55 protein-coding genes (1 of these 55 only partly in view) are annotated in these 56,637 nt (G+C 61.7%); 44 read left to right on the top strand and 11 right to left on the bottom strand.

The window, feature by feature from the left end; all coding sequences use genetic code 11:
- Nucleotides 1-157 carry the start of a membrane-bound PQQ-dependent dehydrogenase, glucose/quinate/shikimate family gene (locus TU80_RS23660; protein WP_057005514.1) on the bottom strand. Its footprint begins 2,240 nt before the window's first position, so only the first 157 of its 2,397 coding nucleotides appear in the window; the start codon lies at nucleotides 155-157; its stop codon lies off the left edge, out of view.
- 866 nt (nucleotides 158-1,023) lie between these two features.
- On the opposite strand from TU80_RS23660, the gene TU80_RS23655 reads away from it, so the two are divergent.
- On the top strand, nucleotides 1,024-2,409 hold the full coding sequence (locus tag TU80_RS23655; RefSeq protein ID WP_057005513.1) for an MFS transporter: 1,386 nt from the start codon (nucleotides 1,024-1,026) through the stop codon (nucleotides 2,407-2,409).
- Nucleotides 2,410-2,467: 58 nt separating this feature from the next.
- Here the strand turns inward: TU80_RS23655 and TU80_RS23650 are convergent, their stop codons facing one another.
- The 4 genes from TU80_RS23650 to flgA form a co-directional block, all read right to left on the bottom strand.
- Entirely contained in the window at nucleotides 2,468-3,217 is a 750-nt protein-coding gene (locus TU80_RS23650; RefSeq protein WP_017849177.1) for a flagellar brake protein, read from the bottom strand.
- Between the two features lie 96 nt (nucleotides 3,218-3,313).
- Nucleotides 3,314-3,784: a flagella synthesis protein FlgN gene (locus tag TU80_RS23645; RefSeq protein ID WP_057005512.1), complete on the bottom strand. Its 471-nt coding sequence runs from the start codon at nucleotides 3,782-3,784 to the stop codon at nucleotides 3,314-3,316.
- 48 nt (nucleotides 3,785-3,832) lie between these two features.
- Complete coding sequence (gene flgM / locus TU80_RS23640) at nucleotides 3,833-4,156, bottom strand: flagellar biosynthesis anti-sigma factor FlgM (RefSeq protein WP_017849175.1); 324 nt, start codon at nucleotides 4,154-4,156, stop codon at nucleotides 3,833-3,835.
- Between the two features lie 142 nt (nucleotides 4,157-4,298).
- Nucleotides 4,299-5,063 (bottom strand): flagellar basal body P-ring formation chaperone FlgA, encoded by a 765-nt coding sequence (gene flgA, locus TU80_RS23635; RefSeq protein WP_032804943.1) that lies wholly within the window; start codon nucleotides 5,061-5,063, stop codon nucleotides 4,299-4,301.
- 81 nt (nucleotides 5,064-5,144) lie between these two features.
- On the opposite strand from flgA, the gene TU80_RS23630 reads away from it, so the two are divergent.
- The 7 genes from TU80_RS23630 to TU80_RS33230 all read left to right on the top strand — a co-directional run bounded on the left by TU80_RS23630 (nucleotide 5,145) and on the right by TU80_RS33230 (nucleotide 11,484).
- Nucleotides 5,145-6,077 carry a chemotaxis protein CheV gene (locus TU80_RS23630; protein ID WP_026140310.1) on the top strand — a complete coding sequence of 311 codons (933 nt, stop codon included), beginning with the start codon at nucleotides 5,145-5,147 and terminating at the stop codon, nucleotides 6,075-6,077.
- Between the two features lie 42 nt (nucleotides 6,078-6,119).
- Nucleotides 6,120-6,947 carry a protein-glutamate O-methyltransferase CheR gene (gene cheR / locus TU80_RS23625; RefSeq protein ID WP_026140309.1) on the top strand — a complete coding sequence of 276 codons (828 nt, stop codon included), beginning with the start codon at nucleotides 6,120-6,122 and terminating at the stop codon, nucleotides 6,945-6,947.
- A gap of 303 nt (nucleotides 6,948-7,250) precedes the next feature.
- A complete protein-coding gene (gene flgB / locus TU80_RS23620) occupies nucleotides 7,251-7,658 on the top strand; it encodes a flagellar basal body rod protein FlgB (RefSeq protein WP_003175633.1) in 408 nt (135 codons plus the stop codon).
- Between the two features lie 3 nt (nucleotides 7,659-7,661).
- The gene (flgC, locus tag TU80_RS23615) at nucleotides 7,662-8,105 is read left to right on the top strand and encodes a flagellar basal body rod protein FlgC (protein WP_046382341.1); all 444 of its coding nucleotides are present in this window, start codon (nucleotides 7,662-7,664) and stop codon (nucleotides 8,103-8,105) included.
- Nucleotides 8,106-8,121: 16 nt separating this feature from the next.
- Nucleotides 8,122-8,847 (top strand): flagellar hook assembly protein FlgD, encoded by a 726-nt coding sequence (flgD, locus tag TU80_RS23610; protein ID WP_057005511.1) that lies wholly within the window; start codon nucleotides 8,122-8,124, stop codon nucleotides 8,845-8,847.
- 31 nt (nucleotides 8,848-8,878) lie between these two features.
- On the top strand, nucleotides 8,879-10,195 hold the full coding sequence (flgE, locus tag TU80_RS23605; protein WP_057005510.1) for a flagellar hook protein FlgE: 1,317 nt from the start codon (nucleotides 8,879-8,881) through the stop codon (nucleotides 10,193-10,195).
- 227 nt (nucleotides 10,196-10,422) lie between these two features.
- Entirely contained in the window at nucleotides 10,423-11,484 is a 1,062-nt protein-coding gene (locus tag TU80_RS33230) for a hypothetical protein (RefSeq protein WP_235000070.1), read from the top strand.
- A gap of 103 nt (nucleotides 11,485-11,587) precedes the next feature.
- Here the strand turns inward: TU80_RS33230 and TU80_RS23595 are convergent, their stop codons facing one another.
- Complete coding sequence (locus TU80_RS23595) at nucleotides 11,588-14,482, bottom strand: ribonucleoside-diphosphate reductase subunit alpha (RefSeq protein ID WP_046382345.1); 2,895 nt, start codon at nucleotides 14,480-14,482, stop codon at nucleotides 11,588-11,590.
- A gap of 785 nt (nucleotides 14,483-15,267) precedes the next feature.
- Here TU80_RS23595 and TU80_RS23590 point away from each other — a divergent pair.
- On the top strand, nucleotides 15,268-15,993 hold the full coding sequence (locus tag TU80_RS23590; RefSeq protein WP_046382346.1) for a response regulator: 726 nt from the start codon (nucleotides 15,268-15,270) through the stop codon (nucleotides 15,991-15,993).
- The gene (locus TU80_RS23585) at nucleotides 15,990-17,600 is read left to right on the top strand and encodes an ATP-binding protein (protein WP_057005508.1); all 1,611 of its coding nucleotides are present in this window, start codon (nucleotides 15,990-15,992) and stop codon (nucleotides 17,598-17,600) included. Before TU80_RS23590 ends, TU80_RS23585 begins: the two co-directional genes overlap by 4 nt.
- Before the next feature lie 90 nt (nucleotides 17,601-17,690).
- On the opposite strand, the gene TU80_RS23580 is transcribed toward TU80_RS23585, so the two are convergent.
- Nucleotides 17,691-18,407, bottom strand: coding sequence for a 4'-phosphopantetheinyl transferase family protein (locus tag TU80_RS23580; RefSeq protein WP_057005507.1), 717 nt, complete (start codon nucleotides 18,405-18,407; stop codon nucleotides 17,691-17,693).
- 132 nt (nucleotides 18,408-18,539) lie between these two features.
- Here TU80_RS23580 and TU80_RS23575 point away from each other — a divergent pair, with 132 nt between their 5' ends.
- The 3 genes from TU80_RS23575 to TU80_RS23565 are packed head-to-tail and all read left to right on the top strand — an operon-like array spanning nucleotide 18,540 to nucleotide 20,887.
- The gene (locus TU80_RS23575) at nucleotides 18,540-18,848 is read left to right on the top strand and encodes a hypothetical protein (protein WP_057005506.1); all 309 of its coding nucleotides are present in this window, start codon (nucleotides 18,540-18,542) and stop codon (nucleotides 18,846-18,848) included.
- Nucleotides 18,849-18,866: 18 nt separating this feature from the next.
- Complete coding sequence (locus tag TU80_RS23570) at nucleotides 18,867-19,544, top strand: response regulator (RefSeq protein WP_046382350.1); 678 nt, start codon at nucleotides 18,867-18,869, stop codon at nucleotides 19,542-19,544.
- On the top strand, nucleotides 19,541-20,887 hold the full coding sequence (locus tag TU80_RS23565) for an ATP-binding protein (RefSeq protein ID WP_046382351.1): 1,347 nt from the start codon (nucleotides 19,541-19,543) through the stop codon (nucleotides 20,885-20,887). The genes TU80_RS23570 and TU80_RS23565 overlap by 4 nt, the downstream gene beginning before the upstream one ends.
- A 21-nt stretch (nucleotides 20,888-20,908) precedes the next feature.
- Here TU80_RS23565 and TU80_RS23560 read toward each other — a convergent pair whose 3' ends face one another.
- Complete coding sequence (locus TU80_RS23560; RefSeq protein ID WP_046382352.1) at nucleotides 20,909-21,907, bottom strand: AraC family transcriptional regulator; 999 nt, start codon at nucleotides 21,905-21,907, stop codon at nucleotides 20,909-20,911.
- Nucleotides 21,908-22,246: 339 nt separating this feature from the next.
- Here TU80_RS23560 and TU80_RS23555 point away from each other — a divergent pair, with 339 nt between their 5' ends.
- From TU80_RS23555 to TU80_RS23535, 5 genes are all read left to right on the top strand, one after another.
- On the top strand, nucleotides 22,247-23,578 hold the full coding sequence (locus TU80_RS23555) for a dicarboxylate/amino acid:cation symporter (protein WP_057005505.1): 1,332 nt from the start codon (nucleotides 22,247-22,249) through the stop codon (nucleotides 23,576-23,578).
- A gap of 254 nt (nucleotides 23,579-23,832) precedes the next feature.
- Complete coding sequence (locus tag TU80_RS23550; protein ID WP_057005504.1) at nucleotides 23,833-24,303, top strand: (2Fe-2S)-binding protein; 471 nt, start codon at nucleotides 23,833-23,835, stop codon at nucleotides 24,301-24,303.
- Entirely contained in the window at nucleotides 24,300-26,621 is a 2,322-nt protein-coding gene (locus TU80_RS23545; RefSeq protein WP_057005503.1) for a xanthine dehydrogenase family protein molybdopterin-binding subunit, read from the top strand. Before TU80_RS23550 ends, TU80_RS23545 begins: the two co-directional genes overlap by 4 nt.
- Entirely contained in the window at nucleotides 26,621-27,607 is a 987-nt protein-coding gene (locus TU80_RS23540; RefSeq protein WP_057005502.1) for an XdhC family protein, read from the top strand. The genes TU80_RS23545 and TU80_RS23540 overlap by 1 nt, the downstream gene beginning before the upstream one ends.
- Nucleotides 27,604-28,188, top strand: coding sequence for a nucleotidyltransferase family protein (locus TU80_RS23535; protein WP_046382357.1), 585 nt, complete (start codon nucleotides 27,604-27,606; stop codon nucleotides 28,186-28,188). The genes TU80_RS23540 and TU80_RS23535 overlap by 4 nt, the downstream gene beginning before the upstream one ends.
- A 115-nt stretch (nucleotides 28,189-28,303) precedes the next feature.
- Here the strand turns inward: TU80_RS23535 and rne are convergent, their stop codons facing one another.
- Entirely contained in the window at nucleotides 28,304-31,504 is a 3,201-nt protein-coding gene (gene rne / locus TU80_RS23530; protein ID WP_057005501.1) for a ribonuclease E, read from the bottom strand.
- Nucleotides 31,505-32,272: 768 nt separating this feature from the next.
- On the opposite strand from rne, the gene rluC reads away from it, so the two are divergent.
- From rluC to sppA, 3 genes are read left to right on the top strand one after another with little or no spacing between them, the layout of a single operon-like run.
- The gene (gene rluC, locus TU80_RS23525; protein ID WP_046382359.1) at nucleotides 32,273-33,232 is read left to right on the top strand and encodes a 23S rRNA pseudouridine(955/2504/2580) synthase RluC; all 960 of its coding nucleotides are present in this window, start codon (nucleotides 32,273-32,275) and stop codon (nucleotides 33,230-33,232) included.
- The gene (locus TU80_RS23520) at nucleotides 33,219-33,881 is read left to right on the top strand and encodes an HAD-IA family hydrolase (RefSeq protein ID WP_046489270.1); all 663 of its coding nucleotides are present in this window, start codon (nucleotides 33,219-33,221) and stop codon (nucleotides 33,879-33,881) included. Before rluC ends, TU80_RS23520 begins: the two co-directional genes overlap by 14 nt.
- Nucleotides 33,882-33,902: 21 nt before the next feature.
- On the top strand, nucleotides 33,903-34,886 hold the full coding sequence (gene sppA, locus TU80_RS23515) for a signal peptide peptidase SppA (protein ID WP_057005500.1): 984 nt from the start codon (nucleotides 33,903-33,905) through the stop codon (nucleotides 34,884-34,886).
- Between the two features lie 130 nt (nucleotides 34,887-35,016).
- Here the strand turns inward: sppA and TU80_RS23510 are convergent, their stop codons facing one another.
- The gene (locus TU80_RS23510; RefSeq protein WP_057005499.1) at nucleotides 35,017-35,595 is read right to left on the bottom strand and encodes a Maf family protein; all 579 of its coding nucleotides are present in this window, start codon (nucleotides 35,593-35,595) and stop codon (nucleotides 35,017-35,019) included.
- Nucleotides 35,596-35,700: 105 nt separating this feature from the next.
- On the opposite strand from TU80_RS23510, the gene TU80_RS23505 reads away from it, so the two are divergent.
- The 20 genes from TU80_RS23505 (at nucleotide 35,701) to TU80_RS23410 (ending at nucleotide 53,326) form a co-directional block, all read left to right on the top strand.
- The gene (locus tag TU80_RS23505; RefSeq protein WP_027607804.1) at nucleotides 35,701-36,231 is read left to right on the top strand and encodes a YceD family protein; all 531 of its coding nucleotides are present in this window, start codon (nucleotides 35,701-35,703) and stop codon (nucleotides 36,229-36,231) included.
- Between the two features lie 13 nt (nucleotides 36,232-36,244).
- A complete protein-coding gene (rpmF, locus tag TU80_RS23500; RefSeq protein ID WP_008152339.1) occupies nucleotides 36,245-36,427 on the top strand; it encodes a 50S ribosomal protein L32 in 183 nt (60 codons plus the stop codon).
- Nucleotides 36,428-36,431: 4 nt separating this feature from the next.
- Nucleotides 36,432-37,442, top strand: a complete 1,011-nt coding sequence (gene plsX, locus TU80_RS23495; RefSeq protein WP_079444532.1) for a phosphate acyltransferase PlsX — start codon at nucleotides 36,432-36,434, stop codon at nucleotides 37,440-37,442.
- Nucleotides 37,443-37,568: 126 nt separating this feature from the next.
- Nucleotides 37,569-38,507, top strand: coding sequence for an ACP S-malonyltransferase (fabD, locus tag TU80_RS23490; RefSeq protein WP_046489281.1), 939 nt, complete (start codon nucleotides 37,569-37,571; stop codon nucleotides 38,505-38,507).
- Between the two features lie 24 nt (nucleotides 38,508-38,531).
- Nucleotides 38,532-39,275 (top strand): 3-oxoacyl-ACP reductase FabG, encoded by a 744-nt coding sequence (gene fabG, locus TU80_RS23485; RefSeq protein ID WP_046382365.1) that lies wholly within the window; start codon nucleotides 38,532-38,534, stop codon nucleotides 39,273-39,275.
- A gap of 192 nt (nucleotides 39,276-39,467) precedes the next feature.
- Nucleotides 39,468-39,704 (top strand): acyl carrier protein, encoded by a 237-nt coding sequence (gene acpP, locus TU80_RS23480; RefSeq protein ID WP_003175607.1) that lies wholly within the window; start codon nucleotides 39,468-39,470, stop codon nucleotides 39,702-39,704.
- A gap of 126 nt (nucleotides 39,705-39,830) precedes the next feature.
- Nucleotides 39,831-41,075 (top strand): beta-ketoacyl-ACP synthase II, encoded by a 1,245-nt coding sequence (gene fabF, locus TU80_RS23475; protein WP_046382366.1) that lies wholly within the window; start codon nucleotides 39,831-39,833, stop codon nucleotides 41,073-41,075.
- A complete protein-coding gene (gene pabC / locus TU80_RS23470; RefSeq protein ID WP_057005497.1) occupies nucleotides 41,075-41,890 on the top strand; it encodes an aminodeoxychorismate lyase in 816 nt (271 codons plus the stop codon). The genes fabF and pabC overlap by 1 nt, the downstream gene beginning before the upstream one ends.
- A gap of 1 nt (nucleotide 41,891) precedes the next feature.
- Nucleotides 41,892-43,022, top strand: coding sequence for an endolytic transglycosylase MltG (mltG, locus tag TU80_RS23465; RefSeq protein WP_046382368.1), 1,131 nt, complete (start codon nucleotides 41,892-41,894; stop codon nucleotides 43,020-43,022).
- Between the two features lie 19 nt (nucleotides 43,023-43,041).
- Nucleotides 43,042-43,674, top strand: coding sequence for a dTMP kinase (tmk, locus tag TU80_RS23460; protein ID WP_046382369.1), 633 nt, complete (start codon nucleotides 43,042-43,044; stop codon nucleotides 43,672-43,674).
- Nucleotides 43,667-44,656 (top strand): DNA polymerase III subunit delta', encoded by a 990-nt coding sequence (locus TU80_RS23455; protein WP_046382370.1) that lies wholly within the window; start codon nucleotides 43,667-43,669, stop codon nucleotides 44,654-44,656. The genes tmk and TU80_RS23455 overlap by 8 nt, the downstream gene beginning before the upstream one ends.
- A gap of 63 nt (nucleotides 44,657-44,719) precedes the next feature.
- A complete protein-coding gene (locus tag TU80_RS23450; protein ID WP_046382371.1) occupies nucleotides 44,720-45,505 on the top strand; it encodes a TatD family hydrolase in 786 nt (261 codons plus the stop codon).
- 445 nt (nucleotides 45,506-45,950) lie between these two features.
- Nucleotides 45,951-46,619: a TetR/AcrR family transcriptional regulator gene (locus TU80_RS23445; RefSeq protein ID WP_046382372.1), complete on the top strand. Its 669-nt coding sequence runs from the start codon at nucleotides 45,951-45,953 to the stop codon at nucleotides 46,617-46,619.
- Nucleotides 46,620-46,733: 114 nt separating this feature from the next.
- A complete protein-coding gene (locus TU80_RS23440) occupies nucleotides 46,734-47,702 on the top strand; it encodes a GTP 3',8-cyclase MoaA (RefSeq protein WP_046382373.1) in 969 nt (322 codons plus the stop codon).
- Nucleotides 47,703-47,886: 184 nt separating this feature from the next.
- Nucleotides 47,887-48,492: a DUF4823 domain-containing protein gene (locus TU80_RS23435; protein WP_046382374.1), complete on the top strand. Its 606-nt coding sequence runs from the start codon at nucleotides 47,887-47,889 to the stop codon at nucleotides 48,490-48,492.
- A 16-nt stretch (nucleotides 48,493-48,508) separates the two neighbouring features.
- Nucleotides 48,509-49,069, top strand: a complete 561-nt coding sequence (locus TU80_RS23430; protein WP_046382375.1) for a DUF1285 domain-containing protein — start codon at nucleotides 48,509-48,511, stop codon at nucleotides 49,067-49,069.
- Nucleotides 49,070-49,139: 70 nt separating this feature from the next.
- Entirely contained in the window at nucleotides 49,140-49,853 is a 714-nt protein-coding gene (locus TU80_RS23425) for a GntR family transcriptional regulator (protein WP_046382376.1), read from the top strand.
- Nucleotides 49,850-50,881, top strand: a complete 1,032-nt coding sequence (locus tag TU80_RS23420; RefSeq protein WP_046382377.1) for an ADP-ribosylglycohydrolase family protein — start codon at nucleotides 49,850-49,852, stop codon at nucleotides 50,879-50,881. Before TU80_RS23425 ends, TU80_RS23420 begins: the two co-directional genes overlap by 4 nt.
- Nucleotides 50,882-50,949: 68 nt before the next feature.
- Nucleotides 50,950-52,416: a purine-cytosine permease family protein gene (locus tag TU80_RS23415; protein ID WP_046489304.1), complete on the top strand. Its 1,467-nt coding sequence runs from the start codon at nucleotides 50,950-50,952 to the stop codon at nucleotides 52,414-52,416.
- A complete protein-coding gene (locus TU80_RS23410; protein WP_057005496.1) occupies nucleotides 52,409-53,326 on the top strand; it encodes a PfkB family carbohydrate kinase in 918 nt (305 codons plus the stop codon). Before TU80_RS23415 ends, TU80_RS23410 begins: the two co-directional genes overlap by 8 nt.
- Before the next feature lie 90 nt (nucleotides 53,327-53,416).
- Here the strand turns inward: TU80_RS23410 and TU80_RS23405 are convergent, their stop codons facing one another.
- Nucleotides 53,417-54,613: an MFS transporter gene (locus TU80_RS23405; RefSeq protein WP_057005495.1), complete on the bottom strand. Its 1,197-nt coding sequence runs from the start codon at nucleotides 54,611-54,613 to the stop codon at nucleotides 53,417-53,419.
- Nucleotides 54,614-54,803: 190 nt separating this feature from the next.
- On the opposite strand from TU80_RS23405, the gene TU80_RS23400 reads away from it, so the two are divergent.
- The 3 genes from TU80_RS23400 to TU80_RS23390 form a co-directional block, all read left to right on the top strand.
- Nucleotides 54,804-55,283 carry a GNAT family N-acetyltransferase gene (locus tag TU80_RS23400; protein WP_057005494.1) on the top strand — a complete coding sequence of 160 codons (480 nt, stop codon included), beginning with the start codon at nucleotides 54,804-54,806 and terminating at the stop codon, nucleotides 55,281-55,283.
- 154 nt (nucleotides 55,284-55,437) lie between these two features.
- Nucleotides 55,438-56,259, top strand: a complete 822-nt coding sequence (locus tag TU80_RS23395) for an SDR family oxidoreductase (protein WP_046382383.1) — start codon at nucleotides 55,438-55,440, stop codon at nucleotides 56,257-56,259.
- A gap of 38 nt (nucleotides 56,260-56,297) precedes the next feature.
- A partial coding sequence (locus TU80_RS23390; RefSeq protein WP_156422913.1) for a substrate-binding domain-containing protein occupies nucleotides 56,298-56,637 on the top strand: 340 nt, incomplete at its 3' end.

Raw genomic sequence — 56,637 nt, 5'->3', positions numbered from 1 at the left:
GCAAGACAAACAGTGCCGCCAACAACAGATAGGCGAGGCCAGCCAGCAAGTAATAACTCGACCCGTCGAGTGCTACCAGCTTGAATCCGCCATAAATCAACGCCAGTGCCACGGCAAAAACAAGCAGGGAAAACAGTCCCCTTGCAATAGTGCTCATTGAGGATCTTCCAGAGTGAGATCGATGATCGTCTGTCATATTTGTATATGCTCAGTTGGGGAAATACGTAACGGCTTGCGCTATTTACCAACAACTTGGCCGAATATTGAGTTCGGCCTTTAGTTGGCCGGGTGCGGTTCTTCCATGATCCCGATAGGCTGGCTTGCCGACGGCAAGCGAGCTTTGGAAATCAGCGTAATAATTGGCCATCCCCGTATTCCTGGTCTGGATGCCGACACTCTTTCGCCCCAGCCCTCCACGTTGAAAGCGCCGTTCGATAACGAACGGGATGCTTAATAGAGGCTGATTGAGTTTCGGCAGGAGGGATAACGAAAACGTTGGCGGCTGTATTACGCCCGCTTGACGACTGTCCACGTGCTCAGTCGCGAGTGAATCGTTCCGAAGGCTCTGTCGGCCTTGTTCGGGTTACATGCTTTACTCCGACTGATTCGCTGGTTAATCGCGGTGGATTAACGCGTAGACCAGTCTATAGCGCTGGTTTTTTGGATAAATCCATAAGACTGGAAAACAATGTTGATAAAACAGTAACAATTCGCGGCGATACGCATCGGCGACGCCGGCGTGCGGGTAATCATGTGCAGGCGTGGCGGGGGGCTTTTGGGGCGTGCTCGGTCTTTTCAACACTCGGTCGAACCTTGCGTGTGATCGAGGTTCACAGGTGGTGCGGCGAGTATTTCGCGCAACCTTGTACCTTGTGTGTCACCCGGTAGCGTCTGAGCTGTAGTCCATCGTTTTCACACAAAATATTCCCCGGAAACAGCGCCTGGTGCCTGTCCGGACCCGACCCCCGGGACTATCATGCCGGTAGCCCTGACCCTCACTGCAAGGAGCCGCTCGGAACGCCGATGCGCCAGATCTGGAAATCTTTTCGAGCCCTTTATTTCGCCTCCTTGATGATGCTGATCGGCTCCGGCCTGCTCAGTACGTACCTGGCCTTGCGCCTGGCGGCCGACAACGTCGACAGCCTGTGGGTCGGTGCGCTGATGGCGGCCAACTATTCCGGCCTGGTACTGGGCGGCAAGATCGGCCACCGCCTGATCGCCCGGGTCGGGCATATCCGCGCGTATGCCACCTGTGCCGGGATCGTCGGCGCGGCGGTGTTGGGCCATGGCCTGATCGACTGGCTGCCGGCCTGGATCGTCCTGCGGGTCATCGTGGGCCTGGGGATGATGTGCCAGTACATGGTCATCGAAAGCTGGCTTAACGAGCAGGCGGACGCCAAGCAGCGTGGCGTAGTGTTCAGCGGCTATATGATTGCGTCCTACCTTGGCCTGGTGCTGGGGCAGTTGATCCTGGTGATGCATCCCCAGCTCGGCCCCGAGTTGCTGATGCTGGTCGCGCTGTGCTTTGCCCTGTGCCTGGTGCCGGTGGCGATGACCCGGCGCATTCACCCGGCGCCCCTGCGTCCGGCGCCGATGGAGCCACGCTTCTTTATCCAGCGCGTGCCGCAGTCGTTGAGCACGGTGCTGGGGGCGGGGTTGATCGTTGGTTCGTTCTACGGTTTGGCGCCGCTCTATGCGTCCCAGCAGGGGCTGAGTACCGAGCAGGTCGGTCTCTTCATGGGTAGCTGCATTTTTGCCGGGTTGGTGGTGCAGTGGCCGTTGGGCTGGCTGTCGGACCGTTACGATCGCGCACTGTTGATTCGCTGCTTCGCCCTGTGCCTGGCGGTGGCGGCATTGCCGTTGGCGATCCTGAGCAAGGTGCCGCTGGAAGTGCTGTTCGTGGCCGGGTTCCTGTGTTCGCTGGTGCAGTTCTGCCTGTACCCGCTGGCCGTGGCGTTTTCCAACGACCACGTCGAAGGCGATCGTCGGGTATCGCTGACGGCCATGCTGCTGGTGACCTATGGCGTGGGCGCCAGTATCGGGCCGTTGCTGGCCGGTGTGGTGATGAAGCTGTTTGGCAGCCAGATGCTGTACGCGTTTTTCAGCCTGTGCGCGCTGATCCTGGTGTGGCGTATCCGGCCTAAAGCGGTGACCAACCTGCATCAGGTCGACGATGCACCGCTGCAGCACGTGGCAATGCCTGACAGCATGTCCAGCTCGCCGCTGGTGGCTGCCCTCGATCCGCGGGTCGATGAGCAGATGGTGCAGGAGCAGATGCAGACGGCGGTTGTCGAGCCCGAGCCTGAAACCGACGCGGAATCATCGGCGGATGAGCCGCTCTTCGAAGGGCCGCCGGAACCACCGGGCCCGGATGAGCATCCCCACGGCCTGAGCAGGGCGCGCCCCTGAATGCAAAAACGGGCAGATCCCCAAAGGGTCTGCCCGTTTTTTATCGCGATCTGAATGCTTAAAAATCGTCGTCTTTGTCGAAGCGTCGTGCTTCGCGTTGCAACTGGTACACAAAACGCTCGACCTGGCGCTGCACCAGGCCGCTCATGTTGTGGAAGCGCACGCCGGCGAAGGTGGTGTTGATCTTCTCTTCGAAGTGCAGGTAACGCAGTTCGACCGAGGTGGTCATGCTGCCAAAGGGCAGTGCGGCGATAAAACGGTCGTAGACCTGGCCCAACTGCAGGCGCTCGGAAATATCGCCTTCAAAGCGCAATTTGCAGCCGGTGGCGGAGATATCCAGCAGCTTGCCGCTGACCGGCGCCTTGAGTTTCTCGCCGCCCAACTCGATATTCACCAATTGCGCGAGTTTCAGCGCGGCGCGGAACGCATTGCGGCGCTGATGGTAGACCACTTCGTCCGGCATGTTGCCGCTGTAGATACGGTGGCCGCCTTTTTCGCTGATGCTCAGGGTGCCGTTGCTTTCCCAGGCAACGCGCACGCCGTCGTGAAAGCCTTCGATGCGGAAGGGTTCGCCATTCTCAAGGTAGCGTTCGCCATCGCGGGGGATCATTTCGTCCAGGGCCAGGGTCTTGCTGTCCCGGTCGACGTCGACCAGGTAGCTTTGAAAGCGCTGGCTGCGTTCATGGAAGGTGATGATCAGCGGGTCATGGCTTTCTTGCAGCATGCGCAAGGTGCCAGCGATTTCCAGAGGCGTGGTGAACACCTTGGGTGGCTGCGGAGCTTCTTCCGCATTAAGGGCGTTGAACACGGTTCTTCCATCTCCAGACAATATACGACTACACGCAAGAACCATCATTTTGCCAGTATGTCGCACGCCTTGGATAGGGCGCACGTTAAACCGACGTCAGGCTTGGCTGCGGGTGCTTGGCTTGACCATGCGCGAGGTAGAGCCTTGGGCGTTATACAGGGCCGGAGGTTCGCCGCCATGGAGTATGCGCAACTGATTGGCGGTCGTGGCTTGCTGAAGCTGGATCGACTGACCGTTGAGCAGGTTGGCTTCCTGACACTGGGTGAGTAATTGATTGAGTTCTTTGCTCTGGGCCAGCAACTGATCGCCGACCGAGGAATGACTGGCCAACTGAGCGAGGCCGTCTTGATCTGCCGGTAGGCCGAGGCTGACGAGAATCTGGCTACGCTTCTTGCCGTGCTGTTCCAGCAGGACAATCAGCGACTGCTTGCGCGCCAGGATTTCTTCCAGCAGCGGCATATCCCGGCCATACAGGGCCAGGGATTCTTCTTTGAGCAGCTCGAGCAATTGTTGCGTCGGCGCCAGATCATCAATGATCAGTTGAAGCAGATTTTCGTCGTGGTGCATGGCTGGCCTTGGGTTTTAAGCGTCCAAAAGCCTGGCGCAGGCCTTTGCCTAGCGCTCGGCTTCGAAGTTAAGCAGCTTGCTGGCTACACGGTTGCTGTCGACTTTATAGCTGCCATCGGCGATTGCCTGTTTCAATTCGGCCACACGGGCTTGATTGACGACAGGTTGATCGCGCAGCGAGTCAGTGACCTTCTGCAACTGTTGAGCCTCATTGCTCAGGTGTACGGATTCCCCGCTTTGGCTGGCGCCGGCCTGTTCCGCTTTGGCGGGCAGAGGCTGGGCCTTGGCGTCTACGCTGTCCTTGGTGCCGCTGGTGCGCGTAGTGCCTGGCAAAGCCGGGGCGTTATTCAAACGGCTGAAATCGATGACCATGATAAAAAAACCTCTGGGTATTTGGACGCTTGCCATGGTTTCGGCCATACCCGGACAAACTTTAGGCGCGATTGACAATAAACCTGCATGCACGAACGTCAGGCGTACAGTGTAGGAAAAGCTGGCGTCCTATTCCAGTGATCTATAAAGCCACCTCGACTTGGCCCGGCGCGGTGACCCGTGCCTTGATGACGCGGTTGGAATTGAGGTTCTTGACCCGGATCTGTTCGCTCATGCCGCCGTTGGACAGCGCTTCGCCCGGCATCTTCACATTCAGCCCGCCGCTGCTGGCGGAAATGATGACTTGGTCGCCCTTGCGAATGACTTCTGCCTGTTCAAGATGGACCAGGGTGATGACCTGGTCGGCGACCATTGGTCGGGTCAATCGTTGCCCGACAGCCTGGTCCACTGACGTCAGGTAACCCTGATTGATCAGGCTGATGTCCCGCTCGCGCAAGATGACATCCTCATAGCCGATGATTCCGCTGCGTTTGAGCGGCCGCGACACCACGACGACATCGCGGAACAGTTTGACCTGGGCGGGCACGAACACGGTCCAGGGCGAGGTCCCTTCACAGCGCACCTTGACCGTCACGCGACCAATGGGCTGGGCCGGGCTTTCCAGGCTGGCTGTCAATTCCTTGTCGCACATCGGCATGCGCAGGCGCGGATCCAATTGGTTGACCTGGATTTCATAGCGTCCTGGCGTCTGGGTGGTTGCCAGATAATCTTCTACAGTGAATTCAAGAAAGCCTTGGGTGACGCCGATAAGTAGATCAGGCAAGGTGACGTCGGCGGCGCGGGCAGTGATGCCTGCGCCCACGGCAAACAACGCCATCCAGGCGCAGAGCAATCTGCGATACCGTGAGTGGCGAGTGCGTCGGGAAACTGTCGTTTTCATATCCATAGCCAATAAAAAGCAAAGCTCGTGCCGTTTAGTGTTGGGTGCGCGTCGTACCCCCAAAGGTTTTAGCGTAGGAGTCTGGGCATGGCAGGTGTAATGGATTCAGTAAACCAGCGTACACAGCTGGTAGGGCAGAATCGCCTGGAGTTGTTGCTTTTTCGCCTGGACGGCAAGCAGCTCTATGGCATCAACGTGTTCAAAGTGCGGGAAGTGCTGCAGTGTCCCAAGCTGACGATCATGCCCAAGTCGAGCCCGGTGGTGTGTGGCGTAGCCAACATCCGTGGCGCGACCATCCCGATTCTCGACCTGGCATTGGCCACGAGTTCGGCCGGCCTGCAAGACCGCGAAAACCCGTTTGTGATCATTACCGAATACAACACCAAGACCCAGGGTTTCCTGGTGCGCTCGGTGGAACGTATCGTCAACATGAACTGGGAAGAGATCCATCCACCGCCCAAGGGCACCGGTCGCGATCACTACCTCACGGCGGTGACGCGAGTAGACAACCAGTTGGTCGAAATCATCGACGTGGAGAAAATCCTCGCCGAAGTCGCACCGACTTCCGAAGCGATTTCGGTTGGCGTCGTCGATGCCGAAACGGCGCACAAGGCGGTTTCGCTGCGGGTGCTGACGGTGGACGACTCCTCGGTGGCGCGTAAACAGGTGACCCGTTGCCTGCAAACCATCGGCGTTGAGGTGGTGGCGCTCAACGATGGCCGCCAGGCGCTGGATTACCTGCGCAAACTGGTGGATGAAGGCAAGAAGCCGGAAGAAGAATTCTTGATGATGATTTCCGACATCGAGATGCCGGAAATGGACGGCTATACCCTCACGGCTGAAATACGCAACGATCCACGCATGCAAAAATTGCATATCATCCTGCATACTTCGTTGTCGGGCGTATTCAATCAGGCGATGGTCAAGAAGGTCGGTGCTGACGACTTCCTGGCTAAGTTCCGCCCTGATGACCTGGCATCCCGGGTAGTCGACCGGATCAAGGCAGCAGATCACGGCTAGGGGAATTTCCCTGGCGGTCACACGATTTAAGAGGCGGTATCATTGTCTACGGGTAATTTGGATTTCGAACAGTTCCGGGTCTTCCTGGAAAAAGCCTGTGGCATATTGCTCGGTGAAAACAAGCAGTATCTGGTATCCAGCCGTCTCAACAAACTGATGGAACAGCAGGGCATCAAGTCCCTCGGTGAGTTGGTCCAGCGGATTCAGAGCCAGCCGCGCAGCGGGCTCAAGGAAATGGTGGTCGATGCCATGACCACCAACGAAACCCTATGGTTTCGCGACACCTACCCCTTTGAGGTACTCAAGAGCAAAGTGCTGCCCGAGGCGATCAAGGCCAGCCCGGGTCAGCGTTTGCGGATCTGGTCGGCAGCCTGTTCCTCGGGGCAGGAACCGTACTCGATTTCGATGGCGATCGACGAGTTCGAACGGACGAACATGGGCCAGTTGAAGGCCGGCGCGCAAATTGTCGCCACCGATCTGTCGGGCACCATGCTCACCAACTGCAAGACCGGCGAGTACGACAGCCTGGCCCTGGGCCGCGGTTTGTCCCCGGAACGCCTGCAGCGTTACTTCGACCCGAAAGGGGCGGGGCGTTGGGCGGTCAAGGCGCCGATCAAGAACCGGGTGGAGTTTCGCTCGTTCAACCTGCTCGACAGCTACGCCAGCCTGGGCAAGTTCGACATGGTGTTCTGCCGTAACGTGCTGATCTACTTCTCGGCCGAAGTGAAGAAAGACATCCTGCTGCGCATCCACGGCACGCTCAAGCGCGGGGGGTATCTGTTCCTCGGTGCATCCGAGGCGCTGAACGGCCTGCCGGATCATTTCCAGATGGTGCAGTGCAGTCCTGGGATCATTTACCAGGCCAAGTAAGTCGCACGCAGTCAAAGTGTGGGAGGGGGCTTGCCCCCGATAGCGGTGTGTCAGTCTCAGTATCTATGACTGAACCACCGCTATCGGGGGCAAGCCCCCTCCCACATTTGTTTTGCGGCAAGGTAAAAGCGGCAACTCCCGATTGCCGCTTTACTGGCGCCACGCGGAAGCCGTTTGCCGCTTTTCTGGCATTGCCGCCGGCAATCTCTGCGTAACCCCTTGATATATGGGCTTTAGCCAGATTGGCATGCACCTTGCTATAACCCTGTTAACGAACAGCAGGTCAGCCTAAAGGTTTCCGCCATGAGCATCAGCTTCGATAAAGCGCTCGGTATCCACGAACAAGCCCTCGGCTTTCGCGCCCAGCGTGCCGAAGTCCTGGCCAACAACATTGCCAACGCCGACACCCCGAACTACAAGGCTCGGGACCTGGACTTCTCCGCCGTGCTCGCCGCACAGCAGGACAAGACCAAGAACGGCACCTTCGCCTTGAACATGACCAACAGCCGTCATATCGAAGCGCAAGGCCTGAGCAGTGGCGACGAATCGCTGCTGTATCGCACGCCGATGCAGCCGTCGATCGACCAGAACACCGTCGACGCGCAGTTGGAGCAATCGGCCTACGCCGAGAACTCGGTGAACTTCCAGGCCAGCTTCACCCTGCTCAACAGCAAATTCAAAGGGCTGATGTCAGCCCTGCGTGGAGAGTAAGCCATGTCCTTAGCCAGTGTTTTCAATATTGCCGGTAGTGGCATGAGCGCGCAGACCACGCGCCTGAACACCGTCGCCAGTAACATCGCCAACGCCGAGACGGTGTCTTCGAGCATCGACCAGACCTACCGCGCCCGTCACCCGGTGTTCGCCACCATGTTTCAGGGCGGCCAGAGCAGCGGCGGCGATTCGCTGTTCCAGAATCAGGACGCTGCCGGGCAAGGCGTGCAGGTACTCGGCGTGGTTGAAGACCAGAGCAATCTGGAAGCGCGCTATGAGCCTAATCACCCTGCGGCGAACGAAAAAGGCTACGTGTACTACCCGAACGTCAACGTGGTCGAGGAAATGGCTGACATGATCTCTGCCAGTCGCTCGTTCCAGACCAACGCGGAAATGATGAACACCGCCAAAACCATGATGCAGAAGGTCCTGACCCTGGGTCAGTGATAAGGGGCGCCAAACAATGGCCATTGTTGATACGACGAACAACTCGGCAGTCCAGGACCTGTTCAACAGCAAGGTCAAGACTGCGACGGACAACAGCAGCCTCAGCACCGCCACCAAGACGGCAACGGGCAACCAGTCGCTGGGCAAGGATGCGTTCCTGCAACTGTTGGTGACCCAACTGAAGAACCAGAACCCGCTGTCGCCTCAGGACAACGGTGCGTTCGTGGCTCAGTTGGCGCAGTTCAGTAGCCTGGAAGGCATCAACACCCTGAACGACTCGGTAAACAGCATCTCCAGCAACTTCAGCTCGTCGCAAGCATTGCAGGCTTCGTCGCTGGTCGGTCGCTCGATCATTACCCAGACCGACAAGGCGCTGGTGGACACCAGCAAGAGCATGACCGGCTCGGTCGCAGTGACGGCGGCAACGGGCAACGTCTCGGTCAAGATCACCGACAAAGACGGTGTCGTGGTGCGTACCCTCGATATGGGCGCACAGAGCGCGGGCAGTTCCGACTTCATCTGGGATGGCAAGAACGCTGACGGTGAGGTCGCCCCGGCAGGGACTTACACCTTTACGGCCACCACCAAGAATGACGCGGGCGACGCAGTGGCTCTGGCCACTTCGCTGCCGGCGACGGTCACCAGCGTGACCCTGAGCAAGACCGGCGGCGAAATGCTGCTCAACCTTGCAGGCGGCATGGGCAGCGTCAAGCTGTCGCAAATTCAGACTATCGGTACATAGAGCCGGCTAGATACGGCAGAGGGAGAGAAACATGTCTTTTAACATCGGCCTGAGCGGCCTCTATGCGGCCAACAAACAACTGGACGTGACCGGCAACAACATCGCCAACGTCGCGACCACTGGCTTCAAATCGTCCCGTGCGGAATTCGCGGACATCTACGCGGCGTCCAAGCTGGGCACCGGCCAGAACAGCATCGGTAACGGTGTGAACCTGGCGGCCGTGTCCCAGCAATTCACTCAGGGCGACGTCAACAACAGTGGCGGCATCCTGGACATGGCGATCCAGGGCGGTGGCTTCTTCGTACAGAAGGGCAGCGACGGTTCGCTGGAATACACCCGTAGCGGTGCTTTCCGTGCAGACAAAGACGGCTACATCACCAACAACACCGGTACTTCGCGCCTGCAAGGCTACGCGGCGGATGACAACGGCAAGATCGTCAAGGGTGGCTTGGTCGACCTGCAACTCAACTTGTCGAACCTGCCGCCAAAAGCCTCCAGCACCGTCGATTCCACCAGTAACCTGAACTCCTCGGAGGCGGTGATCGACCAGGTGGCCAAGCCTTTCAACCCAACCGACACCAAGACCTTCACCACCCAGTACAGCACCACCTTGTACGACACCCAAGGCAACGCTCACCCGATGGTGCAGTACCTGGTGAAGACGGGTTCCAACCAATGGAACTCCTACACCCTGATCGACGGGCGTAACCCTGATGGTACCCCGATCAGTGGCGCAGGCGCGGTGGCACCTGTCGCGTCGACCCTGACGTTCGACACGGCCGGTAAGCTCGCTGGCGTGGTCACCCCGCCCAGCATAGTCTCCAACACCACCCTGACCATTTCCAACTGGAAACCGGGCACCGTGACCAACGGTGTATGGACTGCTAACGGCGCCGCTGCCAACACCGGCGGTATTGCGGTCAACATGGCGAATATCACCCAGTACAATTCGGCCAGCTATCGCAACCCACCGGTCACCGATGGCTATGCCACCGGCCAGATCACCGGGCTGAAAATCGACGGCAGCGGTGTACTGTTCGCCACCTTCAGCAACCAGCAGAGCAAGGCCATTGGCCAGATCTCCCTGGCCAGCTTCAACAACGAACAAGGCCTGCAACCGGCAGGCGGCACGGCCTGGAGAGAGACCTTTGCCTCGGGCCAACCGGGATACGACACCCCTCAAGCCGGCACCCTCGGTTCGATCGTGGCCAACTCCCTGGAGAACTCCAACGTCAACCTGACCAACGAGCTGGTGGACCTGATCAAGGCCCAGAGCAACTACCAGGCGAACGCCAAGACCATCTCCACCCAGAGCACCATCATGCAGACCATCATCCAGATGACCTGATGCGCTAACGCTGCACAAGAAGCCCCTCGATCGAGGGGCTTTTTTTTGCGTTTTATTTGGCATCAGGACCTTTTCCCACCCCCGATGCGGTTACGAGATGACACGCCTTTGTTGGAACGCACCACACCTGTCTTTCCACCTATCAAGCCGAGAGGCGTTGGGTTGTTTCATTACCTGGGAGAGGCGGTATGTGGAATTCATCGATATCCGGCCAAGGGGCTGGGGGGATGCGTTACGAGGGGGGGTGGGGAGGACAGTACCAGAAGGGGGTCAACCAGTCTGATGGCACCAAGGACGACAAGGGGGCCGTCAAGGACAGTATCACGAAGCTGATCAAGGAGCTTGAAGATGCCGAAAAAACCTCCAAGAACCAGACGGCCCAGGAGCTGCGGGACAAGCTGAATGAAAAGCGAAAGGAGCTCGGCGAAGAGAAGTTCAAGGAGATCCTCGAAGAGGTGAAGAAAGACGCGCCTGAGGGCTTTCAGGCGTTCATGAAGAGAGCCTTCCCGGAGGAATTTCCGGATGGCCCGGATGCGCCGCCGTCACCAGCACCGTCTCCATCCCCCTCTCCGGACGGCGGTGGGGGAGGGGGGGGCGGCGGCGGCGGCGGTGGAGGCGGTGGAGGCGGCGGCGGTGGTTTCGGCCCCAGCGAGTCCATGAGCGACAAGCCGATTACCGAAGGCGCGAAGCATTTCGACTACAAGCCCGATGACAGCGAGCCGGGGAAAAAACCGGAGAATATCTGGAGCGGCTTCAGACAGGGGCCGGACGGCAATTGCGTGACGGTTTCAGCGATTAAAGCCGCCATGATGCAATTTGGCGAGAAGCCCACCGACGTCTTCAAAGAGGTCAAGGAGACGGGTAATGGCTACTCTGTGACCATGCGCGATGGTGTCAAGGTTGACCTGACCAAGGATGAAGTGCGGCTGGCTGCCACCCATGCACGTTTCCAGGGCGATGACCCGAAAATGATGACCAACGCCAATTTCATGTTTGCCGTCAGCGCAAAACGGGCGCAATTGGAAAACAACGACGGCACTGCCGGACGCAGCTTTCTGGATGGCATACGTACCCTCAATGATGGCGAGTACAGCCGGGAAGGCTTGGACCGTCTGGGCTTGCGCAAAAATTACCGGCAGGCCACGGATGCCGACTTGCGAAGCGGCAAGGTGGGGACGGTGGAGTATGGCGGTCATTCGATGGCGGTGATCGGTGGCCGGATTGAGCTGTGGGGCAAGCGGGGCGGGGTGCCCCGGTCGGGGATTGCGACCATATTGTTCGACGACTGATGAGCCTTTGCCCAGGCAAAAGAAAACCCCGATAAACCCAACTGCAGCAAGGGATTATCGGGGTTTTCCAATCCCGGGCCATCAAGCCCGGAACGTGCTCAGCTTATTGGCAGGCTTCGCAATCCGGCTCGTCGATCGCGCAGGCTTTCGGCACGGGGGCCGGGCCGGCTGGTGCGGCGAGCACCGAGTCATCACCGTGGTTGCCGCTGGAAACCGCGTTCAGCTTGCCGGTGTTGATGGTCGACTTCTCGGTGCTGGTCGCGGCCAGGGCACGGAGGTAGTAAGTGGTTTTCAGGCCACGGTACCAAGCCATGCGGTAGGTCACGTCGAGCTTCTTGCCCGAAGCGCCGGCGATGTACAGGTTCAGCGACTGCGCCTGGTCGATCCACTTCTGGCGACGGCTGGCGGCGTCAACGATCCATTTGGTGTCCACTTCGAAGGCAGTCGCGTAGAGCTCTTTGAGTTCTTGCGGGATGCGCTCGATCTGCTGCACCGAACCGTCGTAGTACTTCAGGTCGTTGATCATGACCGAGTCCCACAGGCCGCGGGCTTTCAGGTCGCGAACCAGGTACGGGTTGATCACGGTGAATTCGCCCGACAGGTTCGATTTCACATACAGGTTCTGGTAGGTCGGTTCGATCGACTGCGACACGCCAGTGATGTTGGCGATGGTCGCGGTCGGTGCGATGGCCATGATGTTGGAGTTACGGATACCTTTCTGCACACGGGCACGTACCGGCGCCCAGTCCAGGGATTCGTTCAGGTCAACGTCGATGTACTTCTGGCCACGTTGCGCGATCAGGATCTGTTGCGAATCCAGCGGCAGGATGCCTTTGGACCACAGCGAGCCCTGGAACGTCTCGTAGGCGCCGCGCTCGTCGGCCAGGTCGCAGGAAGCCTGGATCGCGTAGTAGCTGACCGCTTCCATGGACTTGTCGGCGAACTCGACCGCGGCGTCCGAACCGTAAGGAATGTGCTGCAGGTACAAAGCGTCCTGGAAGCCCATGATCCCCAGGCCAACCGGACGGTGCTTGAAGTTGGAGTTCTGCGCCTGTGGCACCGAGTAGTAGTTGATGTCGATCACGTTATCGAGCATGCGAACAGCGGTGTTGACAGTGCGCTCCAGCTTGGCGGTGTCCAGCTTGCCGTTGACGATGTGGTTCGGCAGGTTGATCGAGCCCAGGTTGCAGACGGCGATCTCGTCCTTGTTGGTGTTCAAGGTGATCTCGGTGCACAGGTTCGAGCTGTGGACCACGCCTACGTGCTGCTGCGGGCTGCGCAGGTTGCACGGGTCTTTGAAGGTCAGCCATGGGTGGCCGGTTTCGAACAGCATGGACAGCATTTTACGCCACAGGTCTTTGGCCTGGATGGTCTTGAACAGCTTGACCTTGCCTGGGTACTCGGTGAGGGCTTCGTAGTACTCGTAGCGCTCTTCGAAGGCCTTGCCGGTCAGGTCGTGCAGGTCCGGCACTTCGGACGGCGAGAACAGGGTCCACTTGCCGTCGTCGAAGACACGCTTCATGAACAGGTCAGGAATCCAGTTGGCGGTGTTCATGTCGTGGGTACGACGACGGTCATCGCCGGTGTTCTTGCGCAGCTCGATGAACTCTTCAATGTCCATGTGCCAGGTTTCCAGGTAGGCACACACAGCGCCTTTGCGCTTGCCACCCTGGTTGACCGCTACGGCGGTGTCGTTGACGACTTTCAGGAACGGTACGACGCCCTGAGACTTGCCGTTGGTGCCCTTGATGTACGAACCCAGTGCGCGCACCGGCGTCCAGTCGTTGCCCAGGCCACCGGCGAATTTGGACAACATGGCGTTGTCGTGGATCGCGTGGTAGATGCCCGACAGGTCGTCCGGCACGGTGGTCAGGTAGCAGCTCGACAGCTGTGGACGCAGGGTACCGGCGTTGAACAGGGTCGGCGTGGACGACATGTAGTCGAAGGACGACAACAGGTTGTAGAACTCGATGGCGCGGTCTTCTTTGTGCTTCTCTTCAATTGCCAGGCCCATGGCCACGCGCATGAAGAACACTTGCGGCAGTTCGAAGCGGATACCGTCCTTGTGGATGAAGTAACGGTCGTACAGGGTTTGCAGGCCCAGGTAGGTGAACTGCTGGTCGCGCTCGTGGTTGATCGCCTTGCCGAGTTTTTCCAGGTCGAAGGTGGCCAGGACCGGGTTCAGCAATTCGTATTCGATACCCTTGGCGATGTAGGCCGGCAGGGCCTTGGCATAGAGGTCGGCCATCTCGTGGTGGGTGGCGCTGTCGGCCACGCCGAGGAAGCCCAGGCCTTCGGCACGCAGGGTGTCCATCAACAGGCGCGCGGTGACGAACGAGTAGTTCGGCTCGCGTTCAACCAGGGTACGGGCGGTCATCACCAGGGCGGTGTTGACGTCGGTCAGGGCCACGCCGTCGTACAGGTTCTTCAGGGTTTCGCGCTGGATCAGGTCGCCGTCGACTTCTTCCAGGCCTTCGCAGGCCTCGGTGATGATGGTGTTCAGGCGGCCCAGGTCCAGCGGCGCGAAGGTGCCGTCGGCCAGGGTGATGCGGATCGATGGGTGCGCGTGTACGGCGGCTTCGTCGGCCGGGGAGCGAACGGCACGTTCCTTGGCGCGCGAATCACGGTAGATCACGTAGTCGCGGGCGACTTTCTGCTCGCCGGCACGCATCAGGGCCAGTTCGACCTGGTCCTGGATTTCTTCGATGTGGATGGTGCCGCCCGAAGGCATGCGACGCTTGAAGGTCGCGGTGACTTGTTCGGTCAGGCGGGCAACGGTGTCGTGGATGCGCGACGAGGCGGCAGCGTTGCCGCCTTCAACTGCAAGAAACGCTTTGGTGATGGCGACGGTGATTTTGTCATCGGTGTAAGGAACGACAGTGCCGTTACGCTTGATCACGCGCAGTTGGCCGGGTGCAGTGGCGGACAGATCCATATTCGAATCAGCGGCCTGCGGCACGGAGCCCTGCGGGTTCTCGCGAGTTGTGTCGGTTTGCATGGGGGGTTGTCTCCACATTCTATATTTATTTGGGCACCATCACGGTGCCCACCGTTCCGTCCTGAAGCACTTACAGCAGGCCTTGGCCTGGCATAACAACTTCGGGACAGGAGGAAGGGGGGCTTATCGCGCCGCTTCCATGCCGAAGTCTTCGGTTTGGCGCTCAAAAGCGCCTCGCCGTATTCCTGGTGGGTGACAGTTGCCCGGTTCAAGCACTGCAACACCCGTACCGTTTTACGCTGTTGGAGCGCTAAAACGGTTGCCATCCGCATGAGCGGTTTGGGCTTTCAAAAAATGCTGGAGTTGGACCAAACAGGAGCAAGAAAGGGCTTGAGTTTCTTGTCTGATTTGTGTTTGGTCTTTTAGTTCAAAACCCTACATGTAGGGTTTTTTTGGCGCCGAGGTACAAGATAATGCGTTTTTGGAGGCTTAGCAATCCAGGGCCTGTGGATAACGCTGTGAGTAAAATGTGTATGAAACGTAGAATGCCCGTGTAGGCCGCAGTACTGCTGGACCGCGCCGTTTGTCACTGAATATTCCAAGAAAAAAACGGCTCTTTGGATTTTTGAGGGCGCGAACCCTATCACAAAAAAACCGCATCACCGAATGCATTTCCTGGCTTGTGTTCGAGGGTTGGGGCATGGCTACAATCGATCATTGTTATGCCCTCACAACATTACAAATAAGGTGTGGCTGGCGAAGATCAACATGTGGGAGGGAGCAAGTCCCCTCCCACATTTGATCGAGCAGACCAACCAATCCCCTAATAACAACGAGGATTACCTGTGGAGCATGAAGCCTGGCAAATCCTGATCGTCGAGGATGACGAGCGATTGGCCGAGTTGACCCGTGATTACCTGGAGAGCAACGGCCTGCGCGTGTCGGTGGAAAGCGACGGCGCCCAGGCTGCGGCGCGGATCATCGCCGAACAGCCGGACCTGGTGATTCTCGACCTGATGCTGCCCGGCGAAGATGGCCTGAGCATCTGCCGCAAGGTGCGCGAGCGCTACGACGGGGTGATCCTCATGCTCACCGCGCGTACCGACGACATGGACCAGGTATTGGGCCTGGACATGGGCGCCGACGACTACGTGTGCAAACCCGTGCGCCCACGCCTGCTGCTGGCGCGTATCCAGGCCCTGTTGCGCCGCAGCGAGCCAGCGGAACCGGCCGTCGCGCAAAACCAGCGCCGCCTGCAATTCGGCCCGCTGCTCGTGGATAACGCCCTGCGCGAAGCCTGGCTGCAGGGCGACGGCATCGAACTGACCAGCGCCGAGTTCGACCTGCTGTGGCTGCTGGTGGCGAATGCCGGGCGCATCCTGTCGCGCGAAGAAATCTTCATCGCCCTGCGCGGCATCGGCTACGACGGCCAGGACCGCTCGATCGACGTGCGTATCTCGCGCATCCGTCCGAAGATCGGCGACGATCCGATCCACCCGCGCCTGATCAAGACCGTGCGCAGCAAAGGCTATCTGTTCGTCCCCGAAGCCGCTGGCGACATACCGCTGTGAACTCGATCTTCCTGCGCATCTACGGCGGCATGTGCGCGGCGCTGATCCTGGTGGCGCTGCTGGGCGTGCTGGCGTTGCACCTGCTCAACGACGTGCGCAGCGGGCAGTACCGTGAACGTCTGGCCCACGGCACCTTTGCCTTGATGGGAGACAACCTGCAACCCATGAGCGTGATCGAGCGCCAGCGCGCGCTGGCGGTGTGGGAGCGCCTGTTGGGCATTCCCCTGATGCTGCGCACGTACACCGATGCCCAACTGGACCTCGGCCAACGCACCCGCCTGCAGCATGGCCAGGTGCTGGTGCAACAGACCGGCCCCCATGCGGCGCGGGTCCTGCGTTTGGTCAGCGAGCAGGATCAGTTGGTGCTGGAAGGTGAAGTGCAACAGATCAGCGAGCAATTGGCGCGGGCGACGATCTACCTGTTGGCCGACGAGTTGGTGCGTTTTCCGGTGGCCGAGCAACCGCAACGCCTGGCGGATATAAAGGAAGCCAAAGGGTTTGGCTTCGAGATGCACCTGATGGCCCTCGATCAGGCCGATATGGACGACGACCAGCGCCGCCGCGTGTCGGAGGGCGATACGGTGATGGCGCTGGGCAAGGGCGGCGACTCGATTCGGGTGTTTGCCGGCATGGTCGGCACGCCCTGGGTGCTTGAAATCGGCCCGTTGTATCAAATGAACCCGTACCCGGCGCAATGGTTGATCCTGATCGCATTGATCGGCCTGACCCTGATTGGCCTGATCGTCTATCTGTTGGTGCGTCAGCTCGAGCGCCGGCTCAGAGGCCTGGAGGCCGCTGCCACGCGTATTGCCAAAGGCAACCTGGAAGTGCGCGTGCCCGCGCGCGGCGCCGACTCGGTGGGGCGCCTGGCCGCCGCCTTCAATGGCATGGCCGAGCACCTGCAGCAGTTGCTCGCGATCCAGCGCGAACTGGTGCGCGCGGTGTCCCACGAGTTGCGCACCCCGGTGGCGCGCCTGCGTTTCGGCCTGGAGATGATCGGCGAGGCCGCCACCCCGCAGGCCCGGCGCAAATACCTCGAAGGTATGGACAGCGATATTCAGGACCTCGACGGCCTGGTCGACGAAATGCTCACCTACGCGCGCCTGGAGCAGGGCGCGCCGGAGCTGAATTTCCAGCGGGTCGACCTCAATGCGTTACTCGACCAGGTGATCGGCGAATTATCGCCACTGCGCCCGCAGGTCAGCGTGAGCCGTGGTATCTGCCTGTCATCGGTGCATTGGGACGATGCCTGGGTCGATGCCGAACCGCGCTACCTGCACCGCGCCCTGCAGAACCTGGTGAGCAATGCCATGCGCCATGCCCAGGGCCGGGTGCTGATCAGTTACCAGGTCGGCCAGGTGCGCTGCCGCATCGATGTGGAAGACGATGGCCCCGGCGTACCGGAAAGCGCCTGGGAACGCATCTTCACGCCGTTCCTGCGCCTGGACGACAGCCGCACCCGCGCCTCGGGCGGGCATGGCCTGGGCTTGTCGATTGTGCGGCGGATTATTCATTGGCATGGCGGGCGGGCATTGATCAGCAAGAGCAACAACCTGGGAGGGGCGTGCTTCAGCCTGAGTTGGCCACGGGACCAGGATAAATCCTGATACTGCTATCGGGAGCAAGCCGAACCCTCGCACCGCCCCTCTTGGAATGCATTCCAGTGTGGGAGGGGGCTTGCCCCCGATGACGCTAGATCAGACGCCGATTGCTACAAGGCTCAACAACTGTTCCCCATCCACCGCAAATTGCCCAACCAACTCCTTGCCGTGGCACCACTCGCCGGACAACTCCGTCAGCAGCCGCAACCGCATCTGGCCGTGCTCGGACCATTCCACCACTTCGGCATGCTCAAAGTAGAAGCGCTTCTGCACGATCGGGTAGAGCGCCTTGAACAGGCTCTCCTTGGCCGAAAACGTCAGTGTCACCAGCTGCGCATGTTGCTCACGCGGCAACCTGGCCATGCGCTGCAACTCATCGGCGGTGAGAATTTCCCCCGCCAGGCGTTCCGCGCGCTCCAGGCTCAGGACATTTTCCAGGTCCATCCCCAGCCCGCGCCATTGCGCCTTGTGCCCGACGATTGCCGCCGCGTGCCCGCTGCTGTGGGTGATGGAGCCGCTGATGTGCGGCGGCCACACCGGCGCCCGGTCTTCGCCGATTGCCGGCACGCAGTCCAGGTTATCGAGCTGTTGCAAGGCGGCGCGGGCGCATAACCGTCCGGCGAGAAACTCCGCCTGGCGCTTGGCCACCGAACGCTGGATGCTCGCCGGCGGCGGCACCGCGCTGCGTTGGAAATCACCGGCGATCAACAGGGCCGGATCAAAGCGCGTACTGAGCAACACCGTACCCGGCAAGGGATCGGGCAGTGGCCAATGGGCGTCGAGTGGGGTGCAGCAAGCGGGTAGGGGCGTCATGGGCGGTATTTTGCCGAGTTGGCGCGCCAGTGGATAGTCCGTAGCGGTTCAGGCCAGGTTCAGAGCCTGTTCAGGGGGAGTTCAGGGGCGCTTGCGTAGTGTGGGCCTACAGCCTACGTGGAGGTAAGTACCATGACTGCAATCAAGAAGCTGATGTTGGCGTTGACCATGTTCAGTGCCACCGCCGGGGCGCAGGCCAGCGATGGCGCCTTTGCGGCATTCGGTAGCGAGAGAACCAAGAAATCCAGCACGCTGATGCAGCGTGTGAGCTTCGAGGCGGTGCGCAGCCAGGCCGCGCCTTGGGGCCAGTCGCTGGGTTCGAGCAGCCCGCAGGCGACGTATCGTGCCGGCTATGAGCATCTTGGTGGCCAATACAATGGCATTAAACTGCGCCCGCAAGACCTGCAGGGCCGCTATGATATCCCTCTGTCGGACAGTTGATTTGCCTTGGAGAGCCTTATGAAATTGCTGGTCGTGGAAGATGAGGCTCTGTTGCGTCATCACCTGTATACCCGCCTGACCGACAGCGGGCACGTGGTCGAAGCCGTGGCCAACGCGGAGGAGGCCTTGTACCAGACTGGCCAATTCAACCATGACCTGGCGATCATCGACCTCGGCCTGCCCGGCATGGGCGGTCTTGATCTGATCCGCCAACTGCGCGCCCAGGACAAGACCTTCCCGATCCTGATCCTCACCGCTCGCGGCAACTGGCAGGACAAGGTCGAAGGCCTGGCCGCCGGCGCCGACGACTACGTGGTCAAGCCGTTCCAGTTCGAAGAACTGGAAGCGCGGATGAACGCGTTGCTGCGTCGTTCCAGCGGCTTTACCCAATCGACCATCGTCGCCGGCCCCTTGCTGCTGGACCTCAACCGCAAGCAGGCCTCGTTGGACGAGCAACCCCTGGCGCTGACCGCCTACGAGTACCGGATTCTCGAGTACCTGATGCGTCACCATCAGCAGGTAGTGCCCAAGGACCGCTTGATGGAACAGCTCTACCCCGATGACGACGAGCGCGACCCGAATGTCATCGAAGTGCTGGTCGGCCGCCTGCGCCGTAAACTGGAAGGCCCGGGCGGGTTCAAGCCGATCGACACCGTGCGCGGCCTGGGCTATCTGTTCAATGAGCGCTGTCGTTGATTCGCTCGTTACGTGTGCGCTTGATGCTGGCGGCTGCCACCCTGGCCGTGCTGTTTATGCTGGGTTTGTTGCCGGCCATGCAGGGCGCGTTCAGCCTGGCCTTGCAGGACTCGATCGAGCAGCGCCTGGCGTCGGACGTCACCACCTTGATTTCGGCGGCGCGGGTTGAAAACAACCGCCTGCAAATGCCGGCGCAGTTGCCGGACGAACGCTTCAACCTCACCGATAGCCGGTTGCTCGGTTATATCTACGACCGCGAAGGCCATCTGGTGTGGCGCTCGCGGGCGACCCAGGAAGAAAACATCAACTACAGGCCGCGCTATGACGGGCGCGGTAATGAGTTTGCGCGGATTCGCGAGGGCAATGGCCAGGAATTCTTCGTGTATGACGTCGAGGTCAAGCTGCTCGGCGGCAAGAGTGCGGCGTTCAGCATCGTCGCGCTGCAACCGGTGCGCGAATACCAGTTGACCCTCGAAGGTCTGCGCGAAAACCTCTACCTGGGCTTCGGCGCGGCGTTGCTGGTGTTGCTGACGTTGCTCTGGCTGGGCCTGACCTGGGGCCTGCAAGCGTTGCGGCGCCTGAGCCAGGAGCTGGACCAGATCGAAGGCGGCACCCGCGAAAGCCTCAGCGAAGAACACCCGCGCGAACTGCTGCGCCTCACCGGGTCTCTCAACCGCTTGCTGCACAGTGAGCGCGAGCAGCGTACCCGCTACCGCGACTCCCTCGACGACTTGGCCCACAGCCTGAAAACCCCGCTGGCGGTGTTGCAGGGCGTGAGCGAAGACATGGCCCAGCGCCCCGAAGACCGCGACCAGGCCTGGGTGCTGCAATCGCAGATCGAACGCATGAGCCAGCAGATCAGCTACCAGTTGCAGCGCGCCAGCTTGCGTAAAAGCGGCCTGGTACGCCATCAGGTACGCCTGCAGCCGGTACTGCAAAGCCTGTGCGACACGCTGGACAAGGTCTACCGCGACAAGCACGTCAAAGTGAGCTTCGTATTGCCGGACGCGTGCGATGTGCCCATCGAAAAAGGCGCCTTGCTGGAACTGCTCGGCAACCTGCTGGAAAACGCCTACCGCCTGTGCTTGAGCGAAGTGCGTATCAGCCTGGTGGAAAGCCTGGATGGCATCGAACTGTGCATCGAAGATGACGGCCCCGGTGTGCCGCCCGACCAGCGCGCGCGGATTCTGCAACGGGGCGAGCGGCTAGACCGCCAGCACCCGGGGCAGGGGATCGGCCTGGCGGTGGTCAAGGACATCATTGAAAGCTACGGCGCGCGCCTGACCCTGGGCGACTCGCCTTTGGGGGGCGCGGCGTTCAAGATCCACTTTCCGGCCGTTTGACCTTCCTTGAGTGGCGCCTGCCTAACTCTCCTGTGCCCGATAAGCCCCCGGCGTCAATCCCGTCCACTTCTTGAACGCCCGATGAAACGCCGACGGCTCGGAGAACCCGAGCTGTTCGGCAATTTCCTGCAATGACAGATCCGCGCGTCCCAGGTGGTAAATGGCGATGTCCCGCCGCAGCTCATCCTTGAGCGCTTGAAAACTGCTGCCTTCTTCACGCAGATGTCGGCGCAGGGTCTGCGGGCTGATGTGCAAGTGCTGGGCAACGGCGTCCAGGTCCGGCCAGGGTGTGCGGTCACGGCTGAGCAGGCGGCGGATCTGGCTGCTCAAACTGTCGCCCTCATCGGGCCGCGACAACAAGTCGGCGGGGGAGCGCTGCAGGAAATGCTTGAGGGTGCGCTCGTCCTGCAGCAGCGGCAGGCTCAAGTAACGCGCAGGAAACACCAGGCTGCTGTTCGGTGCGTCGAACACCTGCGGGCAGGGAAACAACAGGTCGTATTCGCTGGCGTGGGCCGGCATCGGGTAGCTGAATGTGGCCTGCTGCAGGCGGATGCGCTGGCCGATCAACCAACTGCCGAGGCGATGCCAGATCAGCAGCAGGGATTCGCTGAGAAAGTGATCCGGGTCCCCGAGTTGGGAGTCGTCCAGGCTCAAGCGGGCCATTTCGCCTTCCCGTGTCAGCTGCCAACGCGGACCTTGTGGGAATAGGCTATAAAACAATAAGCCGCGTTCGAGAGCCTTCTCCAGGGTGCGGCAATGGATCAGCGCGTGGCACATCATGGCGAACGTGCCGCGCTTGCTCGGACCTTCGGCAAAGCCCAGGTATTCGTCGTCCAGCGCGAGCCAGAGCATTTGCAACAGCCGGGTAAATTGTTCCGGCGCGATGCGGGCGCGGGGTTCGTTCAGCAGTTCCGGGGTGATGCCCACCTGCTGCAATAGGCCCGAGTAGTCGTAGCCGGCCCGGCGCGCACCGCCGAGGGCCGCTCGGGCGTAGTGACTGGCGATGGTACGTTCGCGCATGCAAGGGCCTCGTCCATGGAAGGGCGGATGGTAGCCATCACCCGCTACAGCGACAAGGCGGATATCCGCCAAATTGTAGGACGAGACACGGCGAGTTGGCGGAAACCCGCCATGCAATGGACGGCGCTCAGGCGCGCCTTGATCCCTCCAGCCCTGATGTCTAAGGGGCTTCAGGCCGTTTAAGCAAAGTGGCACGACGTTTGCGATAAGGATTACAGCGCAGGCTTGGTCCTACAGGTCTCGCAAACAACAAATCCCTCCAGTGCAGGAGGGTTCGCAATTCAAGTGCCGTGGGCAATGGCGGATATTTGCCACACGGGACGATTGAGGAACTTTGCAATGACGACTCGTCAGCCACTGTACAAATCCCTGTATTTCCAGGTGATCGTTGCCATCGTTATCGGTATTTTGCTCGGTCACTTCTACCCGCAGACCGGTGTGGCGCTCAAGCCGCTGGGTGACGGGTTCATCAAACTGATCAAAATGGTCATCGCCCCGATCATCTTCTGCACCGTTGTCAGCGGCATCGCTGGCATGCAGAGCATGAAATCGGTCGGCAAAACCGGCGGCTACGCGCTGCTGTACTTCGAAGTCGTGTCCTCCATCGCCCTGTTGATCGGCCTGTTCGTGGTGAACGTCGTGCAGCCGGGCGCTGGCATGCACATCGACGTGGCCACCCTGGACGCATCCAAAGTGGCGGCCTACGTGACAGCTGGTAAAGACCAGAGCATCGTAGGGTTTATCCTCAATGTGATTCCAAACACCATCGTCGGCGCGTTCGCCAACGGTGACATCCTGCAAGTGCTGATGTTCTCGGTGATCTTCGGTTTCGCCCTGCATCGCCTGGGTGCCTACGGCAAGCCGGTGCTGGACTTCATCGATCGCTTCGCCCACGTGATGTTCAACATCATCAACATGATCATGAAGCTCGCGCCAATCGGTGCCCTCGGCGCCATGGCGTTCACCATCGGTGCCTACGGTGTCGGCTCGCTGGTGCAACTGGGCCAGTTGATGATCTGCTTCTACATCACCTGCGTCCTGTTCGTGGTGGTGGTGCTCGGCGCCATCTGCCGCGCGCACGGTTTCAGCGTGCTGAAACTGATCCGCTACATCCGTGAAGAGCTGTTGATCGTTCTGGGTACGTCCTCGTCTGAATCGGCACTGCCACGCATGTTGATCAAGATGGAGCGTCTGGGCGCGAAGAAATCCGTGGTTGGCCTGGTGATCCCGACTGGCTACTCGTTCAACCTCGACGGTACCTCGATCTACCTGACCATGGCTGCCGTGTTCATCGCCCAGGCGACTGACACCCACATGGACATCACCCACCAGATCACCCTGTTGCTGGTGCTGCTGCTGTCCTCCAAGGGCGCTGCAGGCGTGACCGGCAGTGGTTTCATCGTGCTGGCCGCGACCCTGTCGGCCGTGGGCCACCTGCCGGTTGCCGGCCTGGCGCTGATCCTCGGCATCGACCGCTTCATGTCCGAAGCCCGTGCGCTGACCAACCTGGTCGGTAACGCCGTGGCGACCCTGGTTGTCGCCAAGTGGGTCAAGGAGCTGGACGAAGACAAGCTGCAAGTCGAGCTGGCTTCCGGTGGTCGTGGGATCTCCGACACCCGTGAAGAAGATGACCTGGGCGTGGCCGAAGGCCCTGCGCCGGTGATCAAGTAACCCGCTGATGGCGTGAACTGACGCCCACAGCAATCCGCAAACGCCCCGACTGGTTCGGGGCGTTTGCGTTTCTGCGCGGCCAAATTCGAATTTTTTGGTTTACAGTTAGTCAATGCTCCATCAAAGGCCCGGTGAAGATCCGTCTTCGCAAGAGAGCCTCCTCAGCCTGAGCCCATCTGCGTGCACCCGAACCAGCGATACCTTTCGCAGCAGATGGCTCGCCCCTAAATGCAAAAAATAGGCGGGCGTGCCCAATGATTACCCTGAAACTCAACGGTCAAGACCATCAACTGGACGTCACCGAGGATATGCCGCTGTTGTGGGCGATTCGCGATGTGGCGGGTTACAACGGCACCAAATTCGGCTGCGGCATGGGCCTGTGCGGCGCGTGCACCATTCATATCGACGGCGCCCCGGCGCGCAGTTGCATCACCCCGATCGGCGCGGTCAAGGGCCAGGCCGTGAGCACCATCGACAACCTGCACACCGACCCCATCGGCCAGGTCGTGCAGCAAGCCTGGCTGGACAGTGCCGTGGCCCAGTGCGGTTACTGCCAGGGCGGGCAAATCATGTCGGCCACCGCGCTGCTGAAAACCAACCCCAACCCCAGCGACGAGCAGATCGAGGAGGCGATGGTCGGCAATATCTGCCGCTGCGGCACCTACAATCGCATCAAGACCGCGATCCGCCAGGCCTCGACGCAGCTGCAGGGGGCCAAGGCATGAACCGCTTACCCGCTGATTTCGTCCTCGATAACCTCAGCCGCCGCGGTTTCCTCAAGGGCGTCGGCGCCACCGGCGCGCTGGTGATCGCCGCCAGTTGGGGCCTGCCCGCAGCGTTTGCCGCCGATGCCGCCAAGAAGTATGGCGGCGATGCCATGCCCCATGGGCTGATCGATGACCCCAAGGTCTACGTCAGCATTGCCACCGACGGCACCGTGACCGTGATCTGCAACCGTTCGGAAATGGGCCAGGGCGTGCGTACCAGCCTGAGCCTGGTAGTCGCCGATGAGTTGGACGCCGATTGGGCCCACGTGCGCGTCCAGCAGGCGCCGGCTGACGAAGTGCGTTACGGCAACCAGGACACCGATGGCTCGCGCAGCATGCGCCACTGGTTCGAACCGATGCGGCGTTGCGGCGCGAGTGTGCGCGCGATGCTGGAACAGGCGGCTGCCGAACAGTGGAAGGTGCCGCTGGGCGAGTGCCGTGCGCAGCTGCATAAGGTGGTTCACCAGCCCAGCGGTCGCACCTTGGGCTATGGCGAGCTGGCCGCCGCTGCCGGTGCATTGGCGGTGCCGGCGCGCGACACGCTGCGCCTCAAGCAGCCGTCGGAGTTCCGCTACATCGGCAAAGAGGGCGTCAAGGCCATCGACGGCGCCGATATCGTCAACGGTCGCGCGGTCTACGGCGCGGACGTGCATTTCGACGGCATGCTCTACGCCACCATTGCACGGCCGACGGTGTATGGCGGCAAGGTCAAATCCTTCGATGCCAGTGCGGCGTTGAAGGTGCCGGGGGTGATCAGGGTCCTCGAAATCGAAAGCCGGCCTCTGCCCTCGGAGTTCCAGCCGCTGGGCGGCGTGGCCGTGGTGGCCAGCAACACATGGGCGGCGATCAAGGGTCGCGAAGCGCTGGCGATTGTCTGGGATGACGGCGTTAACGCCGGCTACAACTCGATCGATTACCGCAAGGAACTGGAAGCGGCCGCGCGGCAACCGGGCAAAGTGGTGCGCAACACCGGTACCCTCGAGCAGGCGATGAGCGAGGCCGACAGCACTTTGGACGCCGCTTATTATTTGCCGCATCTGGCCCAGTCACCGATGGAACCGATGGTTGCCGTTGCCCGTTTCGACAAGGGCCAGTGCGAAGCCTGGGCCCCCAGCCAGGCGCCCCAGGTGACCCGTGAGCGTGTCGCCGAGCGCCTGGGCCTGCCTTTCGATAACGTGACGATCAATGTCACGCTGCTGGGCGGCGGTTTCGGTCGCAAGTCCAAGCCGGACTTTGTGGTCGAGGCGGCCATCCTCGCCAAGGAATTCCCCGGCAAGGCCGTGCGCGTGCAGTGGACTCGTGAAGATGACATCCACAACTCCTACTTCCACACGGTTTCCGCCGAGTACCTCAAGGCCGGCCTGAACAAGGACGGCCTGCCTTCCGCCTGGCTGCACCGCACCGTCGCGCCGAGCATCACCGCGTTGTTTGCGCCGGGGATGAACCACGAGGCGGCGTTCGAGCTGGGCATGGGCTTTACCAACATGGCCTACGCGATTCCCAACGTGCGCCTGGAAAACCCCGAAGCCGCCGCCCACACCCGGGTTGGTTGGTACCGCTCGGTGTCGAACATCCCGCATGGCTTTGCGATTCAGAGCTTTGTCGATGAGCTGGCGCACAAGGCCGGCCAGGACCCGTTGCAGTACCAACTCAAACTGCTTGGGCCGGACCGTCAGATCGATCCGAAAACCCTGAGCGATGAGTGGAACTACGGCGAATCCCCGGAGCGCTACCCGATCGATACCGCCCGCCTGCGCGGTGTCCTCGAAACCGCCGCCAAAGCCGCCGGCTGGGGGCGCACGCTACCCAAGGGGCGAGGCCTGGGGCTGGCGGTGCATTACAGTTTCGTCACCTATGTGGCGGCGGTGATCGAGGTGGAAGTCAAAGACGACGGCACGCTGATCGTCCACAAGGCGGATATCGCTGTGGACTGCGGCCCGCAGATCAACCCGGAACGCATTCGCTCGCAATTCGAAGGCGCCTGCGTGATGGGCCTGGGCAACGCGGTATTGGGCGAGATCAGCTTCAAGGACGGCAAGGTCCAGCAGGACAACTTCCATATGTATGAAGTGGCGCGCATGTCCCTGGCGCCCAAGGTTGTCGCGGTCCACCTGGTCACGCCACAGGGCGAGGTGCCGTTGGGCGGTGTCGGTGAGCCCGGCGTACCGCCGATTGCGCCGGCGCTGTGCAATGCGATCTTTGCCGCCACCGGCAAGCGTATTCGCAACCTGCCCGTGCGTTATCAGTTGCAAGGCTGGCAGGAGGCGAAGGCTTGATGGACAGTGTGGATCTGAATGTCCTGCGCAGCGTGCTCGAATGGCGCCGCGCGGGGCAGCGGGTGGTGTTGTACAGCGTGGTCCAGACCTGGGGCAGCGCGCCGCGTCCGCCCGGGGCCATGCTGGCCTTGCGCGGCGATGGGGTGGTGATCGGCTCGGTGTCCGGCGGTTGCATTGAAGACGATTTGATTGCGCGTCTGCAGGATGGTCGGTTGGCGGACGACGGGCCCGCGGTGCAGTTGGTGACCTACGGCGTGACGCGCGATGAAGCAGCGCGTTTCGGTCTGCCGTGCGGCGGCACCCTGCGCCTGACCGAAGAGCGCGTGACGGAGTGGCAGTGGGTGGCCGAGTTGCTGGCGCGCTGTGACGCCCATGAAATCGTCGCTCGGGAGCTGGACCTGGCCACCGGCGACGTGAGCTTGAGCCCCGCGAGCAAGACCGACGTGGTGAGCTTCGACGGCGAGCGCCTGCGCGCCATCTATGGCCCGCGCTGGCGCCTGCTGTTGATCGGCGCCGGGCAGTTGTCCCGCTACGTGGCGCAGATGGCGCGGTTGCTGGATTTCGAAGTGCTGATCTGCGACCCGCGTGAAGAGTTCGCGTATGGCTGGGAAGAACCGCACGGCCGCTTTGTGCCCGGCATGCCTGATGAAGCGGTGCTGAACATCCAGACCGACGAACGCACGGCCATCGTCTGCCTGACCCACGACCCGCGCCTGGACGATATGGCGTTGCTGACGGCACTGAACTCCAATGCGTTCTATATCGGCGCGCTGGGTTCGCGGGTCAACACGCGTAAACGCCGGGAAAACCTGGCGGCGCTGGGATTGTCTGCGCAGGCGATCGCGCGGTTGCATGGGCCGATCGGTTTGCATATTGGCAGCCATACACCGGCGGAGATCGCGCTGTCGTTACTGGCGGAAATTGTCGCGATCAAGAATGGCGTGGCGCCACTGCAGAAAAAGCCGCTGTCGGTGCAGGTTGAATGACCGTCACGGTGATTGTGCTGGCGGCGGGGCAGGGCAGTCGTTTTCGCGCTGAAGCCGGGGCAGATCGGGATAAATTGCTGGCTGAGTGCGTCGGCCGGGACGCAGTGGTGCGGCCGGTGATCGAGCAGGTGCTGGTGAATTTGCCGGCGTGGGCGCTAAAGCGCGTGCTGGTGACGTCGCCCGAGCGGCTTGAAGTCATTCGTCTGGCGCAGGTCCATGGCTGCGAGGTAGTGCAGCTGTGCTCGGCCGGAATGGGCGACAGCATTGCGGCAGCGGTCGCGGCCAGTGCTTCCAGTGATGGCTGGCTGGTGGTGCTGGGTGATATGCCGTTCATCCTGCCGTCCAGTATTGAACGGGTGCTGGAGCACGTGGACAGCATCAACGTGCCGGTGCATGCCGGCCAGTATGGGCATCCGGTTGCGTTTGGACGAGCGTTTGGGCCAGCGTTGATGGCGTTGACGGGCGATCGCGGGGCCAAGCCGCTGTTTGCCCAGGGGCAGGTGCGCGAGATCCAGGTAAACGATCCTGGCGTACTCTGGGATGTGGATCTGCCACATCTGTTGGATTTCAAACCGCTCTGAAATGTGGGAGGGGGCAAGCCCCCTCTCACATTGAATCTTCGGTGTTTTCAGAATTTGTTGGCATAAAAAAGCCCCGCCTGAGTGATCAGGCGGGGCTTTTCAGTGGCTGATGGAATCAGACGAGGGGTTTAGGCTCGTGCTCTTCTTCCAGGGCCTTTGGGTGGTGCTCTGCCACTTCTTCAACGGAACGCGGGGTCTCGTCGACGATAGGGGCAGCGTGCTCGACCACTTCGGCGACAGCCGGTGCGGCAGCGGCAGCAGCGGCGGCCGCTTCGGCTTCCTTGCGACGACGGCGCACTTCACGTGGGTCGTTCGGCGCACGGCCGTTTTCGGTCAGGGCGCTGGCCGGTGCGGCTTCAACCACCGGGGCGGCGGCTTCGGCAACCACGGGCGCTTCAACCACGGGCGCAGGCTCGGCAACCACTACCGGAGCGGCTTCAACCACTTCGGCAACCGGGGCCGGTGCGGCTTCTACCACGGGGGCAGACGCTTCAACCGGGGCGGCAGGTTCGGCAGTCCACTGGAAGGCGGTCTGTTCTTCGCGAACTTCACGCACGGCCGGGGCGGCGGCTTCGACGACCGGAGCTTCCACGACAGCTTCAACCACTGGCTGTGGCTCAACCACCGGGGCAGGCTCGGCGGCAGCCACTTCTTCTTGCGACTGGGCTTCGCGAACCGGCGCAACTTCCACTTCCGGAGCCGCGGGGGCTTCGATCGGGGTGGTTGCTTCTACGACCGGTGCTTCAACCACTGGGGTCTCGGCGACTGGCGCTTCTACCGCAACGGTTTCTTCGACGGCGGCAGTGGCGCGTTCAGCCTGCTCGTGAGCCTGGGCTTCGGCAGGTGCGCTGATGACCGAGCTGGCAACAGCGGCGGTAACGGCCAGGCCGGCAGCCAGTTCGGTGCTGGTTGGTTCGCTGGTAGCGGCTTCTGCGTTCTCGCCGGCTTCTTCCGAACCTTCGATCACATTGCCGTTGGCGTCACGTTGACGCTCGCGACGGTTGCTGCGACGACGCTGGCCACGGGAGCGGCGGCGCGGACGATCGCCTTCGGCGTTGTCCTGGCCGTCTTCCTGCAGTTGCTCTTCGCCGGTCAGCACTTCTTCTTCGCTGGCGGCAGCCGCCTGCTCGGTACGTGGTTGACGTTCTTCACGCGGTGGGCGCGGTTGACGCTCTTCACGTGGCGCACGCTCTTCACGCGGCGGGCGAGCCGGGCGTTCTTCCTCGGTAGGGGCGGCAACAGCAGCGGCGGCAACGGCAACGGCTGGCGCAGCGTCCAGCGGCTCGCGCAGTTCACGCACACGTTCTTCACGCTCGCCACGCGGCTTGCGATCTTCACGCGGTGCGCGTGGTGGACGTGGTGCGCGCTCTTCGCGCGGTGCGCGTTCTTCGCGGGCTACGACCGGGGTCTCTTCACGGGCTTCGCGAGGCGCACGCTCTTCACGGGGTGCGCGCTCTTCACGCGGGGCCCGTTCTTCGCGCGGCTTGCGCTCTTCGTCACGGCGACCGTTGCGGTTACGGCTCTGCTGGCGACCGTTGCGACGCTCTTCGTTACGCGCCGGACGCTCGGTGGCAGGTTTTTCGACCACCACCGGTGCCGCAGGCTCTTCCTTGCTGGCGAACAGGCTGACCAGCGATTTCACCAGGCCCTTGAACAGGCTTGGCTCAGGCAGGGCGGCCGGGGCTGCAACCGGGGCAGCCACTTCAACCGGAACCGGTGCGTTGGCACGCGCCGGAGCGGTCTTCACGGCGGCTTCCTGGCGAACCAGGGTGCGGGTCGCGGCGGCTGGCTGGACTTCTTCCACTTCGGCAGCGGCAGCGGCGATTTCGTAGCTGGACTGGCCGCTGTGGGCTTCCGGGCTGTCATCACGCAGGCGCTGCACTTCGAAGTGCGGCGTTTCGAGATGATCGTTCGGCAGGATGACGATACGGGCACGGGTGCGCAGTTCGATCTTGGTGATCGAGTTGCGTTTTTCGTTGAGCAGGAACGCGGCAACCGGGATCGGCACTTGTGCGCGGACTTCGGCGGTGCGGTCTTTCAGGGCTTCTTCTTCGATCAGGCGCAGGATCGCCAGGGACAGCGATTCAACGTCACGGATGATGCCAGTGCCGTTGCAACGCGGGCAGACAATGCCGCTGCTCTCGCCCAGGGACGGACGCAGGCGCTGACGGGACATTTCCAGCAGGCCGAAGCGCGAGATGCGGCCGACTTGCACGCGGGCACGGTCAGCTTCCAGGCATTCGCGGACTTTCTCTTCCACGGCGCGCTGGTTCTTGGCTGGGGTCATGTCGATGAAGTCGATCACGATCAGGCCGCCGATATCACGCAGGCGCAGCTGGCGGGCGATTTCTTCAGCCGCTTCCAGGTTGGTCTGCAGGGCGGTTTCTTCGATGTCGCTACCTTTCGTGGCGCGCGCCGAGTTGATGTCGATGGACACCAGGGCTTCGGTCGGGTCGATCACGATGGAGCCGCCGGAAGGCAGTTCGACCACGCGCTGGAAGGCGGTCTCGATCTGGCTTTCGATCTGGAAACGGTTGAACAGCGGAACGCTGTCTTCGTACAGCTTGATCTTGCTGGCGTACTGCGGCATCACCTGGCGGATGAAGGTCAGGGCTTCGTCCTGGGCTTCGACGCTGTCGATCAGCACTTCGCCGATGTCCTGGCGCAGGTAATCGCGGATGGCGCGGATGATCACGTTGCTTTCCTGGTAGATCAGGAACGGCGCGGAACGATCCAGGGACGCTTCTTTGATGGCGGTCCACAGTTGCAGCAGGTAGTCGAGGTCCCACTGCATTTCTTCGCTGCTGCGGCCCAGGCCGGCAGTGCGGACGATCAGGCCCATGTCGGCTGGAGCGACCAGGCCGTTCAGCGCTTCACGCAGTTCGTTGCGTTCTTCGCCTTCGATGCGACGGGAAATGCCGCCGGCACGCGGGTTGTTCGGCATCAGTACGAGGTAACGACCGGCCAGGCTGATGAAGGTGGTCAGGGCGGCGCCCTTGTTGCCACGTTCTTCTTTTTCGACCTGGACGATGACTTCCTGGCCTTCGCTCAGGACGTCCTTGATGTTCACGCGGCCTTCGGGGGCTTTCTTGAAGTATTCGCGGGAGATTTCTTTGAGGGGCAGGAAGCCGTGGCGCTCGGAGCCGAAATCGACAAAGGCAGCCTCAAGGCTTGGTTCGATGCGAGTAATACGGCCTTTATAGATGTTGGCCTTCTTCTGCTCGCGTGCGCCGGACTCGATATCCAGGTCGTAAAGGCGTTGGCCATCTACCAGCGCAACACGCAACTCTTCGGGTTGAGTTGCGTTAATCAGCATTCTTTTCATGTTGTACCGTCGGTTTCCGGGCTGCCGGAAACGGCGTTCGGCACACACGACTTCTCACGGTCGGTGTCAGGTGCGTCAAGAGTGGTTGGCCACTCCAGTGTCCAGCAATAACCGGCGAATTGGGCTGGTATCGCGACGGACGCGTCCTGCTTGTTAGCGGTGGTGACAAAGGCACCACTTCAACAAAAGCTAAGGTCAGGAGGAGGAATCAACCGGCGACTGTGGACGAGATGAAGCGTCTATATATAAGCCTAGTGCTACACGGTCCGACGGTTGTGCATCTCCACCCTACACGTATCCCTGATAATTCGGGTGCTGCCGCGCGCAGAATCCGCAGCGGGTTGGCATTTACCGTGTTCTCCAATGGGGAGTCCACGCTCATGGCTAAACAAGACCAAGTGTGGGCGATTGCGCTCTCACTCGGCTCTTAACAGGCGTTGTTTCCGAAGCATTCGCCATGGTGTGTCCCAAGACTGACTGCACTTTGTGAACTGGCCGTAAATATCGGCGCAAAATGCGAGTATTCACTCTGCTTTCTGCACTCGCTTCAGGCCTCATGTCACCTGCGCTTGTTACAATCTCGGGCTTTCCAAGGTAACGAAAGCCCCGTAGGACGGCCTCGCGTCCTGATGAATTGCGAAGGTCAGGGCCGGCAATTTGCCGCAAGTCCTCTGTCCAGGCCGCTTTTGGCGGCGTTCGCGACTATAGCAGTAATGATTAAGTGCTTCAATTCCATAAAAAATTGTTATCATCGCCGACATGACGACTACCGCCCCCCAGACCCCCAGCGTCCAGCTGCTCGAGGTCTCGCCGGAATATGCCGGCCAACGCATCGACAATTTTCTCCTGGCCAGGCTCAAAGGCGTGCCCAAGACCTTGATCTACCGCATTTTGCGTAAAGGCGAAGTGCGCGTGAACAAGGGTCGCATCAAGCCCGAGTACAAGCTGCAGGCGGGCGATATCGTCCGGGTGCCTCCGGTGCGCGTGCCTGAGCGCGACGAACCTGTGCCGCTGGCCCAGGGTCTGTTGCAGCGCCTTGAAGCGTCGATTGTCTACGAAGACAGCAAGCTGATCGTGATCAACAAGCCCTGCGGCATTGCGGTTCACGGCGGCAGCGGCCTGAGTTTCGGCGTGATCGAAGCCTTTCGTCAGTTGCGTCCGGATGCCAAGGAGCTGGAGCTGGTCCATCGCCTCGACCGCGACACCTCCGGCCTGCTCATGATCGCCAAGAAGCGCAGCATGTTGCGCCACCTGCACACCGCCCTGCGCGGCGATGGCGTGGACAAGCGCTACATGGCGCTGGTGCGCGGCAACTGGGCCAGCTCGATCAAGAGCGTGCGCGCGCCGTTGCAGAAGAGCAACTTGCGCTCCGGCGAGCGCATGGTCGAAGTGGACGAGGAGGGCAAAGAAGCCCTGACCCTGTTCAAGGTGCTGCGCCGCTTCGGCGACTTCGCCACCCTGGTCGAGGCCAAGCCGGTCACCGGGCGCACTCACCAGATTCGCGTGCACACCCTGCATGCGGGCCACTGCATTGCCGGTGACACCAAGTATGGCGACGAGGCGTTCTCCAAGGAGATTCGCGACCTGGGCGGCAAACGCCTGTTCCTGCACGCCTACATGCTCACCGTACCGCTGCCCGATGGTGGCGAATTGAAATTGCAGGCGCCGGTCGATGAGATGTGGGCCAAGACCGTGGAGCGTTTGAGTGCCGCACCTTGACTACAAACTGCTGATTTTCGATTGGGACGGCACGCTGGCCAACTCCATTGGCCGTATCGTCGAGGCCATGCACATGGCCTCGACGCGTTCTGGCTTCGAGCTGTGTAGCGATCTGGCGGTCAAGGGCATTATCGGCCTGGGGTTGCCTGAGGCGATTCGCACCTTGTACCCGCACATCGCTGACGCTGAATTGGTCGCGTTCCGCGAGCATTATGCCGATCACTACATTGCGCTGGAGGCCGAGCCTTCGCCGCTGTTTGATGGCGTGGTGCAGTCCCTGGAAGCGTTCCGCGCCGAGGGTTATCAGCTGGCGGTCGCCACTGGCAAGGCCCGCCGCGGCCTGGACCGGGTGCTCAGGGCCCACGGCTGGGAAGACTATTTCGACGTTACCCGCGCAGCGGACGAAACCGCCAGCAAGCCCCATCCGCTGATGCTTGAGCAGATCCTCGCCCATTGCGGCGTGTCGCCACGCCAGGCGTTGATGGTCGGCGACGCGTCCTTCGACCTGATGATGGCACGCAATGCCGGCATGGACAGCGTGGCGGTCAGCTACGGTGCGCAGGCTGCCGAGGCGCTGCAGGCATACGAGCCCAGGCTGACGATCGATCATTTTTCTGAATTGCAGGCCTGGCTCAGCCGGGCCCACTGAGTCTTTGCTGGGGTAGATGGCATGAGTGATGAGTGGAAAGCGCCCGAAAAGGCCGACAGCAGTGACGACAAGAGTTGGAAGCTGCTGGAGAAGACTCTTCTGGCCAGCGTGCAAGAGCAGCGTCGTTCGCGGCGCTGGGGGATTTTCTTCAAGCTGCTGACCTTTGTTTACCTGCTCGGCATGCTGGTGCTGTTCAGCCCGCTGGTGGACATGGAAAAAACCGCGACCCGTGGTCCCAACTACACCGCCTTGATCGAAGTGCGCGGGGTGATTGCCGACAAGGAGTCCGCCAGCGCCGACAATATCGTCAGCAGTCTGCGCACCGCGTTCGAAGACCCCAAGGTCAAGGGCGTGATCCTGCGCATCAACAGCCCAGGCGGCAGCCCGGTGCAATCGGGCTACGTGTATGACGAAATTCGCCGCCTGCGCGCGCTGCATCCGCAGATCAAGCTGTACGCGGTGATCTCCGACCTGGGCGCCTCGGGTGCGTATTACATCGCCAGTGCCGCTGACCAGATCTACGCCGACAAGGCCAGCCTGGTGGGTTCCATTGGCGTCACGGCGGCCGGTTACGGCTTTGTCGGCACCATGGAGAAGCTCGGTGTGGAGCGTCGCACCTACACCTCGGGCGAGCATAAGGCGTTCCTCGACCCGTTCCAGCCGCAAAAGGCCGATGAAACCCAGTTCTGGCAGAGCGTGCTCGACACCACTCATCGCCAGTTCATTGCCAGCGTCAAGCAAGGGCGCGGTGATCGTCTGAAGGACAAGGACCATCCGGAGCTGTTCTCCGGGCTGGTCTGGTCTGGCGAGCAGGCCTTGCCGCTGGGCTTGATCGATGGCCTGGGCAGTGCCAGTTCGGTGGCGCGGGACGTGATTGGTGAAAAGGAACTGGTGGACTTCACCGTTCAGGAGTCGCCGTTTGACCGTTTCTCCAAGAAGCTCGGCGCCAGCGTGGCGGAGAAGTTGGCCTTGTACATGGGCTTCCAGGGCCCGACCCTGCGCTGAGATCCCAAGGTCTGCGTAGATAAATGTGGGAGGGAGCTTGCTCCCGATAGCAGTGGATCAGCCAGCTTATCTGTAGCTGACCCACCGCAATCGGGAGCAAGCCCCCTCCCACATTTGGTTTTGCGCTGGTTTAAGGGATTTGCACGCCCTCGGCCAGCAGCATATCCACCAGGCGAATCAGCGGTAAGCCGACAAGGCTGGTCGCATCCGGGCCTTCGGTGCTTTGAAACAGGCTCACGCCCAGCCCTTCGGCCTTGAAACTGCCCGCGCAGTCATAGGGCTGCTCGATCCGCAGGTAGCGCTCGACCCGCTCCGCGTCCAGCACGCGCATGTGCACGGTGAACGGCACGCAGTCGACCTGGCAGTGCCCGGTCTCGCTGTTCAGCAGCGTCAGCCCGGTGAGGAAGCTGACACGCTTGCCGCTGGCCGCCAGCAGTTGCTCGCGGGCGTTCTCGAAGGTGTGGGGTTTGCCGATGATCCGGCCTTCGAGTGTGGCGACCTGATCGGAGCCGATGATCAGGTGCCCTGGATGGCGGGCGGCGAGGGCGCGGGCTTTCTCTTCGGCCAGGCGCTTGACCAGTTCGACGGCTGACTCATTTGCGCGGTGGCTTTCATCGATATCCGGCGAGCTGCAGATGAACGGTAAGTGCAGGCGGCTCAGCAATTCCCGGCGATAGACCGAGCTGGATGCGAGTAATAAAGGCAGCATGGGCGTCTCCTCAGGGCGACCGGGGATTCTAGCGGGACGACCGGCTGACGCACAGGGCTGAATTTCCTTTGACATGGCTGGGGGCATCCCTATAATGCTGCGCCTATGTTGAATGACCCGATTCCACCTCACGTTGACCCGCGCAAATTGGCTGATCGTGGCACTTCCCTTCAAGGTGAATTGCTGCTGGCCGATTTGGAGAGACTCTGCGACCCGCTTTCCGACACTGTCGGTACGGTGCAGGCCAAATTCGTTTTTGAACGAGATGAACGTAAATCTGTGGTTATTCACAGCTTTATCGACACCGAGGTCAAAATGGTTTGCCAGCGTTGTCTTGAGCTGGTCACCCTGCCGATTCACAGCGAATGCAGTTACGCTGTGGTAAAGGAGGGTGCGAATACCCAGTCGTTGCCGAAAGGTTATGACGTGCTGGAACTGGGCGAAGATCCTTTGGATCTGCATGCACTGATCGAGGAGGAGCTTTTGCTCGCCTTGCCCATTGTGCCTGCTCATCATCCGGAAGAATGCCAGCAGCCGGCGGGCCTCGATGACGAGTCCGAACCGAGCGAGGACGAGGTAACGCGGTCCAACCCGTTCAGTGTATTGGCGCAGTTAAAGCGTGACCCAAACGTTTAGGAGTTAATCAATTATGGCTGTTCAGCAGAACAAAAAATCCCGCTCTGCCCGTGACATGCGTCGTTCGCACGACGCCCTGACGGCAAGCACTCTGTCTGTAGAAAAAACCACCGGTGAAATTCACCTGCGTCACCACGTATCGCCAGAAGGCGTATACCGTGGCCGTAAAGTGATCGACAAGGGCGCTGACGAGTAATCACTTGTCTGCTCAAGTCATCGCGATTGACGCAATGGGCGGGGACTTCGGTCCCCGCAGCATTGTTCAGGCTTGTATTGCCAGCCTGTCTGCTACGCCCTCGCTGCACCTGACCCTCGTCGGTCAACCTTCCCTTCTTGAAGAACTGATTGCCAGCCATCCGGCGGTGGATCGCGCGCGCCTGACGATTACGCCCGCCAGCGAAGCCATCGGCATGGATGAAAAGCCAGCGGTCGCCCTGCGTGGCAAGCCCGACTCTTCAATGCGGGTCGCCCTCGAGTTGTTGCGTGATGGCAAGGTGCAAGCCTGTGTCAGTGCCGGCAATACGGGCGCGCTGATGGCGTTGTCGCGGCATGTGCTCAAGACCTTGCCGGGGATCGACCGGCCGGCGATAGTCGCGGCGATACCGACGCAGACAGGCTATTGCCAGTTGCTCGACCTGGGCGCGAATGTCGATTGCAGTGCCGAGCATCTGTTCCAGTTCGCCGTGATGGGCTCGGTGGCGGCCGAGGCGCTGGGTGTGGCTCGTCCGCGCGTGGCCTTGCTGAATATCGGCATCGAAGACATCAAGGGCAACCAGCAGGTCAAGCTCGCCGCCGCTTTGCTGCAAGGTGCGCGGGGGTTGAACTACATCGGCTTTGTCGAAGGCGACGGTTTGTATCGCGGCGAGGCGGATGTGGTGGTGTGCGACGGGTTTGTCGGCAATATCCTGCTTAAATCCAGCGAAGGCCTGGCGACCATGATTGCCACGCGGATCGAGGCCTTGTTCAAGCGCAACCTGGCGACACGCCTGGTCGGCGCCCTGGCGTTGCCGCTGATGCGCCGCCTGCAGGAGGACCTGGCCCCGGCGCGGCATAATGGCGCAAGCTTTCTCGGCTTGCAGGGCATCGTGGTGAAAAGCCATGGCTCGGCGGGGGTGGAAGGCTTTCAGAGTGCGATTGCACGGGCGTTGATCGAGATCCAGGAAAACCTGCCGCGACGCTTGCACGGCCGCCTGGAAGATCTGTTGCCTTAGGCGAATCGGCCCGGGAATGCTTAAATGTGACCGGCCGGTTCAATTGACCATCCAATCTGTCAGTTTCGTGCGCTCCCATCGTAGGAGCGCCTATATCCGACGACCAGATCATTAGGGGCTTGTTACATGTCTACATCCCTCGCATTCGTCTTTCCAGGGCAGGGTTCGCAGTCCCTCGGCATGTTGGCCGAGCTGGGCGCGCAATATCCGCTGATCCTGGAAACCTTCAAGGAAGCTTCCGATGCCCTGGGTTACGACCTGTGGGCGCTGACCCAGCAGGGGCCGGAAGAGCAACTCAATCAAACCGATAAAACCCAGCCGGCCATCCTCACCGCTTCGATCGCCCTGTGGCGCTTGTGGCTGGCGGAAGGCGGCGCGCGTCCGGCATTCGTCGCCGGTCACAGCCTGGGCGAATACAGTGCCCTGGTCGCCGCGGGCAGCCTGACCCTCGCTGAAGCGGTCAAGCTGGTCGAGCGTCGTGGCCAGTTGATGCAGGAAGCGGTTCCGGCCGGGCAGGGTGGCATGGCCGCCATTCTCGGCCTGGATGATGCGGTGGTGATCGCCGCCTGTGCCGAAGCGGCCCAGGGCGAAGTGGTCAGCGCGGTGAACTTCAACTCGCCGGGCCAGGTGGTGATTGCCGGTGCCAAGGCCGCCGTTGAGCGCGCCATCGAAGGCTGCAAGGCCCGTGGCGCCAAGCGTGCCTTGCCGTTGCCGGTGAGCGTGCCGTCGCACTGCGAGCTGATGCGCCCGGCGGCCGAGCGTTTTGCCGAGTCCATCGCCGCCATCAACTGGCAGGCACCGCAGATCCCGCTGGTGCAGAACGTCAGCGCGGCGGTTGCCGCGGATCTCGACACCCTCAAGCGCGACCTGCTGGAACAACTCTACAAGCCGGTGCGCTGGGTTGAATCGGTACAGACCCTGGCCGCCAACGGCGCCACCGAGTTGGTCGAGTGCGGCCCGGGCAAAGTCCTGGCCGGCCTGAACAAGCGCTGCGCCGACGGCGTGTCGACCTCCAACCTCAATACCCCGGATGCCTTTGCGGCCGCTCGCGCGGCACTGGCCTGAACCCCGAACTTAGGAGAAGCCTGCATGAGTCTGCAAGGTAAAGTTGCACTGGTTACCGGCGCAAGCCGTGGCATTGGCCAGGCGATCGCCCTGGAACTGGGCCGTCAGGGCGCCGTCGTGATCGGCACCGCCACTTCCGCCGCGGGCGCCGAGCGTATCGCCGCGACCTTGAAGGAAAACGGCGTGCAGGGCACCGGCCTTGAGCTGAATGTGACCAGCGATGAGTCCGTGGCTGCCGTACTGGCCGAGATCACCGCACAGTTCGGCGCGCCGGCGATTCTGGTGAATAATGCCGGTATCACCCGCGATAATCTGATGATGCGGATGAAAGACGACGAGTGGCATGACGTCGTCGACACCAACTTGAACAGTCTGTTTCGCCTGTCCAAGGGCGTTTTGCGCGGCATGACCAAGGCGCGTTGGGGTCGAATTATCAATATTGGCTCCGTAGTGGGTGCCATGGGCAACGCAGGCCAAGTAAACTATGCCGCGGCGAAAGCCGGTCTGGAAGGTTTCAGCCGCGCACTGGCGCGTGAAGTCGGCTCGCGGTCGATTACGGTCAACTCGGTGGCCCCTGGGTTCATCGACACCGATATGACCCGCGAACTGCCGGAAGCACAGCGTGAAGCCTTGCTGACGCAGATTCCGCTGGGCCGTCTGGGCCAGGCTCAAGAGATCGCGAATGTGGTCTCTTTCCTGGCATCCGACGGTGCGGCATACGTGACTGGGGCTACAATCCCGGTTAACGGCGGGATGTACATGAGTTAAATTGTGACGGATCGCTTCAAAAAAATGTCATACGAGCTGTCTAAAATCCGTTATAAAGCTGCAACTTAATTTATACGCGGGTGGCCGACCGGGTACGGGGTGAACCTTTCAGTTGAAAAGCTGAAATGGCTTTCTATACACTTACCCACTGGCCAGCTGCCTGAATTTGTCCATTAGGAGTGAAAACAAGGTATGAGCACCATCGAAGAGCGCGTCAAGAAAATCGTTGCCGAGCAACTGGGCGTTAAAGAAGAAGAAGTGGTCAACACCGCTTCCTTCGTTGAAGACCTGGGTGCCGACTCCCTTGACACCGTTGAGCTGGTGATGGCTCTGGAAGAGGAATTCGAGACCGAAATCCCGGACGAAGAAGCTGAAAAAATCACTACCGTTCAAGCTGCAATCGACTACGTTACCAGCCACCAGGCGTAATAGTTTGTAGTCGTCGCTTGCTGTCAGGGAAAAACCGCACTGCTGTAACGGCGTGCGGTTTTTTCTTTAGCTCTGATGAAAAGTGATTCTGAAGCAAAGTGTCGTCATTAGAAAAAGGAGAGTGCTGTGTCGCGTAGACGCGTCGTAGTCACCGGTATGGGTATGTTGTCGCCACTGGGCACGGATGTGCCGAGCAGTTGGCAGGGCATTCTGGCTGGCCGCAGTGGTATTGGTCTGATCGAACACACGGACCTTTCTGCCTATTCCACCCGTTTTGGCGGCTCGGTAAAGGGGTTCAATGTCGAGCAATACCTCTCGATCAAAGAGTCCCGCAAACTCGACCTGTTCATTCAATACGGCCTGGCAGCCGGTTTTCAGGCAGTGCGTGACGCTGGTCTGGAAGTCACCGACGCCAACCGTGAACGCATCGGCGTGGCCATGGGTTCGGGTATTGGCGGTTTGACCAATATCGAAGAAACCAGTCGCACGTTGCACGAGTCCGGTCCGCGTCGAATTTCACCGTTCTTCGTGCCGGGTTCGATCATCAATATGATTTCCGGTTTCCTGTCCATCCATCTGGGAGCACAGGGACCTAACTACGCCATTGCCACGGCTTGCACCACAGGCACGCATTGCATCGGCATGGCCGCGCGCAATATCGCCTATGACGAAGCGGACGTGATGATTGCCGGCGGCGCTGAAATGGCGGCCTGCGGCCTGGGCATGGGCGGCTTCGGCGCGTCGCGTGCGCTGTCGACCCGCAACGACGAGCCGGCTCGTGCCAGCCGTCCGTGGGACAAGGGCCGTGACGGTTTCGTCCTGGCCGACGGCGCCGGTGCGCTGGTGCTGGAAGAGCTGGAACACGCCAAGGCGCGTGGCGCGACGATCTACGCCGAGCTGATCGGCTTTGGCATGAGTGGCGACGCCTACCACATGACTTCGCCACCGGCCAACGGCGCCGGTGCTGCGCGTTGCATCACCAACGCCCTGCGCGATGCGAAGATCAGCCCGGACCTGGTGCAGTACATCAACGCCCACGGCACTTCGACAGCGACCGGCGACCTGGCGGAAGCCGAAGCGATCAAGTCGGTGTTCGGCGAGCACGCCTACAAGCTGGCGGTCAGCTCCACCAAGTCCATGACCGGCCACCTGTTGGGTGCGGCGGGCGCGGTCGAAGCGATCTTCAGCGTGCTGGCCATCAGGGATCAGGTCGCTCCGCCGACCATCAACCTCGATGAGCCGGATGAAGGCTGCGACCTGAACTTCGTGCCTCATGAAGCGCAGAAGATGCCGATCGACGTGGTGTTGTCCAACTCGTTCGGTTTCGGTGGCACCAACGGCTCCCTGGTGTTCCGCCGGTTCGCCGAGTAATGCACAGCTGGGTCGACGGTCAGCCAGCGGACAGCGTGCCCCTGAAAGATCGTGGCCTGGCGTATGGCGATGGCCTGTTCGAAACCATCGCCGTCAAGGCCGGGCAACCGGTGTTGCTCGACCGCCACCTGCAACGCCTGGCCGAGGGTTGCAGGCGGTTGGCATTGGTTGTGGACCCGGCATTGGTCCGCAGCGAAGTGCTCGCTTATGCCAGCGCCCTCGGCGACGGCGTACTCAAATTGATCCTCACCCGAGGCGACAGCCTACGCGGTTATGGCATCAACCCCGGCGCCCCGGTGCGCCGTATCCTGCAGGGCAGTGCGCCTGCTGCTTATCCCCAGGCCCATGGCAACGACGGTATCCGCCTGTTTCCGTGCGCCACCCGTTTGTCCGAACAGCCGCTGCTGGCCGGTCTCAAGCACCTCAATCGCCTCGAACAAGTGATCGCGCGCGCCGAGTGGCAAGATACCGAGCATGCCGAAGGTTTGATGCTGGATATGTCCGGGCGCGTCATCGAAGGCGTGTTCAGCAACCTGTTCCTGGTGCGCCACGGCGTGTTGTTGACCGCTGATCTGAATCGTTGCGGCGTGGCCGGCGTCATGCGTGCCGAGGTACTGGCCCAGGCGCAGGCGCTCGGCACCCCGGTGGTCGTGGCCGATATCAGCCTTGAGCAGTTGCAGTCGGCCGACGAGGTTTTTGTCTGCAACAGCGTTTATGGCATTTGGCCGGTGCGCGGCTGTGCTGCGATGAGCTGGTCGGTTGGGCCGCTCACCCGTAAACTGCAGGGCATTGTTCGCGCGCTATTGGATATTTGAGTTGATACGAAAACTGTTGTTACTGCTGCTGATCGGTCTGTTCGCGGCGGCGTTGCTGTTGGGGTTTTCGGCCTGGAAGCTCGACTCAGCCCTCAAGCAGCCCTTGCACCTGACCGAGGAGCAACTGCTCGACGTCCCCGCCGGAGCCACGCCGACCGGCACTTTCAATCGCCTGGAAGCCGACGGTGTGCTCGACGGCGCCTTCTGGTTGCGTCTGTACTGGCGCTTCAACCTCGAAGGCCAGCCATTGCACAGCGGCGAATACCGCCTCACTCCCGGCCTCACCGCCCAAGGCTTGATCGGCCTGTGGCAGCGTGGCGAAGTGGTGCAATACAGCCTGACCCTGGTGGAGGGCTGGAATTTCCGCCAAGTGCGCTCGGCGCTGGCCAAGCATGAAAAGATCGTGCAGAGCCTTGCCGGCCTGAGTGACAGCGAAGTGATGGACAAGCTCGGCCACCCAGGGGTTTTCCCCGAGGGGCGGTTCTTCCCCGATACCTATCGCTTTGTGCGCGGCATGACGGATGTCGAGTTCCTCAAGAAAGCCTACAACCGCCTGGACGACGTGCTCGCCCAGGAGTGGAGCAAACGCGCCGCCGACGCGCCGTACACCGACCCCTACCAAGCGCTGATCATGGCCTCCCTGGTGGAGAAAGAGACCGGTGTGCCGGAGGAGCGCGGGCAGATCGCCGGGGTATTCGTGCGTCGCATGAAGATCGGCATGCTGCTGCAGACCGATCCGACGGTGATCTACGGCCTGGGCGAGCGCTACAACGGTAAGCTGACGCGTGCCCATCTCAAGGAAGCCAACCCCTACAACACCTACATGGTTGCCGGGCTCCCGCCGACACCCATCGCGATGGTCGGCCGCGAGGCGATTCATGCGGCGCTGAACCCGGTGCCGGGCAGCAGCCTGTATTTCGTTGCCCGGGGTGATGGCAGTCATATTTTCTCGGACGACCTGGATGCACATAATGCCGCGGTGCGTGAGTTCCAGCTCAAGCGTCGCGCCGATTACCGTTCCAGCCCGGCGCCGCAGGTGAAGCCGTTGGAAGACCCCGCGCCGACGAACGATGCCCCCGACGCACCCGCCGAGCCTGCGCCGGACGCCGCCGCACCGCAAAGCCCGCAATGACTCTGACTAAGGACTGCCTGTGACTGGCTTGTTTATTACCCTGGAAGGCCCGGAAGGCGCCGGCAAAAGCACCAACCGCGATTACCTGGCCGAGCGTTTGCGCGCTGCGGGCGTCGAGGTGGTGCTGACCCGCGAGCCCGGTGGTACGCCATTGGCCGAGCGCATCCGTGAAGTGCTGCTGGCCCCAGGTGAAGAACAGATGAACCCGGACACCGAGCTGCTGCTGGTGTTCGCCGCACGCGCCCAGCACCTGGCCGAAGTGATTCGCCCGGCGCTGGCCCGCGGCGCCGTGGTGATTTGTGACCGTTTCACCGATTCCACCTATGCCTACCAAGGCGGTGGCCGCGGCCTGTCCCAGGCGCGCATCGCCACCCTGGAGACCTTCGTCCAGGGCGATTTGCGTCCCGACCTGACCCTGGTGTTCGACCTGCCGGTGGAAGTCGGTCTGGCCCGTGCCAGTGCGCGTGGCCGCCTGGACCGCTTCGAACTGGAAGGCCAGGCGTTTTTCAACGCCGTGCGCAGCGCATTCCTTGCCCGGGCCAAGGCCGAGCCGGCGCGTTACTACCTGTTGGACGCCGCCCAGCCGCTGGCCCAGGTGCAGCAGGCCATCGATGCGCTGCTACCCACATTGCTGGAGCGCGCCCGTGGCTGAAGCCTACCCTTGGCAGGACAGTCTCTGGCAGCAACTGGCGGGGCGTGCCCAGCACGCTCATGCCTACTTGTTGCACGGCCCGGCGGGTATCGGTAAGCGCGCACTCGCCGAACGCCTGATGGCCAGCCTGCTGTGCCAACGTCCGGTCAACCTGGAAGCCTGCGGCGTGTGCAAATCCTGCCTGCTGCTCAAGGCCGGCAGCCACCCGGACAACTACCTGCTGGAACCCGAGGAAGCGGACAAGGCGATCAAGGTCGACCAGGTGCGTGACCTCGTCAGCTTCGTGGTGCAAACCGCGCAGATGGGCGGGCGCAAGGTCGTACTGATCGAGCCGGTGGAGGCGATGAACATCAACGCGGCCAACGCCTTGCTCAAAAGCCTCGAAGAACCTTCCGGCGATACCGTGCTGTTGCTGGTCAGCCACCAGTCCAGCCGCTTGTTGCCGACCATTCGCAGCCGTTGCGTGCAGCAGGCGTGCCCATTGCCCAGCGAGGAGATGAGCCTGCAATGGCTGGAACAGGCTTTGCCGGACTGTTCCGAAGCCGAACGCGTCGAGTTGCTGACCCTGGCCGCCGGCTCCCCCCTGGCCGCCGTGAAGCTGCAGGCCCAGGGCGTGCGCGAGCAACGCGCGCTGGTGGTGGACGGGGTGAAAAAGCTGCTCAAGCAGGAGTTGTCCGCCACCCAGTTGGCGGAAACCGCCTGGAAGGATATCCCCTTGCTGCTGCTGTTCGACTGGTTCTGCGACTGGTCGAGCCTGATCCTGCGCTACCAGTTGACCCAGGATGAAAATGGCCTGGGCCTGCCGGACATGCGCAAGGTCGTGCAATACCTCGCGCAGAAAAGCGCACAGGACAAGGTGCTGAATATCCAGGACTGGATTCTCGCCCAGCGCCAGAAGGTCCTCGGCAAGGCCAACCTCAACCGCGTGCTGTTGCTCGAAGCGCTGCTGGTGCAGTGGGTCGGTTTGCTCGGCCGGCGTTAATTTCCGTGGCCGACGGGTGTATCGTCGGCCAGATCCTTCCCGTGATTGAAGTTGTCATTTCCTATGCTCGTAGATTCCCATTGCCACCTTGATCGCCTCGACCTCGCCCAACACGGCGGTTCCCTCGACGCCGCCCTGGAAGCGGCCCGCCAGCGTGGGGTCGGGCACTTCCTGTGCATCGGCGTCAGCGCCGACAATGCGGCCGACGTCAAAGCCCTCGCGGATCGCTACGCGGACGTGGATTGCTCGGTGGGTATCCACCCGCTGGACCTCAAGCCTGGCGAAGCTCCGGCCCTCGACTGGTTGCTCGGCGAACTCAACCACCCACGGGTGGTGGCGATTGGTGAAACCGGCCTGGACTATCACTACGAGCCCGAAGCCGCGCTATTGCAGCAAGCGTCGTTCCGCCTGCACCTGCACGCCGCCGAGCAGACCGGCAAACCGGTCATCGTCCACACCCGCGGCGCCCGCGCCGACACCCTGAGCCTGCTGCGCGAAGCCGCATTGCCCCAGGCCGGCGTGCTGCATTGCTTCACCGAAGACTGGGACATGGCCAAGGCGGCCCTCGACCTGGGGTTCTACATTTCCCTGTCGGGCATCGTCACCTTTCGCAATGCCGACGCCCTGCGTGACGTGGCGCGACAAGTGCCGGCCGACCGGCTGCTGGTGGAAACCGACTCGCCGTACCTGGCGCCGATTCCCCATCGCGGCAAGCCGAACCTGCCGGAGTATGTGCGTGACGTGGCGGATTACCTGGCGATGCTACGCGGTGAATCCTACGAACGCTTTGCCGAACAGACCACCGAGAACTTCAAGCGCCTGTTCCCGCTGGCGCACGTCGCGGGTTGACGCGACCAAATCCGAGGCAAAAAAAACCCGGGTTCTGGGGGGGGAATCCGGGTTAAGACCATTAGGAGTAAAACAAGGGCACGCAGTCCGTCGGTACCCAGGTCGACGCTTCACTTGGGGGAGATGTCGCGCCGACAGTTGAAGTATTGATCAGTATCCGATTCAGTCCAGTCGCGTCTGGTCGTTTTTTAAACAGATTTGGAATACGCGCGCTTCGCTTGAGTTCTCATTGAGCGGATGTACAGGCGTAGACGTCACGTATTATTTCTGACTGAACGCCATGAATTCGTCGGCATGCTGAAAGTAATGTGTGTGAGCGGTTCACATAAGCGTTGCCCAACGAACGTTCAGTCGGGATAATCCCTCGTACCGGGTAAATCGTATTGCCACGTCTCCTTGGCCCTGCGCAACCCTCCCTATACCGACCTCTGCAGACCTTTTCCTCATGCAAAAAGAACCCCGTAAGGTCCGTGAGTTTCGCCGCCGCGAGCAGGAAATTCTCGACACCGCCCTCAAGTTGTTCCTCGAACAAGGTGAAGACAGCGTTACCGTCGAGATGATCGCGGATGCCGTAGGTATCGGCAAAGGCACCATCTACAAGCACTTCAAGTCCAAGGCCGAGATCTACCTGCGCCTGATGCTCGACTACGAGCGCGACCTGAACGAGCTGCTGCATTCGGCTGATGTGGACAAGGACAAGGAAGCCCTGTCGCGGGCCTACTTCGAGTTCCGCATGCGTGACCCGCAGCGCTACCGCCTGTTCGACCGCCTGGAAGAGAAGGTGGTCAAGGGCCATCAGGTGCCGGAAATGGTCGAGGAGTTGCACAAGATCCGCGCCTCGAACTTCGAACGCCTGACCCTGCTGATCAAGGGCCGCATCAGCGAAGGCAAGCTGGAAGACGTGCCGCCGTACTTCCACTACTGCGCCGCCTGGGCGTTGGTGCATGGCGCAGTGGCGCTGTACCACTCGCCGTTCTGGAGCAATGTATTGGAAGATCAGGAAGGTTTCTTCCAGTTCCTGATGGACATCGGCGTGCGTATGGGCAACAAGCGCAAGCACAGCAGCGAGCTGCCACCCGTTGACGCTGCACCTGCTGGCACGCCTGCCGCGTAATGATTTGCTGCCAGGTGCAGTAACCCAGGAATATACTCAGGTAAGGCTATTGCTAAAAGCTGATTTATGAGTCAGCTTTTGCTGCGTCTGAATTATCCTCTGCCGGAGTGATCCATGATCGTTGATCGTCAAGGCAGGCGTTTTCGCAATTTGCGGATCAGCCTGACCTCAGCCTGCAATTACGCGTGTACCTATTGCGTGCCTAACGGCAAGCGGCTGGTGGCTGCCCAGGACGAACTCTCGGCCGAGGCCATGGCCCGTGGCGTGGCTTACCTGATCGAAGCCGCCGGTATCGAGCGCCTGCGCATCACCGGTGGTGAGCCGTTGGTCAGCCCCAAGCTGGAAGCCTTCATGGGCGCCGTGGGCGGGATGGGCCTCAGTGAGATCAGCCTGACCACCAACGGCCAACTGCTGGCGCGCAAACTGCCGCTGCTGGTGGACGCCGGCATTCGGCGCATCAACGTGTCCCTCGACACGCTGAACGCCGAGGCCTTTCGCAGCATCGCCCGTGGCGGCGACCTGGCCACGGTGCTCGATGGCATGGACCAGGCGCGCGCGGCCGGGATCAAGATCAAGGTGAATATGGTGCCGTTGCGCGGCCAGAACCTCGATCAGGTGATGCCGCTGCTCGACTATTGCCTGGAACGGGGCTATGAGCTGCGCTTTATCGAACTGATGCGAATGGGCCACCTGGCCAAGGACTCCAATGCCTTCCTGCAGCAATTCGTCAGCCTTCAGCAACTGCTGAGCCTGATCGGCGAACACCACGAATACCTGCAAGCCAACGCTCCCGTGGACGCCACGGCGGTGCGCTACGAAGTGCCGGGCAAGGGTTTCTTTGGGGTGATCGCCAACGAAAGCGTGCCGTTCTGCCGCACCTGTTCACGGTTGCGGCTGTCGTCCACCGGTTGGTTGCATGGCTGCCTGTCGTCGAGCAATCGTCACTATGTCGGCGACCTGCTGGATAAACCGCGCCACCAGGCGCTGCCGGCCTTGCAAGGCTTGCTGATGAAGGCCTTGGGCGACAAACAGGAAGTGGCGTTCTCCGGTGGTGCGACCATCATGAAAATCATCGGCGGCTAACCCGGTTTTCAAGATTGCGCACAATCCAGTGTGGGAGGGGGCTTGCCCCCGATTGCAATGTGTCAGTCCCAGATAATCTGACCGACTCGCCGCAATCGGGAGCAAGCCCCCTCCCCAAATGGCGCGGATTCTGCATCTCATGCCCATTCGCCGGTTTTCCGTCACCGGCTTCTGGAGGATTAGGATGCGTAGTCTGGTTTTGTTGCTGGCGTCGTTGACGCTGAGTGGTTGCATGACCGTCAGCGATATGGCCGAAGGCACCCGTTATCAGATGAGCGACGCCGGGTTGCTGGACCACAGCGACACCCGGCGCTCCGCGTCGATTCGCGTGCAGCCGGACTCCTTTGTCTTCATCGCCCAGGGCGCCTTCGTGCCGCCCGGCAGCGCCTATCCGCGCCCGAACGTGGTCGCCGAAGAAGCCTTCAACGGCTTCGTCGAATACTTCCCCATGGTGCGCCGCGCCCGCCAGCCCGAAAGCCTCGAACAAGCCATGGCCGAAGCCCGTGCGGCCGGCGCTCACTACTTGCTGTACTGCCGCTTCGCCAAGGCGGATGACCGCATCGGCAACGCCGATGAGTGGACCGATCAGCAGGCCCTCGACCGTGTCGGCCTGGACAGCGGCGTTATCCAGATCATGTTGATCGAGACCAGCACCCAGTATTTGATTGATACTGCACGGATTCGCAGTCGTGGCGGTTTACTGACGTTCCACGACAATACGCCCCAAGATCTGATCGCCCGCCCGCTGGCGCAGTACGCCCGAGGCCTGCTGGGCATGAGCGATCAGTAAGCCAGAGGAGAAGCCCATGACCGATTCCGCCAAGGCCAATGATCTATTGGCCCAACTGCCCAAGGGCAAGGGGCCGGCGCCGGTGCATCTGTGGAACCCGGACTTCTGCGGCAACATCGACATGCACATTGCCCGCGACGGCACCTGGTATTACCAGGGCACGCCGATCGGGCGCAAGCCGATGGTCAAGTTGTTCTCCAACATCATCCGCCGCGATGGCGATGAGTACTTTCTGGTCACCCCCGTGGAAAAGGTCGGCATCACCGTCGAGGATGCGCCGTTTGTCGCGGTCACCCTGGAAGTCGAAGGGCAGGGCGAAAGCCAGCGGTTGCGCTTCACCACGCAAGTCGACGAGCAGGTCGAGGCCGATCTTGAACACCCGCTGCGGGTGGTGATCGACCCCGACACCGAGGAGCCTTCGCCCTATCTGCGGGTGCGCGCCAACCTCGAAGCCCTGGTGCATCGCAATGTGTTCTACCAATTGGTCGAGCTGGCGGTGAGCCGTCCGATCGACGGTCAGAACTGGCTCGGCGTGTGGAGCAGCGGGACGTTCTTCCCGATTGGCCTGGAGCCCTGAGCAGGTTTTTTTCCTCTCCCTGAAATAATTCGCTTGCTGCAAACGGCTGCTATCGGTTATCAATTTGTACATGATTAGACATGTCCGATTCGATAAGAAAAAACGCGTCGTCGACGAACTCATCCGCCGTATCGAAGGTGGGGTGATGGCCGACGGTTTCCTGCTGCCGGGTGAGCATCAACTGGCCGAAGAGTTTGCGGTCAGTCGCGGCACGCTGCGCGAAGCCCTGGCCGAGCTCAAGCGCCGCAACTACATCGCCACCCAGGGCGGCGTCGGCTCCATCGTCACCTATGACGGCATGGTGCTCGACCAACGCAATGGCTGGGCCCAGGCCCTGGCCGACACCGGCGCCCTGGTCAGCACCGACATCCTGCGCTTCGAAGCCGTGACCCGCCCGGACCTGTTCAGCCGCTTCGGCAGCGACCAATTCATCGCCCTCGACCGTCGCCGCCGCGCCGCCGATGGCCGCGCCGTGTCTTTGGAGCGCTCGCTGATGCCGGCCTCCGGAGGCCTGGAAGGCTTGCCCCGGGTCGGGCTGATCGACAACTCCCTGACCATCACCCTGGCCGCCTACGGTTACGTCGGCGCCGAAGGCGATCAATGGATCGGCGCCGAGCCTCTGACCGATGAAGACGCCGAGCTGCTCGAGCGCCCGGTGGGCACGGTGTTTCTCAAGGCGTCGCGCACCACTTACGACCGGCGCGAACGCTTCATGGAATACGTGGAGAGTCTGCTCGACCCGCTGCATTTTCGTCTGCACTTGCAGTTTGGCGCGACGAAATGAGCGCGCACAATCGTGCCCTCGGTGCCTTCTACGGTCTGGCGTTGGGCGATGCCTTGGGCATGCCCACCCAGTCTTTGAGCCGCGAGCAGGTCCGGGCGCGCTTCGGTGCCATCACCGGCCTGGAAGATGCCGACGCCGACCAACCCATCGCACCGAACATGCCCGCCGGCTCCATCACCGATGACACCGAGCAGGCGATCCTCGTCGGCGAGTTGCTGGTGGAAGGCCAGGGCACGATCGAGCCGAGCGTACTTGCGCGACGCCTGATCGACTGGGAAGCGCGAATGCGCGCCAAAGGCTCCCAGGACCTGCTGGGCCCGTCGACCAAGCGCGCCATCGACATGATCCTCGCCGGGCATACGCCTGAAGAGTCCGGGCGCTACGGCACCACCAACGGCGCGGCGATGCGTATCGCGCCGGTGGGGATTGCCGCCGATGTCAGCGACCCCGCGCCGTTCATCCGTGCGGTGATCCAGGCGTGCCAGGTGACCCACAACACCAGCCTCGGCATCTCCAGTGCCGCGGCAGTGGCGGCAGTGGTCTCGGCCGGGATCAACGGCGCGGACCTGGGCGCAGCGCTGAACATCGGCAGCCAGATCGCCCAGCAGGCCGAACGCCATGGACACTGGGTGGCCGGCGGCCGTATTGCCACGCGCATCGGTTGGGCGCGGACCTTGAGCGTCGCCAGTGGCGACAAGGCGCTGTTCGCCGACTTGCTCTATGAATTGATTGGCACCTCGGTCGCTTCCCAGGAATCGGTGGTGGTCTCGTTCGCCCTCGCGCAGCAAGTGGCGGTGGGCGAGATGAACGCCTTCGAGGCCTTGTGCGTGGCCGCCAGCCTGGGCGGCGACACCGACACCATCGCCGCGATCCTCGGCGCGATGCTGGGCGCGTGCCTGGGGATGCAATGCTGGCCGGCGGCGATGATCGAACAGGTCCAGCGGGTCAACGGGCTGGCGTTGCAGCCGTTGGTTGAAGGGCTGCTCAGCTTGCGCCAGGCGCTACAGGCCAGCGCGCTCGCGCACTGACCGAGTCAACATTGCGATTTGCGAATTTGCCACAACCCTAACAATACCGGCACCAGGAGCACCCGCACATGAGTACGTCCACTTCCGGCCCAAGCGCCGGGCGCTTGGAAACGCGCGGCATCGAACCGGTCCCCGAAGGCGAGTGCCACGGCCATCCGCTGCAACTGTTCTGGGTGTGGTTCGCCGCGAACATCAGCATCCTGGGGTTGCCGCTGGGCGCCACCCTGGTTGCATTTCGCGGCCTGGCCATCTGGCAGGCGGTCATCGTCGCCATCCTCGGTGCCGCCGGCTCCTTCGCGGTGGTGGGCATTATCTCGATCGCCGGGCGGCGCGGGCGTGCGCCGAGTCTGACGCTGTCCCGCGCCATCTTCGGCGTGCGCGGCAATATCGGGCCGACGTTGGTGTCGCTGATGTCGCGGCTCGGTTGGGAGACCGTCAACACCACCACTGCTGCGTTCGTGCTGCTGTCGTTGTGTACGCTGCTGTTCCACACCCCGGTCGCGGCGAAAAGTGCGCCGCTGCTGACGCTGCTGTTCATCGCCATTTTCGTACTGCTGACCCTGGCCGTTTCCGGCCTGGGCCATGCGACTTTGCTGGTGATCCAGAAGTGGGCGACCTACGTATTCGGCGCCTTGAATCTCCTGGTCGGCGGCTTCCTCTGCGCCACCATCGACTGGAGCGCAGTGTTCAACGCCACCCCGGCGCCCTTGAGCGCGATGCTCATCGGCATCGGCACCATGGCCGCCGGCACCGGGATCGGCTGGGCCAACGCCGGCGCCGACATGTCGCGCTACCAACACCGCAGCGTCACGGCCGTGCGCCTGGTGGCGTCTGCCGCGTTTGGCGCGGGCATTCCACTGGTGCTGCTGATCACCCTCGGCGGCCTGCTGTCGGTGGGCAACAACGACCTGGCGGCGGCGACCGACCCGATCGTCGCGATCCGCGACATGCTGCCCACCTGGATGGCCGTGCCGTACCTGATCACCGCGTTTGGCGGGCTGTTGCTGTCGAATAACCTGTCGGTGTATTCGGCCGGCCTCACTACCTTGACCCTCGGTTTGAAGGTCAAGCGCGTGTACGCGGTGATCGTCGATATCGTGGCGATCTTCGCCGGTTCGATCTACTTCATGCTGATCGCCGACAGTTTCTACGGCCCGTTCATCACCTTCATCTCGTTGCTGGCGGTGCCGATCACCGCGTGGGTGGGGATCTTCGTGGTCGACCTGATTCACCGTCATTACTACAGCCCCGACGACCTGCTGAACGTCAGCCCAAGCAGCGCCTACTGGTATCGCGGCGGCGTGGAATGGCGCGCGTTGGGGGCGTGGGCCGTGGCGATCGGGCTGGGGTTCAGTTTCACTACCATCGGCACCACCGCCGACAACATCTGGTTCGCCGGGCCGTTGTCCGATTCCTGGCTGGGCCACAACGGCCTGGGCTGGATCGTGACTTTCGTGGTGGCCGGCGGGATATATGCGTTGCTCGGCGGCGCGGCTGACCGGCGTCCGGCATTGGTCGAGCGTGCCAATGCCTAGGTTGCTGCACACCGGCCAGGTCATCGTCGACCTGGTCATGGCCCTCGATCAATTGCCGGCGAGCGGCGGCGACGTGCTGGCACAATCGGCCCGTTTCGAAGCCGGCGGCGGTTTTAATGTGATGGCGGCGGCGCGGCGCAACGGGCTGCCGGTGGTCTACCTGGGGCGCCACGGCAGCGGCCGTTTCGGCGACCTGGCCCGTGCGGCGATGCACGCCGAAGGCATCGACATCGCGCTGCCCGCCAGTGTCGGCAAGGACACCGGCCTGTGCGTGGCGCTGACTGAAGCCAGCAGCGAGCGCACCTTCATCTCCCATCTGGGCGCCGAGGGCGAGCTGAGCGCCGAGGACTTGGCCAACGTCGCGCCACGTGCCGATGACTACGTGTACGTGAGTGGCTACAGCCTGCTTCTCGACGGCAAGGCCCAGGCGCTGATCGACTGGCTACTGGCGCTGCCACGGGCGATTACGGTGGTGTTCGACCCGGGCCCGCTGGTCAAGGCGCCCGACTCGGCGTTGATGCGCGCGCTGCTGCCGCGTATCGACATCTGGACCAGCAACGGCCCGGAAGCCCTGGCATTCACCGGCGCGGCGGATATGGCCGAGGCGCTGATCAAGCTCAACCGGTATCTGCCCGCCGACACACTGCGGGTGGTGCGCGATGGGCCGAACGGTTGCTGGGTCGGGCGGGCGAATGCGCTTGAGCCTGTGCCCGGCTTCAAGGTGCAGGCGGTCGACAGCAATGGCGCGGGAGATGCCCACGCCGGCGTGTTCATCGCCGGTTTGGCCAATGGTTTGAAACCGCTCGACGCGGCGTGCCGTGCCAATGCGGCGGCAGCCCTGGCGGTGACGCGCTGGGGGCCGGCGACTGCTCCCGACGCCGCGGAAGTCGACGCATTCCTCGCTGGATAAGCCCCCGCATTTTGAGCGGTGTTCGCCTGGCTATCGATGTGCGGGTCGGCGCCGTTGTCGATGATCGCGCCTGGATGCCGACGAGCGCTATCAGGACACCTGTAAGGTTTTGTGCGCCGAGAGCTGGCGCGCTATCAGGCGTGCCACGGTGATCATCCAGTTCAGTGCAGCGATGGCCAGTACGCCCATCATCAATGTCGACAGGCCGTAGTCGACGATGATCCTGCCCGCCAGCCAGGGAAACCCGAAGACGCCGACAAAATACGCCAGGCTGAACAGCAGCAACGCCTGGGACGTCGTGCCGGACGGCGCTTCGTGGGCGACCAGCCCATTGATCACCGAATACGTCAGGCCGTAACCCACCCCCAGCGTGGCAGCCGCCAGCAGGTAGCTGAGGTTACCGCTCACACCAAAAGCAAACAGTGCAATCGAGCCGAGCATGATCCCGGACAACACACAGGCGGCCCGGTAGGCATCACGCTTGACCACGAAGCCGGCGATCAACAGACGGCTGGTGATCGCGGCGCTCAGGAACCCCGCGAAGAACAGCGAATAATCCAACCCATGCGCGGCCGCGTAGCTGGTCTGGAACGATGAAAGCCCGCCAAACACGCAACCGCCCAGGCCGACCATGAGGATGGCGAACGCCGCCCTGGACGACAGCACCCGGCGGCTGGCGGCCAGGGAAATCCTCGACGTCGGCGCATTCGCATGGTGCTTGAGTTGTGCGCCCAGTCGCCAGAACATCAGCACCCCAACGAGGCTGGCCGCCCCAGCGATATAGAAGGCGGTCGTCAGGGGCAGGTCCAGCGCACTGGTGGCTCGTCCGAGCAAGGGCCCGGAACCGATCCCGCTCAACATGCTGCCCGACAGCAGCGCAAAGTACTTGGCCCGCTGCCTGGGCTCGACCAGCAAGGTCACGATGATCGGGCCCAGCGTGTAGAACACCCCCCAACCCAAGCCGAGGGCCAGCCCGAACAGCATCAAGCCTTGGCCAAACCCCGGCGTCAGGGCAAAACCGAGGCAGGCCACCACCAGCAACACGCCCATTCCCGCAATCGCCCGTGCCGCGCCCACTGCATCGGCCAAATGCCCGGAGAGCACTACCGCGACGAAGGTACTGAGCATCGCCGTGGAAATCACACTGCCGGCGTCATGCTCATTCCCACCGCGCGAGTGAATCAGCAACGACAGCAGAAACGTCGAGCCGTAGGACAAGGACAACAGGAAGCTGGCCAGGCAAAACAGGACGAATAGTTTTCCGCCCACCGGAGGTGTGGAGTTCATGAGCACGCCTTGGAATCATTGGAGTTATGACCACGTTCTACCATGCGCGTCAGGGCGGATTGTTCTGTGGTTGCTGGTGCTTGCTTTAGCCCGCAACGGAGTAAGGTGGCCTGGCGATCCCGAAATTGCACTGCAATCTGTCATCAAACCGTCTTAGTATGTGGCCTTTGAATTTGCCCAAGGCGCGCCCATGACCATCGAGATTCGCCCCGCCGTGCCCAGCGATGCTGCGCAGATCCTGACTTTCATCACCGAGCTTGCCGAGTTTGAAAAAGCCCGTCATGAAGTGATCGCCAGTGTGGCGGATATCGAGCGCAGCCTGTTCAGCGAGGGCGCCACCGCCCATGGGCTGATCTGCCTGCGCGACGGTTTGCCCATCGGCTTCGCGGTGTTCTTTTTCAGCTATTCCACCTGGCTGGGCAGCAACTGCCTGTACCTCGAAGACCTCTACATCAACCCCGAGCAACGCGGCGGCGGGGCCGGCAAGAAGTTGCTGCGCCACCTGGCGAAGATCGCCTGCGACAACGGTTGCGGGCGGTTCGAATGGAGCGTGCTGGATTGGAACGAACCGGCGATTGCTTTCTACAAATCCATCGGCGCCCAGCCCCAGGAAGAGTGGGTGCGCTACCGCATGGAGGGCGATGCGCTGCGGGATTTCGCCCAGGGCTGATCAAGTACCCGGTGAAAACCGGCGTCCCGACGCCGGTTTTTTTATATGTATTCTCACTATATGGGATGTAAATTTATATATTGAGATATTTCAAGGTCTGGGTTTATAGTCGGCTGCATCAGCACTCACTACCAAAAATAAAACAGGTGAAGCGATGCAGGCACAACCTCTGTCACTCCCCGCCGTGCCCGAACCGACTTATGGCGAGCGGCTCAAGCACAAGGTGGTGATCGTCACCGGCGCGGCCCAAGGCATTGGCGAGGCGATCGTGGCCTGCTTCCAGGCGCAGCAGGCACGTTTGGTGATCGCCGATATCCAGGGCGAAAAGGTCGAGCAAGTCGCCGCCCACTGGCGCGAACGCGGCGCCGAGATCTACGCGCAACCGGTCGACATCACGTCCCAGGCGCAATGGCAGGCGCTGGTCAACCTGGCCATCGAGCGCTTCGGCCGTGTCGATGTGCTGGTCAACTGCGCCGGGGTCAACGTGTTCCGCGACCCGTTGCAGATGACCGACGAAGACTGGCGGCGCTGCTTCGCCATCGACCTCGACGGCGCCTGGTATGGCTGCCGCACGGTGTTGCCGCACATGATCGAGCAGGGCATCGGCAACATCATCAACATCGCCTCGACCCATTCCAGCCACATCATTCCCGGTTGTTTTCCCTACCCCGTCGCCAAACACGGCCTGCTCGGCCTGACCCGCGCCCTCGGCATCGAATACGCGCCCAAGGGCATCCGCGTAAATGCCATCGCCCCGGGTTATATCGAAACCCAACTCAACGTCGACTACTGGAACACTTTCCCCGACCCCCACGCCGAGCGCCAGCGCGCGTTCGACCTGCACCCGCCCAAGCGCATCGGCCAGCCTGTGGAGGTGGCGATGAGCGCGCTGTTTCTGGCCACCGATGAGGCGCCCTTTATCAACGCCACCTGCCTGATGATCGATGGCGGACGGTCGGTGATGTACCACGACTAGAACTTGTCACTCTCCAATAACAACAAGAGGTGCCGTTCATGAAAAAAACACTCCGCGTACTCGCCGCCGCCATTGCGTTAAGCGGCTTCAGCAGCCTGGCCGTTGCCGAACCCGTAAAAATCGGCTTCCTGGTCAAACAAGCCGAAGAACCCTGGTTCCAGACCGAATGGGCCTTCGCCGAAAAAGCCGGCAAGGAACATGGTTTCACTGTGATCAAGATCGCCGTGCCCGACGGCGAGAAGACCCTCTCGGCCATCGACAGCCTGGCCGCCAACGGCGCCAAGGGCTTTGTGATCTGCCCGCCGGACGTGTCCCTCGGCCCGGCCATTGTCGCCAAGGCCAAGGTCAACGGCTTGAAAGTCATGGCCGTGGATGATC

This window comes from Pseudomonas veronii (assembly GCF_001439695.1).
Lineage (GTDB): Bacteria > Pseudomonadota > Gammaproteobacteria > Pseudomonadales > Pseudomonadaceae > Aquipseudomonas > Aquipseudomonas veronii.
Note: the sequence above shows the minus strand (reverse complement) of the source record. Positions and strands in the feature narration are given on the sequence as shown.

Excerpts from the sequence above, each read along its gene's own strand:
- TU80_RS23580 (WP_057005507.1), bottom strand. The coding sequence starts at position 18,407 with ATGACGCCCCTACCCGCTTGCTGCACCCCACTCGACGCCCATTGGCCA.
- acpP (WP_003175607.1), top strand. The coding sequence starts at position 39,468 with ATGAGCACCATCGAAGAGCGCGTCAAGAAAATCGTTGCCGAGCAACTG.
- TU80_RS23630 (WP_026140310.1), top strand. The coding sequence starts at position 5,145 with ATGGCAGGTGTAATGGATTCAGTAAACCAGCGTACACAGCTGGTAGGG.
- TU80_RS23400 (WP_057005494.1), top strand. The coding sequence starts at position 54,804 with ATGACCATCGAGATTCGCCCCGCCGTGCCCAGCGATGCTGCGCAGATC.
- flgC (WP_046382341.1), top strand. The coding sequence starts at position 7,662 with ATGTCCTTAGCCAGTGTTTTCAATATTGCCGGTAGTGGCATGAGCGCG.
- TU80_RS23440 (WP_046382373.1), top strand. The coding sequence starts at position 46,734 with ATGATCGTTGATCGTCAAGGCAGGCGTTTTCGCAATTTGCGGATCAGC.
- TU80_RS23645 (WP_057005512.1), bottom strand. The coding sequence starts at position 3,784 with ATGCACCACGACGAAAATCTGCTTCAACTGATCATTGATGATCTGGCG.
- rluC (WP_046382359.1), top strand. The coding sequence starts at position 32,273 with ATGACGACTACCGCCCCCCAGACCCCCAGCGTCCAGCTGCTCGAGGTC.
- sppA (WP_057005500.1), top strand. The coding sequence starts at position 33,903 with ATGAGTGATGAGTGGAAAGCGCCCGAAAAGGCCGACAGCAGTGACGAC.
- rne (WP_057005501.1), bottom strand. The coding sequence starts at position 31,504 with ATGCTGATTAACGCAACTCAACCCGAAGAGTTGCGTGTTGCGCTGGTA.
- TU80_RS23510 (WP_057005499.1), bottom strand. The coding sequence starts at position 35,595 with ATGCTGCCTTTATTACTCGCATCCAGCTCGGTCTATCGCCGGGAATTG.
- flgE (WP_057005510.1), top strand. The coding sequence starts at position 8,879 with ATGTCTTTTAACATCGGCCTGAGCGGCCTCTATGCGGCCAACAAACAA.
- TU80_RS23555 (WP_057005505.1), top strand. The coding sequence starts at position 22,247 with ATGACGACTCGTCAGCCACTGTACAAATCCCTGTATTTCCAGGTGATC.
- flgB (WP_003175633.1), top strand. The coding sequence starts at position 7,251 with ATGAGCATCAGCTTCGATAAAGCGCTCGGTATCCACGAACAAGCCCTC.
- TU80_RS23445 (WP_046382372.1), top strand. The coding sequence starts at position 45,951 with ATGCAAAAAGAACCCCGTAAGGTCCGTGAGTTTCGCCGCCGCGAGCAG.
- TU80_RS23425 (WP_046382376.1), top strand. The coding sequence starts at position 49,140 with ATGATTAGACATGTCCGATTCGATAAGAAAAAACGCGTCGTCGACGAA.
- TU80_RS23550 (WP_057005504.1), top strand. The coding sequence starts at position 23,833 with ATGATTACCCTGAAACTCAACGGTCAAGACCATCAACTGGACGTCACC.
- TU80_RS23410 (WP_057005496.1), top strand. The coding sequence starts at position 52,409 with ATGCCTAGGTTGCTGCACACCGGCCAGGTCATCGTCGACCTGGTCATG.
- TU80_RS23540 (WP_057005502.1), top strand. The coding sequence starts at position 26,621 with ATGGACAGTGTGGATCTGAATGTCCTGCGCAGCGTGCTCGAATGGCGC.
- TU80_RS23560 (WP_046382352.1), bottom strand. The coding sequence starts at position 21,907 with ATGCGCGAACGTACCATCGCCAGTCACTACGCCCGAGCGGCCCTCGGC.
- TU80_RS23405 (WP_057005495.1), bottom strand. The coding sequence starts at position 54,613 with ATGAACTCCACACCTCCGGTGGGCGGAAAACTATTCGTCCTGTTTTGC.
- TU80_RS23435 (WP_046382374.1), top strand. The coding sequence starts at position 47,887 with ATGCGTAGTCTGGTTTTGTTGCTGGCGTCGTTGACGCTGAGTGGTTGC.
- TU80_RS23535 (WP_046382357.1), top strand. The coding sequence starts at position 27,604 with ATGACCGTCACGGTGATTGTGCTGGCGGCGGGGCAGGGCAGTCGTTTT.
- TU80_RS23575 (WP_057005506.1), top strand. The coding sequence starts at position 18,540 with ATGACTGCAATCAAGAAGCTGATGTTGGCGTTGACCATGTTCAGTGCC.
- TU80_RS23420 (WP_046382377.1), top strand. The coding sequence starts at position 49,850 with ATGAGCGCGCACAATCGTGCCCTCGGTGCCTTCTACGGTCTGGCGTTG.
- flgM (WP_017849175.1), bottom strand. The coding sequence starts at position 4,156 with ATGGTCATCGATTTCAGCCGTTTGAATAACGCCCCGGCTTTGCCAGGC.
- TU80_RS23505 (WP_027607804.1), top strand. The coding sequence starts at position 35,701 with ATGTTGAATGACCCGATTCCACCTCACGTTGACCCGCGCAAATTGGCT.
- flgD (WP_057005511.1), top strand. The coding sequence starts at position 8,122 with ATGGCCATTGTTGATACGACGAACAACTCGGCAGTCCAGGACCTGTTC.
- rpmF (WP_008152339.1), top strand. The coding sequence starts at position 36,245 with ATGGCTGTTCAGCAGAACAAAAAATCCCGCTCTGCCCGTGACATGCGT.
- pabC (WP_057005497.1), top strand. The coding sequence starts at position 41,075 with ATGCACAGCTGGGTCGACGGTCAGCCAGCGGACAGCGTGCCCCTGAAA.
- TU80_RS23450 (WP_046382371.1), top strand. The coding sequence starts at position 44,720 with ATGCTCGTAGATTCCCATTGCCACCTTGATCGCCTCGACCTCGCCCAA.
- TU80_RS33230 (WP_235000070.1), top strand. The coding sequence starts at position 10,423 with ATGCGTTACGAGGGGGGGTGGGGAGGACAGTACCAGAAGGGGGTCAAC.
- TU80_RS23545 (WP_057005503.1), top strand. The coding sequence starts at position 24,300 with ATGAACCGCTTACCCGCTGATTTCGTCCTCGATAACCTCAGCCGCCGC.
- TU80_RS23595 (WP_046382345.1), bottom strand. The coding sequence starts at position 14,482 with ATGCAAACCGACACAACTCGCGAGAACCCGCAGGGCTCCGTGCCGCAG.
- TU80_RS23395 (WP_046382383.1), top strand. The coding sequence starts at position 55,438 with ATGCAGGCACAACCTCTGTCACTCCCCGCCGTGCCCGAACCGACTTAT.
- flgA (WP_032804943.1), bottom strand. The coding sequence starts at position 5,063 with ATGGATATGAAAACGACAGTTTCCCGACGCACTCGCCACTCACGGTAT.
- TU80_RS23415 (WP_046489304.1), top strand. The coding sequence starts at position 50,950 with ATGAGTACGTCCACTTCCGGCCCAAGCGCCGGGCGCTTGGAAACGCGC.
- TU80_RS23430 (WP_046382375.1), top strand. The coding sequence starts at position 48,509 with ATGACCGATTCCGCCAAGGCCAATGATCTATTGGCCCAACTGCCCAAG.
- TU80_RS23570 (WP_046382350.1), top strand. The coding sequence starts at position 18,867 with ATGAAATTGCTGGTCGTGGAAGATGAGGCTCTGTTGCGTCATCACCTG.
- fabD (WP_046489281.1), top strand. The coding sequence starts at position 37,569 with ATGTCTACATCCCTCGCATTCGTCTTTCCAGGGCAGGGTTCGCAGTCC.
- TU80_RS23655 (WP_057005513.1), top strand. The coding sequence starts at position 1,024 with ATGCGCCAGATCTGGAAATCTTTTCGAGCCCTTTATTTCGCCTCCTTG.
- fabG (WP_046382365.1), top strand. The coding sequence starts at position 38,532 with ATGAGTCTGCAAGGTAAAGTTGCACTGGTTACCGGCGCAAGCCGTGGC.